Origin of the sequence: Thermogymnomonas acidicola (genome assembly GCF_014646795.1) — an archaeon.
Taxonomy (GTDB): Archaea; Thermoplasmatota; Thermoplasmata; order Thermoplasmatales; family Thermoplasmataceae; genus Thermogymnomonas; species Thermogymnomonas acidicola.
Genome location: NZ_BMNY01000001.1, coordinates 1,087,798 through 1,145,468 on the forward strand (window position 1 = coordinate 1,087,798; position 57,671 = coordinate 1,145,468).

Genomic DNA, 57,671 nt, shown 5'->3' on the forward strand with positions numbered 1-57,671 from the left:
TCTCCCCGATCAAGGGAATCGAGGACACCGTTGACATGCTGCAGCATTGACCTTATGGCAAACGTGGACTTGAGGAGGAAGGCGGACACGACCACCGTGGAGACCAGGCTCAGGTATGCAAGGTGGAGCACAGCGAACGTCACCACTCCCACCACAAAGAGGCAGAAGAGGGCATACGCCAGGCCGTTGCCGAACGTTGCCCCGTAGGCCCTGAAGAACCTGTCAAGGTACGCTTCGAGCCTCCCGATCCAGACAACGGGGTGGACGGCCTCCGGGTACTCGCCAAACGCCAGGTCATACGCCAGGGCTGCCGCAACGATGATCAGGGGCAGCAGCACGGGCAGGATGGGTGACATCAGCTGCCACCACCGGCCGACCTGCGGAGGGCATCCATGACCCTGTCAAGGTTCCCGGCATCGGGCACGGCCATCCTTATGGCCTCAGCCCCGTAGATCTCCACCCTCCTCACCGCTATGCCCAGGGAGAGCATCCTCTCCCGGAACCTCTCTGCTGTTATCCCGGCAGGGACACTGAAGGACAGGTAGTTTGCCGACGGCCTGCCTATGACTCTCATCCCCATGCGCTCCAGGCCCTCAACCAGCCTCTCCCTCAGTTCCCTGTAGGCCAGTGAAAGCCCATCGAGGTCCGGCAACGGGACTTTGAGCAGGAAGTCCACAGCCTCTTCCGACAATGACCAGGGTTCTGCCAGCATCCTCGCAGCCTCCAGGAACTCCTCTCCTGAAGTCACAATGGCGAGCCTCATCTCCGGCCTCGCCAGCACCTTCGTGAGTGACCTGAATGCAACAGTGCCGGAAGAACTGGAAGCCCTCTTGGCATAGCCCTCGAGGCCCGTGAAGAACATGAAGCTCTCGTCAATGAAGATGGGGCCGTTCACCTCTGTTTCCAGGCTCCTGACCGCTCCCCCGCCGATGATGGAGCCAGTGTGCGCCGCCGGTACTGTAAGCACCGCTGCTGTGGGCCCAACGGACCTCACGATCCTGGGGTACCTTTCCAGAGTCCGGTCGTAAAGGCTCACAGGCCTGTGCCTAAGGGCCAGTGCCCTTTGCACCTCGCTGAAGGATGGCTCTATGATCAGTGGCCTCTCTCCCGTGAACTCTGGCATGACCCTGTGTATGAACCAGGTGGCACCCGGGACTATAGCCACACTCTCCGGCTCAAGGCCAAGCCATTCCGCCACCCTCTTCTCTGCCCTCACCCTGTCAGGGTCAGGGTACCTGCCTGTGTGACTGAACGATACGGTGTTCAGGTTCACGCTGAGGTCTAGGACACCATCTCCCCTGGCGCCTCCCCCGTGTTCCACATGCCTCTGCGGCCTCACTGTGAGGAGCACCTGGGCCCATCGCTGGCCACGATAAAATGGTTGCCCTGCTCACTGCCTGCGATCCCTGCTCCTGGCCGTGCCATGCGTCTGTAAATTGGGGAATGAAGCATTTTTTAGTGGTCAACGATCAAGGTCTCATTGGCACTCGATGGTTTCCGCTCTGCCCTCTCCTTCCTCACAAGGATACCTGCGGGCAGCTTCCGGTTCTCTGACACGTACGTCCTCTACTTCTCCGCAGTTTCCCTGGTCACGGGCACCATAGGTGCCCTGCCCATGCTCCTCTCACCCATCACTGGCCAGCTTGCAGCATCATCGCTGTCTGTGGCGCTCCTCCTCATATTTACCGGATACCACCATGCCGATGCCGTCATAGACTGCGGCGACGCGCTCATGAAGACCGGTACTGTGGAGGAGAGGAGGGCAGCACTGAAGGACGGCAGGACAGGGACCGGGGGCATCGTGACTTTCGTAATACTCTACGGTGCCCTCCTGTCAGCCTTCTCCTCCACACCGTTCCCTTTCTTCGCCTTCCTCCTGGCGGAGATGGCCTCGAAGTCCTCCATGGTGCTCTCCGCTCTGCACGGCAGGCCGTTCGGCCGTGGGATGGGTCAGTCCTTCAGGGAATCCCTGGACAGGCGCAGGGCCCCATCTGTCCTGGCGAACACGCTGCCGCAGCTGGTCCTCGCCCTGTTGTTCCCAGGGCCGGGCGCCTACTCGCTCCTGGTGGCCGTTGCCTCCTCCATCGCAGCATCTCTATTCCTGCACAGGGCCTTCGGCGGCTTCAACGGCGATGTCCTTGGCCTTACGGGTGAGATCGGCAGGATATCCTTTGCCGTTTCCTTCCTCATCCTCGCACGCCTTCACATGTACCCTGACCTGTGCCTGCTCCACAGCCTCCTCGCCTCCTCGAGGTCATGAGGTGTGTTTATGTTGGCCATGTCGAACGTGTCCAGGGGGACCTCTGAATAGCCCTCCTCCCCATCACTCCTCTCCCTACAGAACAGTGCCAGGGGCACGTTCTGCCCCCTGTATGTGGCCTCAGTTATGCACTCCCCGCCGTCCTCTGAGGATATGAGGAGATCCAGGGCCGCGGTGGGGATGTATAAGTCCACTCCTACCACCAGTACGGAGAGGCCTTTCAGGCGCCTCAGGAGGAGTGACAGGTCTTCCGGGTACCCGCGGCCGGGTGCCAGGTAGACCCTGTAACCCTTCCTGATGCAGTATGCCACCGTGCGGGCCGCGTGCAGGCTGCAGCAGACGACCACGGGTGCCAGCCTGCGGAGGTGGCTTACCTTCCATTCGAGTAGTGTCCGGCCGCCTATCCTTATGAGGGCCTTGTCAGGGTTGGAGAGCCTGGTGCCGCGTCCACCCGCCATTATGACGCACACATCCGGCACCCTCTTAACCTCTCCTCCACGCACACCTGTGGATATCGGGGCTGCTTAAAAACATGGCCGGAAATATGGCATTGCCGTATGGGCAGGAAACTGAGAATGCCACCTGCGGTGCAGCGGCACACACATCACTGCAATTCAGCAACCTGCACGTGGGCGGACCCCTGGCAACCCTCCCATTTCGGGATGCACCAAATGCGCAGTGCCTGCCTGTAAAGCTCGGGGTCATCAGGGCACGCTGCAGAACGATGGCCCCACGGCCTGGTTGCCGCCTTAACTGTCGCATGAAGGGCCGCAACGGCTCTCCCTGAGGACATGCAAAGGGAGACCAGTGAGGCCCGCTCCTCAGTCCATGTGGCCTGCCTCCTCCTGGTTGGAGGAGAGGAAACTGGATATTATCTCGTTTGGCGTGGTCACGCGGTTCTGGAACCTGCTTATAACGGGTCTGTTGTTGTACCAGTAAAGGAAGTTCTCAGAGTGGTTGAACCCCCACCTGAACCTGTCGTAGTTCTGCCAGAGCCTTGAGAGCGAGAGGTGTACCCTGTTGCCCCCCTTGTCCGCCTCCACCTCGGCCACACCGTTGGCCTTTATGAAGCTCTGTATCTCCGTAGCCGCATAGAGGATGGTGAGTACGCCGCTCCTCATGATGATCTTGCCCACCTTCAGGCCGTTCTTCGCCGCAAACTCGAAGAGTGACGCGAGGACTTCCTGCACCAGCTCCTTCGTGATCTTCCTGCTCTCCCTCATGGACACGATCTTCCTGGTGGAGAGGTCGATGCAGGCCACCGCGTACGGGTGGTCTATGGACGTCTGGTGGTAGTCAAGGTAGACGGTCGACAGCGGTGGCTCCCTCTCCTCCTCGCTCTCGGCCCTCTCCTTCTGTACCTTCCCCCTTATCATGTTCTTGGTGCGCATGTAGTTGTAGACCTGGTAGTAAGACACCCGCCTCCCCCTGCTCTTGAGCAGGTAGAATATCGTCCTGGAACCTATCTTGTAGTTGTTCCAGAGTTCGTCTATCTCACGCGCGTCCTCCTCGCTCAGCTTCGAGGACCTCCTCTGGGGCCTGTCGCCCGAGAGGTCTTCCTTCAGTATCTGCTGTATCCTCCTGGGCGTGACGTTGAACATCTTCGCCAGATCCACGACCCGGTACCCCTTCCTGACACTCTCCACTATGAACTTCTTATCCTCACTGGTCAGCATGGTAATTGTCTATGCCCGGGAGCATTCAAAACGGTTTTTTGCAGACTGGTTGTCACCTTCATATGTATGTGTGAGGTGCTGTTGCGCAGGGCCCGCTGGCTATGGGTGCGCCCGTGAAAAATTTCGCATACCATACGCTGGCCCGTTTAAATACTTGCCAGTGAATATACACAAGGACTTACAGAAAGACCTGCGAGGTAAAGGAAGATGAACAGTTTCAGAATGGTCAGGAGGCTGATCCGGAAGGCGTTCTCCCTCAGGGAGGAGGACCGTTCCGAGACCGGGATAGGCGTCCTGATAGTGTTCATAGCCATGGTGCTTGTGGCTGCTGTGGCGGCCTCTGTGCTGATACACACTGCCGGCATACTGCAGCAGAAGGCCACGTCCACTGGCTCCAACACGATACAGCAGGTGTCCAGCGGCATAGCCACAACTGAGGTGCTGGGCTACGACTATGCGAACCCGCCCGAGAGCGGCGGCATAACCTACCTTGCCATCATAGTGACAACAAACTCCGGGGGGTCACCTGTCAACCTTGCCAACGTCACCCTAACCCTGACGATAGACGGGACCACCGCCATACTGGTCTACAACCAGAGCATATTCGCTGACATATCCTCAACGGGGTCGGATAACCTCTTCGGCCTCTCCGTGTGGTCGGAGCTGGGCAGGTCGCACAACAACCCAACATCGTTCGGTGTCATAGTGATAAAGGATCCGAGCAGCTCCATGACATCGAAGTACCCTGTGCTCTCACCCGACGACCAGGCGGCGATAATACTGAACGTGACCAACACCTTCGGCACCAACATATCCCAGGGAGCCTCTGTGGAGGGTCAGGTGACTCCTGAGACCGGCGCCTCGGCACAGATAGAGTTCACAGCACCACAGTCCTTTGTCTCCAGGACGATCACGCTGCAATAGACACCTCGCCTCCCCTTCAGCATGTGCCCGGGCTGCTGCAAGGGGAGTGTACAGGACTGGGAAAAGTAGATTTACCATATCCCCATGACCACGGGTGCAGCAGAGCAGGCCTGTGGACTCAGCGGTCACCGCTGTGGCAGGCGGTGTGATAGTGGTGGCAGTGGGCCTCTACCTCGTCTACGTTATAACAGGGATACTCCATAAGACGGCTGGCCTGTCACTGGTACTGGCCGGCACGGCCGTTGGGGTGGTCATTATTGCCCTCGGCCTCCTTGCCCTCAGGTACCCGGAGAGGCACAGGCTACTCGGGGGCCTGATAATGCTCTTCGGCTTTCTCAGCTGGCTCGGTACCTCCGGTGGCTACATAATGGGCCTGGTGGTGAGCATCATCGGCGGCATCATGACCGTGGTGTGGAAGCCCCCTGCCCAGGCACCTCCGCCATGAGCATGTTCCAGTCCACAGGCTACAGGCGAAAGCGCCAGGAAACACCAGGCCTCAACGCATGCTGAAAATTAAAGCGCGGGGAGTGGGATTCGAACCCACGCTCTCATACGAGAAACAGCTTAGCAGGCTGCCGCCGTACCTCTGGGCCATCCCCGCAGATGCCTCAGGAGCCGTACCTGTCCTGCAGGTCGTTGGCTATCTGTTCGAGAACCTCCTCGAAGTCCTCGTTTTCAAGCGTTACAACGTCACCGTTGGGCAGTATGATTTTCGCGTAGTATATCTCACCGTCCTTTGAGATCTCCACCTTAGCCAGGTTCTCCGCCATGCCATTCCCGTACCGTTACCGCATATATTAGAGCTTTGATGGCCTCCAGGGCGCCCTTGAAAAGTATAAATATGGGTTCTCCCTTCGGATTGCGGAGGTGTGAAGTTGGTCACATACTCAAAGAGAAGGGACTACGACGATGACGACGACTACGACGACGAAGACGACGACGATGACTTCTGATCAACCTTCATGGTGAACGCGAAAGGTGTTCGATTAGAAAAAATGTATACTTTTTGAGGTTTTGGTGGCCTTGATATCCATCGATTCGAGGATCCTCGAGACACTGGCAAGGAGGGGCATAAGCGAGCTGACGGAGCTTCAGAGGGATGTTTTCCCTGTTATACTCTCCGGCGAGAACGCCCTCATCCTCTCGCCCACAGGATCTGGAAAGACCGAGGCCGCCCTTGTGCCTGTGCTGCAGAGGATCCTGGAGCAACCGGGAGAACCGGTGCAAGTCATATACGTGACGCCCCTGAGGGCACTGAACAGGGACCTCATGCAGAGGATAACGGGCTATGCAACAGACCTGGGCCTCAGGGTGCAGGTGAGGCACAGCGACATAACAGAGGCTGACAGGCGGGAGATAGCCAGGAACCCGGCGGACATCCTGATCACCACTCCGGAATCGCTTCAGATAATGCTGTCCAGCAGGGGCCTGAGGGAGATCGTTTCCAGGGTGAGGTGTCTCATTGTCGATGAACTGCACGAGATGGCCCAGAACGAGAGGGGCGCTCAGTTCGCCCTGGTCATGGAGAGGCTCAGAGAGGTGGCAGGTGACTACCAGAGGATCGGCCTCTCGGCCACAGTGGGCAACCCTGGAGATCTCGCCCATTACCTGGACCCGGTCAGGGGTGCCCGGATTGTCCAGAGCCCGGTATCGAAGAGGCTGGACATAAGGGCCATCGTTCCGCCGAAGGCCCCCAGGGAGGTCGCGGAGAAGATGGGCTGCGACGAGCAGTATGCAGGCGCAATCCTCCTCATCTGGGAGCTGATCGAGAAGCACAGGGGCACCCTGGTGTTCACGAACACAAGGAGCGTGGCCGAGGACATGGCCTTCAGGCTGCGCCTGCTCCTGGGCGACCCGCCTGTATCTGTCCACCACGGGTCGCTCTCAAGGGAGTCAAGGGAGAGAGCGGAGCAGGACTTCAAGGAGGGCAGGCTCAAAGCCCTGATATGCACCTCTTCCCTGGAGCTCGGGATAGACATAGGCACCGCGGACCTTGTGCTGCAGTTCAACTCGCCCAGGCAGATAAACAAGCTCGTCCAGAGGGTTGGGAGGTCAGGGCACTGGATAACCAGGGTATCTAAAGGCTACGTTGTCTGTTCCGACGTGGTGGAACTGGAGGAGGCAGCCGCCATAATAGGGTACGCCTTCACCGGCCACACGGAGGACATAAGGATCATGGAGAACTCGATGGCCACGCTGGCCAACCAGCTCATATCGGAGATCAGGGTGCTCGGGCGCGACCACTGGACACACCTCTTCTCACTCTTCAGGAGGGCGTACCCGTTCAGGAACATGACCGAGGAGCAATTCCTGGATGTTGTGAAATTCCTCTCCTCCACGGGCAAGCTGAGGTTCGACGGTGAGTCCGTCTCGAGGGGCAGGGGAAACCTCACCTACTTCATAGAGAACATCAGCATGATACCCAGCGAGAAGAACTACAGGGTAATCGACATAGGGTCCAACAGGTTCGTTGGCACACTTGACGAGAGGTATGTGGTGAGCGAGATCGAGCCCGGGACATACTTCGTCATGCGCGGCGAGACATGGAGGACCGTGAGGGTCGACGAAGACCGCATACTTGTGGAGAGGTTCCCCACCGCCGCGCTTGCACCCAAGTGGTCCGGGGAAGACATACCTGTGCTCCCTGACGTTGTCAGGAGGGTTTCGGAGAACAGGAAGGCAAGGCACATAGAGGACGCTGTGGACCCGGAATCGAGGCAGCGCCTCGAGGAATGGTATTCCGGCAGCCTGGCCACCCTGGACGAGGTACTCATAGAGGTCAGGGGCCCGGAGATCATAGTGCAGGTGCTCCTCGGGACCAGGGGAAACTTTGCCCTGGCCGAGATCCTGTCCAGCATCTTCACGCAGGTCACCGGTGAGAGTGTGGAGATGGACTACTCGCCATACCACATCTACTTCCGTGTGTCCAGGAGGTTCAGGCCGGAGGACGTGGAGAGGGTGATCAGGTCGGTGGAGCCAGAGAACGTTGAGGCCCACGTGAGGTCAGTGGCCAGGCGCTCGAGGTTCTTCTCCAGTGTCTTCCTCTACGAGGCCAGGAAGTTCGGCGTGATCTCGCGGGATGCCGACATAAGCAGGGTGAGGCTGGAGAAGATCATAGAGGCCTACCTGGACACGCCACTCTATACCGACTCGGTGAGAAAACTCGTGCACGACTACATGGACATGCCGGCCCTCATGGCCTTCATACAGGGCCTCAGGTCAGGCCGGATCAGGGTCAGGCATGTCAGTGGGCCGCAGGCCTCGTCGGACGTCTTCCTCTCCCACTACATGGAGAGGGTTGCGCCGCTCAAGCCCACAAGGGCAATCCTGGAGACTGTGAAGAACAGGCTCCTGAACGAGGAGATGAGGCTCGTCTGCACCGTGTGCGGCAACGTGAGGACCGTGAAAGTGAGGGACGTGAAATCCGTCAGGTGCCCCTCCTGCGGCAGCTCCCTGGTCGCCGCCCTCTCGCCATTCGAGGCGGAGAACGGGTACAGGGACTTCTCGAAGTTAAGTGAGAGGGAGAGGAGGAGGCTCGTGAAGAACGCGCACATAGTGCGCGAGAGGGGCACGGATGCACTCATCGTTCTGGCAGCCAGGGGAATAGGCCCTGAGACCGCATCAAGGCTCCTTGAGGTTACCTACGCATCGGAGGAGGACCTCCTCCGCGCCATCCTGAACGCCGAGGTGGACTACGCCCGCAACAGGCGCTTCTGGGACTAGTCCAGCTTCACGTAGGTTGCGTCGCTGGAGCCGTCCTCCACTACAACTGCAGTCCCGTATGCAACTATTTCCGTCATGACCTGCGCTATATCGGAGGAATCGAAGCGCAGCGATATCACCGCATTCGCGCCCATCGAAGACGCTCTGTCCATGAGCCTCTGCACAGCGACGCTCCTGGCATCGTTTAGCATCTTCACGTACTCGTTTATCTCCCCGCCAGCCAGGCTCCTCAGGCTCGCCATAATGTTGCCGCCGAGCCCCCTGCTCCTCACTGTTATGCCCCAGACCGTGCCGATGACCTTGACGATCTTCTTGCCGGGCACGTAGTCGGAAGTGACAGCAGTTATCTCCGCCATGGCTGGCCCAATAGGGCAATTTATATTAAACTTTCTTTACATAATTCTTGAAAGATCTTATGTGTGATACTCCTCTTTTACCTTACTGAAATATACAGGAAGGAAGTGTCATTCTGCTCCTTAGAGCCGGGCTCACCGTTCTTGTTCTTGTAACTATACTTCTTACTTCGGGAGTTGCAATAAATCCCTATTTTCACCCGGCCAATGCAGTAACGCCCCCTGAATATTACGACCTGACCCGTGCAGACAATGGTTTTTTGTTACAGTAATCCCACCATGCCTGACCAGACAGACCACGGATATGGGTGTGGCTATGAATTTCCCCACAGGCGCACCCGTTAACGTATCCGGTCTGATCCAGGTCAAAGGCCTTGCAAACCTGATCTATCACACCATTGAGGAGTATGAGATAAAACCAACAAATGATGTTTCGGGTATCATAGACTTCAACGATGTGCCACCTGGCTCAACAATTAACAACCTAGTAGAATATTCATTGATGCACCTGCGGACAGGTGACAAGTCTGGCAATTGACCCAATCTGAAACTATTTTTATTATTTTTATTTCTGCATCGCAATATCAGGGGAGAAGCATCACACACCTGAAAAAGTTTATTGCCTTCCATTGCCCTGATCGCATGAGATGCGGGAGCCCAGGATACTCAAGGTTCTTGAGAAGTACAGGGCCAAGAACTTAAGGGTGCCTATCATTGTTGAGGGCAGGAACGACGTGAACATGCTGAGGCGCCTCGACTTCAGGGGAGAGATAATAACCATGAACAGCGGCAACAGCCTGGTGGCCTTCACAGAGGAGGTCGCCAAGGAGTTCAGGGAGGTCATAATCCTCACCGACTTTGACAGGAGGGGGAGGCAGATGAGGGTTGAGTTCGAGAGGCTATTCGTGAGCCTGGGCGTGCACGCGGACACGTACCTGTGGGAGTTCCTGTACAGGAGCGGGGGCATTAGGAGCGTTGAGGAGCTGGGCTACGCACAGGAGAAGGCAAAGCAGAGGCTGCTGCAGCAGTAGGAACGCAACCTATTTTACCGCCCCGCCGATCTGTGTGGGATGGCTTCGAACATCAGGATCACCTTCTTCGGTACCGGCGGGTCGTGGCCCACGCCCGGGAGGGGTATGCCGTCCATAGGCCTCCAGATAGACGAGGTGTTCAACCTCCTGGACTGCGGGGAGGGCACGCAGAAGCAGATAATGAAGAGCAAGCTCTCCTTCATGAGGATAAGGAACGTCTTCATAACGCACTTCCACGGTGACCACTTCCTGGGCCTCCTGGGCCTGGTGCAGAGCATGTCGTTCAACGGCAGGGAGGAACCGCTGGACATATACGGCCCTGCTGGGGCCATTGGCATACTCTCCAACGCACTGAATGTGGGCTACTACACCTTGGGCTTCCAGGTCAGGATACACGAGCTCAGGGCCGGTGAGGCCTATGACCTTGGAAAGTTCGTTGTGAGGACGCACAGGAACGACCACCCCGTGCCTGCACTGGCCTACTCCTTCGAGGAGAAGGACATGGTGAGGATAGACAGGGAGAAGGCCGAGAAACTCAGGATACCTTCACGCCTCCTGGAGAGGCTCAGGGAGCAGGGCTCAATCGAATACGGGGGCAAGGTCTACACAATCGAGGACGTGAAGGGCGGCATAAGGAAGGGGAGGAAGGTGGTCTACACGGGTGACACGAGGCCCATGGCAGACATGGCTGAATTCGCCAGGGACGCAGATGTCCTCATACATGAGACGACGACAGATTCCTCGCTTGAGCCCAAGGTCAACGAGTATGGGCACAGCTCCTCGAGGCAGGCCGCCGAGATCGCCAGGGACGCGGGAGTGAGGAGGTTCTTCCTGTTCCACTACAGCCCCAGGGTATCGGACCTCGGTGCCTTGGAATCGGAGGCCAGGGGGATATTCCCGGAGAGCTACCTGAGCAGGGAGCTCATGGAGTACGATGTGCCCGTGAGGAGGTGATCAGAGCCTGCTCTCGACCACTCCCCTGCTGCCCTGGTAGTTCCCGCTCCTCTCACCGTAGGCCCTGTCCGGCGGCCTCTCCATTCTGATTATGACCATCTGGGCCACCCTTTCGCCCCTCCTGATCCTTATGCTCTCCTGCCCGGCGTTGAAGAAGGATAGTGTGAGGTTTCCCCTGAAGCCCGAATCGATGAAGCCGAAGGAGCCGATGACGCCCTTCCTGGCGAAGCTGGACCTTATCCAGATCTCCGCGCAGTAGCCCTCAGGTATGTAGATGTATTCAAGCGTCGAGACCAGGAAGTGGCCCATAGGCGCCACCTCCGCCTCATCTGCCTCTCTCCCCCCGGCCTTCACAGACCCGACCGTGAGGTCGTAGCCGTTGGGTGTCAGGTTTCCCTCCCTGAACCCCTCGATCACGATCATTCCGTTCCTCGCCATCTCCTGGATCTGGCCGTCAGATATCACTGCCACGCACCTCTAACCCACATGCTCATATTATGCTTTCACTTGGCAGCGCTGTATTCCGTAGAATTGCGGTACCTGGCCATGGTGAAGTAATAGAGCAGTGCGGCGATGACGAAGGACACGTAGTAGCTTATATCAACACCGCCCAGCACCCTGGACACCGGGCCCTCGAACAGCACGCCCGGGTCCATGAAGGGCACGGAGACCGCTATGGCCAGTATGTAGGAGAGCACGGCCCACCTGTTCACCGGAAGGTTGGACATGTCCCTTCCGACCCTGGTGAAGCTGTGCACTATCATTATTGCAAGCCAGGGCGTTATCCAGTAGTCAAGGAGCAGGAGGAAAGACTCGTAGAACTGGTAAAACACGGCAAAGCCCACCACGGAGAGGGCAAAGGTCACAGCGCTCGCGATGGCCACGAGGTAGGAGCGCCTGACCTTCATCCCCAGGGAGCGCAGGGAGAGGGTGTTGGAGTAGAGGTTTATGGAGTTTGCCGAGAGACCGCCGAGGAAGATGGCCACCAGCCCTATGGCAGCGTAGGGCCCCAGTACCCTTGCAAGGTCCAGCACCGGGTTGCCCGAAGCGTCGCTGGATGCTATGGCCACAAGCATACCCACGCACTCCATCCAGAACGATGCGACCACGGACCCGAGGAATGACCACAGGAACACTCCGGAGCGCCCACTCTCCTCCCTCATGTTCCTGGAATAGTCTGAGGCGTACGGCCCCCAGGACATTATGTATGAGAAGGACGAGGCAAGGGTGACGCCGAACGCCACAGCCTGGTTGCCCGAGGCGTGGTAACCGGAGATGAGGGGAGAGGTGATAGTGTGCAGGGTGATGAACACTGCAAGGGCCCCGAGTACGAAGGACATGGCGAGCTCGAACAGGTGGATTGCCCTGTAACCCGAGAATGATATCAGGGCCACGACCACAATCACGACCGCAAGGGGCACCTCGTAGGCCAGGGAAACGTGTGCGTAGTATATGGCATAAGAGGCCAGTATGGTGTTCACTGTGAGCCATCCCAGCGTGTTGAGCCACTGCAGGCCTGACATGACTGCCCCCCCAAGCCTGCCGAAGGCACCCTTAGCCTGCTCCATCTGCGCCACTCCTGTCCTTGAGCCCGTAACGCTCATGATGCCTAGGAGGGCACCTCCCAGCAGTGTGCCCATGAGGAATGATGCAATGGAAAGGCTGATGGAGAGGCCCATGGTAATGGGTATGAAGCCCAGGGCGAAGTCGCCTATGGTCACGTTCGAGGCGAACCATATGTAAAAGAGGGCAGTGGAATTTCCCCCACGTGCAGTCTCGCTCTCTCCAGCATTCAGTGAGTGTGGCCGGGAGCTGTTCCCGAACATGTGTTCGCACCTGACATCGTATCGGCAAGACATATATTAAGGGATCGTGCAAACGTACATTTCCGCAGCACTGGCTGGGTAAATTAAATCTATCCCGGGCGCCTAACTGGCCTGATGGACCTCATCAGGAGGCTGGAGGCCCTGCTCTTCGCCACTAGGCAGCCCCTCAGCGTGTCCGACCTCTCCTCCCTCGTGGGCGAGGAGGAGGGTGCTGTGAGGAAGGCGCTGAGGCAGCTCGTCAAACAGTACTCAGGCGACGGCACCGCCATGGAGATAAGGAGGATAGGGCACAGGTACAGGATGGCCCTGAAGAGCGAGTACGTGGAGCTAGCAATGCCCGTTGCCGAGGCCGAGATGAGCAGGAGCGAGATAGATGCGCTGGCCTACATAGCCAAGCACCCGGGCTGCTTCAGGGGCGAGCTCAGGTACGTGGTGGGCAGCGATTACAAGTCTGTGCTCCAGTCCCTGAAGAAGAAGGGCCTCATATACACACGCAGGTACAGGAACAGCGAGAGGGTGAGGCTAACCAAAGCCTTCTATGAGAGGTTCGAGATAAAGGAGCAGCAGGGTGAGGGGAAGGATGTCAGTTAAGTTTCTCCTTGTTGGTGGCGGTGGGAGGGAGGACGCAATAGCCAGGAGGCTGGCGGAGGCCGGTGCCACCCTCTACGCCTTCATGAAGAACCGGAACCCATCAATAGCATCCCTGACGGCCGGTTTCAGGATAGGCGATGAGACGAGCGCACCTGAGGTCGTGAGGTACGCGAGGGAGGTGGGCGCGGAAGCAGCGTTCGCGAGCCCTGACCCCGTAATCGCAGCGGGAGTATCGGACGCACTGCAGGATGCGGGCATCAGGGTGGCCTCCCCATCCAGGCTGGCGGCAGAGATCGAGAGCTCGAAGGCCTACATGCGGGGGCTGCTCCAGAGGCACTCCATAGGTGGGTCAATAGAACACCATGTTCTCGCCTCAGAGGCAGAGGTCAGGGACCTTTTCAGGGACCTGGACTTCCCTGTGGCGGTGAAGCCCATCGGCCTGACTGGCGGAAAGGGAGTGAGGGTCGTGGGGGAGCAGCTCCCCGACATGAAGGCTGCCATGGAATACGCCCTGGAGGTTGTCACCAGGGACGGGAAGGTGCTCGTCGAGAGGAAGGTTGAGGGCGAGGAGTTCTCGCTGCAGGGCTTCTGCGACGGGAGCAGGATACACTTCATGCCGGTTGTGCAGGACTACAAGAGGGCATACGAGGGCGACAGGGGGCCGAACACCGGTGGCATGGGCTCCATCTCCGACCGGGACCACGGCCTCCCCTTCATCCCTCCGGGCTCTGTGGAAAGGGCGAAGTCCATAATGAGGAGTGTTGTGAGGGCCATGGGGCAGGAGGGAAGGCCATTCAAAGGCATCATGTACGGGCAGTTCATGGAGACCTCAGGCGGCCCGGTGCTGATAGAGGTGAACGCCAGGTTCGGTGACCCGGAGGCCATGAACGTCCTGAAGGTCTTCGATGGCGACCTCCTCGACACTTTCCTGGCCATTGCGGACGGCTCCCTGCTGTCCCCGCCGCGTTTCCGGACGGAGGCCACGTGCCTCAAGTACATCGTCCCTGTGGGCTATGGGGAGAAGCCCGAGCCGGGTACCCTCACCGTGGACAGGAGTGGCATGCCAGAGGACTTCGACATATACTACTCCGCAGTGTCCGGGACGCCTGAGAGGGTGGAGATGAGCACCAGCAGGTCCCTCGCTCTCATTGCCACAGCGGACAGCATACCTGAGGCATCGGACAAGGTGGAAAGAAACCTCTGGAGGGTGTCAGGCCGGTACTACGTGAGGCACGACATAGGCACAAAGGCGCTAATCGAGGGAAAGAGCAGGCGCATGGCCCAGGTCAAGGGTACCGGCAACCCTGGGTGACATGTTTGGGTGCCCGAAGAGTACTTTCCTCTTCACCACAGCGATCTCCCTGTCGAGCCTCACCGAGCCACTGAAGAAACCCCTCTGGTACTGCATGCTCTCCATGGCAAAGACCTCCTGTCCGTCCCTCAGCCTCTCCCTTACGGCAGGGTGGTACCTGATATCACTGAATTCGACCGCATACTCAACATCACCCTCCGTGAGGAGCGCACCCCTCCTGAGTTCCTCAGTCTCTATGTTCTTGAGTGCCACGCCCACCCTGGTGCCCGGGGGCACCTCCTCCTGGTCAATGTCGTGCACCTGTATTGACCTGACCTGCACCTCCCTCTTGACGTGGGAGACCTTCAGCCTCTGGTGCCTCCTCAGCGTGCCGCGGAGCACGAAGCCAAGAGCCACAGTTCCAACGCTCCTGACCGTGAAGAAGTGGTCTACTATGACTGTGGTCGGCCCCTCAGGTTTTGGGGACTTCATCTCCAGGACCTGCGCCTGCACCTCCATCGGGCTTCCCTGGAGTACTGACGAGACCTTCAGGCCTGCAGCCCTGGCATAGTTCCTGAAGGTATCCATGTCGGACCCATCCGGGGCATAGACGAGTGCGGGCTTGCCCGAGAGGGATGCTGCGACCATGACCTCCGCCATGTTCCTGTCCGGCTTCACCGCGGGGAGGAGGACGAAGTCCGCAGGGTACATGGCATCTGTGAGGGACGACAGCTTCTCCGGGTACCTGGTCGCTGTGAGGTACGTGACGATCCTCTCGCCCTCCTTCTTGCTCCAGATGCCTATATCGCTCTCCGTGTCCTTCTTGGCAACCTCCCTGATGTAGTCCTCCATGCCGTACGCGAACGCAGTTATTCCGGGTTCCATATCAATCACCGCCAGTGGCCAGGGACCTCAGCAGCTCTATGAACGAATCCCTGTCGTCCGGTAATGGCGTCCTCTCATATCTAACTCCCCTGGCGACCAGGCTGCCGCCAAACTCGTAGTCCAGGTCGTAGAGGACCTCCAGGTGCGTGTAGACGAACCCGACCGGCACGGCCAGGACCTTCTCCCCCTCCCTGATGTCCCTGGTAACATCATAGACCGACGGCCGGAGCCACCTGTCCCCGTACCTGCCTATGCTCTGGAAGCCCCACAGGTACCTGTCGAGGCCGAGCATCTCCGATATTCTCTCCGCGCTCCTCCTGAAATGGCCCACATAGGCCTCCTCGCCGCTCTCCCTCAGCGGGAGCGAGTGGGCATCGTAGAGCACATGGGCACCGCCCACCAGGGGTCTCACAATTTCAGCCCACATGTCATAGAACCTATCACCTGCCCTGTCCAGGGCATCTATGAACTCGATCTGGCCATCGTAGCCGACTGCAGAGAGCGATGCTTTGAGGGGCTCCAGATAAGACTCCTCCACGTTGTCTGATGGGAATGGGAAGAGCATGATGGCCCTTATGATCCCGGCCCCCCAGTCCCTGGCCTCCCTAACCGCGCTCTCTATTGACGGCCTCCAGTGCTTGAAGCCAAGCATGACCCTGAAATCGCCTTCCCTGGCCAGCCTAGCCTCGAGTTTCTGCCTCACGCTCTCTATGATCCTGTTGGACGGCGATACGCCGCCAGCCATGCGGTATTTTTCGACGTTCTCCTTCACTGCATACTCCGGCGGCTCGTGGCCATGGTATATGTCCCTGAGGTATTCCATTATGTCATCAGGGTTTGTGGGGCTGCCGTATGCCATGAGTATTACCGCTTCCCTCATGCACCACCACCATGAACAGTTTCAGCAAGCGCCCTGAGCGTCTCCTCATCCGTGTCCGGCCTCACGCCGTGGCCCAGGTTGAATATGTATCCTGCCCTCCCCTTCATCCTTTCCTTTATCTCCATGGCCTCCCTGATGCACTCCTCCCGGCTGGCAGAGACAACATAGGGATCAAGGTTGCCCTGTATGCCCCTGTCCCTCAGCACGCTGGACGCCCTGGCCAGGTCAACCCGCCAGTCCAGGCTGTATATGTCAGCGTCAAGTTCCCTCAAGACCTCCAGGTAGCCGGAAGTGCCTGTGGAGAAGAAGATGACGGGCTTCCCAAGTTCCCTGACAGATGAGACGAAATCACGCAGTGCTTCGAGGTAAAAGTTTCTGATCGTGCTGGGTGAGAGTGCTCCGAGCCAGCTGTCAAAGACCTGCACGGCATCCACCCCACCGGACACCTGCTCCCTCGCCGCCTGGAGGAGCGCCGCAGATATGTTCGAGATGGCCTCCATGAACTCCTCTCTCCTTGTTAGCATGAACTTCCTTGTTACCTCGAGTTCCCGGTCCGTCCCGGTGGACAGGACATATGATAGCACGGTCAGGGGGCCACCGCAGAAGCCTATGACCGGCACATCGGGGTCCCTCTTCCTGAACGCCTCAACGCTCCCCCTCAGGGGAAACACGTCTGGCCTGACCTCGACCTCCCTGCCCCAGGGCACCGGGCCGGAGACCACTGGGCCGATGCCCTCCTGGAATTCCACGTGCATGCCTATGTATTCCAGGGGCAGGGTTATGTCCGAGAACAGGATTGCGGCATCAACCCCTAGCCTCTGGACAGGCGCTTCCATGACCTCAGAGACGACATCGGGCAGCATGCAGACCTGCCTTATCGTGTACCTCTTCCTGACGTCCCGGTAGGCCCGCATGTAGCGGCCGGCCTGCCGCATGAACCAGACCGGTATGCCCTCGGTCTCCTCGAGCCTCAGGGCCCTGCGCATGTCCCGGTACGACATATTCAAGGCCTTGTGCGCCTCACGGTCCTGGGGTATGGTATGGCGTCCCTTATGTGATCGAGGCCCATGACCCACATGGCGAGCCTGTCCATGCCCAGCCCGAAGCCAGAGTGGGGCACGCTGCCGTATCTTCTGAGGTCGATGTACCAGTAATAGTCCTCTGGCCTCAGGCCGTTCTCCTCCATGCGCTTAAGGAGCACATCGAGTTCCCATATCCTCTCCCCACCGCCTATGATCTCCCCGTAACCCTCAGGGGCGAGGAGGTCGTGGCATAGGACCTCTGACGGGTTCTCCGGGTCCGGCCTGTGGTAGAAGGCCTTCAGCGAAGCAGGATAGTGCGTTACGAACACTGGCCTGTCGAAGTGCACCGTTATGGCCCTCTCCTCATCCGCTCCAAGGTCATCTCCGTACTTCAGGCCCAGGCCCCAGCCTGCGGCCATCTTCATGAGTTCCGCGTACCTGACCCTCGGGAACGGCTGTTTCACCTTCTCCAGCTTCGATACATCTCTCTTCAGTTCAGCGAGGTCATCACTGTTCTCCTCGAGGACCCTCTTCACTATATATACGATCATCCTCTCCTCGATGTCCATCATGCCGCTGTTGTCCACCCAGGCACACTCCGCCTCGCCGTGCCAGTACTCTGTGAGGTGCCTCCTGGTCCTGGACTTCTCCGCCCTGAAACTGGGCGCCAGCGTGAAGACGTTCTCCAGGCTGAAGATCATGGTCTCCAGGTAGAACTGCGAGCTCTGTGTGAGGTTCACCTCCTCATCGAAGAACGGCACCTTGAAGAGCGTTGAGCCCCCCTCAACTGCAGTCGATACCATCATGGGCGCCTGTACCTGGTAGAAGCCGTTCTCGTAGAAGAAGTCAGAATAGGCCCTGAATATCGTGGACCTTACCTTGAGGACAGAGGTCATCTCCCTGCTCCTGAGCCAGAGGTGCCTGTTGTCCAGGAGGAACTCCTCCCCCTTGTCCCTTGTTATGGGGAAGTTCTCGTTCCTGTGGTAGAGGCGGAAGGACTCTGCGTCCATCTCGTATCCGGTCACGGCCCTCTCGTCCTTCCTCACCGTGCCGGTGAACTCGCAGCTGCTCTCCACTGTCATGCCCTCTATCTCTTTATACGTGTTCTCATCCAGCCTGTCTCCCCTGGCCAGGACCTGTATTATTCCTGTGGAGTCCCTCATGACGACGAACGTCAGTTTCCCGGTGCTCCTTATCCTGTAGACCCAGCCCCTTATGGTGAAACGCTTCCCCACACTGTCATCGTTGAGCAACTCGGAGATGTGAGTCATTCCTGTTCCGATTGCAGGCATCTTAAATTACTTTTGTCTGCACTCAATGCACTCACTGGCCCGAAAGCACAAACCCGGCAATATCCTCCGGAAAGGTGAATGGGTACTCCATATCGATGAGCCTTGCCTCTGAGGTGAGGCCCAGACGCTCGGACAGCGCTTGGGCTCTCTTCAGCAGGCCCCTGCACGCACTGTCCTGACCCATCTGGACCTTCACTCCCGCAGCGGCCACCAGGATTATGGCCTGCAGGGCATCCCGCCTCTTTCCCCTTTCTTCACGCCACAGGCCCTCGAGAACGTTGTGCGCCTCCCAGTAGCGTTCCATTGAGAACAGGAACCTGGCGGAGGAGATGGCCTCCCGGATATCCGGGCCCTCCGTGTCAGCAACCCTGCCCTCCGAGAAGACGTAGCAGGAGGAGCAGCAAGCTGGGATGCTAGAAAGAGGGGTGGGTATGGAGATATCGAGCTCAACGCATTCCCTGTGCCTCCTGACTATCGGCTTCCTGAGCATGCCAGGCACATCCGCTGGCACGGAAGAGCAGAACAAGATCGACCTGAACGCCACTCGCATGCGATCGTATGGAACCTTATATACTGTGCCACTGTAGCGGCGCACCGGTGCGTGATATGTTTAAATATCGACTTTCGATATCGGAAATATGGACCTTATCTCGGCAAAGCTCAGGCTGGGCAGTGTGGCCCTCGGGCTGGCCATATTCCTGCTGGCAGCCGCCATAGTGTACGGGATAGAGCAGTACATGGGCTACGGGATAGGTTTCCTCGCCCTCCTCATCTTCCTGCTTCCTGTCTTCATATTCATAGACATACTGCAGTGGCTCTTCGGGCCGTACATCATAGGTATGGCCTACCGCACACACAAACTGTCGCCGAGCGACCCGGAATACCAGATGCTCGATTCCGTGGTTACCAGGGTGGCCATATACAACAACATGAGGAAGCCTGACATATACATCGCGGAGGTGGACATGCCCAACGCCTTCGCCTACGGCTCTCCCATAGCGGGTAAGAGGGTTGCAGTGACCAGGGGCCTCCTCAGGATACTGAACGAGAAGGAGATAGAGGCTGTCCTCGGGCACGAGATCGGGCACCTGAGGCACCACGATGTGGAGATGCTCCTGGCCATCGGCCTGATACCCACGCTCCTCTTCTACTTCGGTTACCTCCTCCTCTTCTCCGGGAGCAGGGAGAGGAACGCGGGCATAGTGCTGCTCTTCGCTATCATAGCCATAGTCCTCTCGTTCCTGTTCAGGTTCTTCATACTTGCTTTCAACAGGATGCGTGAGAGCTATGCTGACGCCAACTCTGCGCTCACAGTGCCGGGCGGCGCTGACAACCTGGAGACTGGCCTGGCCAAGATCGTTGCCGCATCCGGTACACACAGGCTCTTCAGGAGGAGGAACAGGAACACGAGCAGCAGCGTTGCGGAGATGCTCTTCATAAGCAACCCGGACCAGGGCGAAATCAAGGACTACAGGCAGCTCCTGGAGGAGTGGAAGACAATGAAGGTCTCGAGGTTCGCAGCGTTCTTCTCCGACCACCCGCACCCTGCGAAGAGGATACAGATGCTCGAACGCATCAAGCAGTCACAGGCCCAGTAAAGGACTCCTAAGTTTATTATAACCCCAGATTATTCCTATCCCGGATAGGTGGCAGAGTGGCTATGCGTGGGACTGCAGATCCCATCTACTAGGGTTCGAATCCCTACCTATCCTTTACTAAAGATGGTGCAATAATTGTTATACTTCTGTGGTTATGCACGTATCAACCCCGTTACAACACATAGAAAATTATTGAAAAACAAGGGGGTTCAAAGGTGGTATGAGAATCTTAAGGTGAGATCCCAGGTGACTTCAGCATCTATCTTGGAAATTTTGGCCTATGGCTTGAGTACCCCCAACAGGGATCCAAAAACAATAATCACTTTAACAACGGGTAACTTTGAAGAGTTTAAGGGTGCAGTCCAGGATAAGATAAGGGAACTGGAGATAAGAAGGGACTATGGAGGCATCCATATCCACAAGTCTAAATGCAGTGAAAATGGCACACCTCTAGACTCAAAGCATGTTTTCTCCTTTCCGTGTCGGAAAGGTGTACCCAAAAAAGGGTGAATATTGGAGGAAAACTCAACTATGTTTTCATGGGGCGTAGGACGCAAACTCCAGTAGAGATCTAGATGAAAGAGGAGGAACTTAGAAAAATACGGGAACGGACAGATCAAAAAAATGGAAGAACTTCTATGAAAACATACGGGACGGATCCCAGGATTCCGTCCCCCTAATGGGAAATGGAACAGCCTCTTGATCTTTCGCGGAGCCTTATTTTCCATATTTCCAAACACTTTCATTATAGGGTTCCAGATCTCGCACTTACCGATAATAAATGCGCATGGGGAGATCATTTTTCCCACGCGACATGAGAAGTGCGAGAAATGGAACCCATTGGGATCATATCCCAGGGAAGGAATTTACAGGGTTTGCTTGCGATATGATAGCGGTAGTATCATCGTCGGGTCGAAGGAATATTCATTCACTACTTCTCTGACTACACCGTGGTCACTGAGATCGCCCTGTTCATATCGTTCGTTGTGCTCGCAGCCTTTACGATCTGGAGCGAACTCCGCGGGGCTGCCCTGACGGCGGTCATGAAGGACGCGCTCATTCTGTCCTCTGTCGTGGTCGTTGTGATCGCGGTGCCGCTGTCCATACATGGCCGCTTCGCGACAGCCTTCTCCAGCGCAAACAGTTACCACGCGAGCAGTGGCCTCATGAAACTCGGTGTCGAGACCCTACCGCCCAAACTGATAAACGCCTGCATAAGCCCCTTTGTACTAAGCGCACTAACACTCTACTTCTACCCACACGCAATAAACGGAGTCCTCTGTTCAAAGGATGTCAAGACTGTCCGTCTCAGCTCGGCAATTCTACCTATGTACGGTGTGTGCCTGTTCCTGCTCACCCTGTTCGGGGTCCTGATATTTGCGGTCCCGTCCGCACTGCACCTCTTCCTGTCGACTAAAAACGGTGCTCTGGTGGTTCCTGCCCTAATGTGGTACACAATGCCCTCGTGGTTTGTGGGGTTCACCCTGCTGGGCATATTCATAGGGGGCTCGTACCGACCGCTGTCATGGCAATATCCCAGTCAAACCTCCTTGTGAGGAACATAATAAAGGAGTTCAAGGAAGACCTGAAGCCAGAGACGGAGACCAGGATTGTGAAATGGACCTCCGTGGGGTTCAAGCTCCTGGCACTGGGCTTTGTGTTCGCCCTGGAGAGCAGTGACACCTATGCGATTGCACTCCGGCTACTCGGTGACATATTTATAGCACAGACACTTCACGCAACGCTCCTCGGCATGTACCAGAAGAGCCTGGACAAGAACGGGCCTCTGGCATGGTGGTTTGTTGGCATGGCCTCAGGCATATACCTAATACTCGTAGCCAACAAGTTCGGCGCACTCTCCACGTCACTTGGCAACACCCTGTCGGACTGCTCTATGTGGCCGCCTTATCACTGCTTATCAAACTGTTTGTCGTGTATGTATGGACATACATAGCACGCGCTGTGAAGAAGCCAGCAGAGACTATGCCATCCGAGGCGTGATAATACAATCACAACCATTTTTCATTTTTGTTCCGGATCCCCTGGACCTGGTCTCACTCCCAATGCTACCAGAGGCAAGGGAAGACTGCACGGGATCGTGAAGGCATTCCTGTATCCGGACAGCGGGTCAGCCAGCGTGTGCTGGACATAGTACCGGTCGGAATTCAGGGAGCGATACGATCCGGTGGGGCCTGTTGCAGCAACTGGCCTTTTACCTGTACAGAACGCGGATGAACCATTCCCCCATGGAACCCCCCATGACCTGCTTTGTACACGCTTCCACATAGATAGAGAAAGACCGGGATTCGTGGCTGGCCTGTCCCACGGGGCCTGCCGATTTTAGGCGCCGGGCTAGCGTAACCTGATCCTTCGGGCCGGGGAACAGGAGGTACTATGGGTACATGTTATCTCTCGGCCATTTCTGAACATCCATCATGGTAGCTGCAATGACATGACAGATGTTGGGTGTGCAGCAGCGGTTGCCCATGCAAACGTGATGTCCTGACAGATCGGTCTGGCTGCGCAGCACACCCAGATCAGGGGATGAAACCTTAACTCAACATTTCCCATGGCGGTCCATAAGTGATCATCCGGCATGCCCCCACAGGCAATCGCTCCCCCGGTGGAATCTGTAAAAAGCTGGCCTGCCCGGATGCCACCCGGGCTGAATGGTTATTATGCGTGAATGCATAAAATCAAGCCGATGAGGGCCACCACGTTTGCCGTGGTAGTGGCGACCCTTGCTTGCTTAGCGTCTTTCCTGGCATACTAAGACACATCCTACCGCCCTATGGGCATAGGGGTTTAACGCATACCCGGCCTGACAGGATAAGGGGCTGAGAACATCACACTTAGTTTAACGGGAACACAGCGTCGTAGACCATCTCCAGGGCCACCAACCCCACGTCGGTAAACCTTGGCCTCTACACAGAGAGCCACAGAAACCTGTCAACCCTGACGATCCTCTCTACGTACACAAAACAGGGCAAAGCACGGGATAGCCTTACACTTCTTTACCCTTCCAGATCAACGGTGCCTCCATGTCCAATATCGGAAACAACTCAACAGCAAAGGAGATACCGATAACGGTGGGCTGGTTGGGCCAGTAACAGAGGATCTGCATCTACGAATTCCAGCACACACTCACCGTTGTGAAGTCCGCGAAGTTCCTCACCATGATACTGAGGCCCAACATAGTCTACCTCAGGGAGTGGGAAAACGGTGAAGTCAGCATCACTCTCAGCCTTAACTTAACGAAGCTTGCCTATGTTGGCCTGGTCCCAGTAGACGAGAGGAACCAGCAGATTTCGTACAGCGTGAGCATGGAATTCCTCAGTTGAACTGGCTGGAGAGCTGTGTACGGCGATGCGCCTGGCTGTACCTGCCAGCGTGGCATATGTGCACCTAGTGCATCACTGGCCCACATGTTTCCAGAATGGTCAGGCCAACCCCGAGCATTACAGGGAACGTACGCACATCCTTCGGCGGAATGACAGCGTGCACTGAGGGTACACACCGCGTGCTTGGGCCACAGTCCAGCTGCAGGTCTCAGCCCAGTCTGGCAGACCGCTGGATGCACCTCCCCAGAACCGGTGGGTGTATTTCAGCAGTGCCTGTGCCATAGGACCATCTCAGTTCCAGGCACAATGAGGGGGTTGGGGAAGCCCGCCACTCGGGCGGTTAACAGTGGGGCCGCACTATTCCATGAAGGAAACAGGCAGCACGCCATCCACGTGTGGTGTGTGTCAGCAGGTAGTTAGCTTTTGCCGGTAACGGACCGCGTAGCAACTGAGTTGAGCCGGGCAGGGCACCCTGGCACCCGCGCCACGCATCCAAGACTGCAGTCCTGTTCCTAGCATTGGTGTATTTGGCCAAACGTACCATCGCATCGTCACGAGTCTGCACTGTGTTGGCATCCTCTTACAAGGCCAGTCTTTTTGAGCCGTGCACCCATACACGTGCACACACGGAATTTCCCGTTTGGGGAGAAAATGCTGAATCTGTCTTGTGGTTGCTTCTCCTCCGACCGTATTCCCCATCAGTGGCACCCGGCAGTACCTTTTATACCTCATTGTTTCATCGCATCCTTAATGGCAGAGGCCCATGACTATGGTGCAGAGGTAGCCGAACTCCTCAACGATTACGAGATACTCCGTGTCCTGAGGCACTTTCAGGTCGCACGCGTTGACTATGCGAAGAATGTAACACGGTACACAGAGATCCCGCAGGAGAGGGTCAGGCGACACATCGAGAGGCTCAGGGAGATGGGCCTGCTCGACATATACAGGAACACGTCGATAAAGAGGACGGAGGCCAAGCTCAAGAAGAGTGCAGAGGTGCACAAGCACCACACCTACTTCATGATAAACAGGAAGGGGGAGCTCGCCCTGAAATCCATAACCCCGAAGGCATACGCCATGCACCTCAGCCCGGAGGAACTGGCCTTGCTGTGCAGGAGGGAGGACCGGGTGGTCAGTGCAGGGGCAACGGGCCACCTCGTCTCCATGGGTCTCGTGGACAGGGAACTGGGCCTGACAGACCTCGGTACGCAGGTGCTGGACGCTGCCAGGCGCATGCACCTTGTCCGGTGTGAGGGACAGCGCACCCAGTTATAACATGGCCAGACGGCCTGATGGCGCCCTTCTTCTGTGACGGGGTCAGCCGCTGGCCAGCCCTCCGAAATGTAAAGGAATACTTTACACCATTTTATAAAAAACATGGTATAGCTAACTGCGTGGAGACATCCAGGACCGAGGAGAACCACTTCGCAGTCGGGAACGGTGGCCCGTGGGCCAGTGGCACCTGTAGGGCCACAGGGCATGATGCATTGGACGCCCACTTCACGGAAATCTTCAGGAGCGGGAGCACAACATACTTCAATTCAAGCCTATTCTTCCCCGGGCCCATCAGGAGGGACGTGTCAACCCTGTACGCCTTCGTGCGCACAGCGGACAACTTTGTTGACACCGTGCCCCAGAGGAGGGAGGCATTCTACCAGTTCCGCAGCGAGTTTGAGAGGTGCCTGAGGACGGGGAGCAGCAGCAACGGAATAGTGGAAGGTTTCGTATCCCTGATGGAGAGGAAGGGCATAGGGGACGAGTACGTGCGGGCCTTCTTCCGGTCAATGGAAATGGACATGACCAGGACTAGTTACCGCACGATAGACGACCTCCTTGAGTACATCTACGGCTCTGCGGAGGTCGTCGGCATCATGATGCACAGGGTCCTCGGCCTCCCTGTGGAGGCTGAGCCGTTTGCCGCGATGCTTGGCCGGGCCATGCAGTACCTGAACTTCATCAGGGACGTGGATGAGGACAACTCACTGGGCAGGACCTACCTGCCGGTGGAGGAGATGCAGTCGTTCGGCCTGTCGGACCTCCTTGAGGAGACAGCCTGCCACAAGAGGGAGTCCTTCTCCAGGTTCATGAGGTTCCAGCTTGACAGGTTCTTCCGGTGGGACAGGATGGCGAGGATTGGATTCCGCTACATCCCCTTCAGGTCCCTCATCGCGGTGAAGACCGCGGAGGATATGTACGTGTGGACTGGAAGGAAGATCTACGCGCAGCCCATGGTCGTGTTCGAGAGGAAGGTGAAGCCACGCAGGAGGCGCATCTTCCTGAAGGTTGTGATGAACGCTGTGGGAACAGCAGTATGGAGATACTGAGTGGCCACATGGCCTATGCGGAGATACTCCTGGCAATATTCGTCCCTGTAGCCGCCATATCCTTCCTCACGCCATTTTCCAGGGTGAGGCGGTACAGGCCCCTAATCGTGTCGATCGCCGCTGTCGCACCCGTTTACATCCTCTGGGACGAGCTGGCTGTGGTCTTCGGAACATGGAAGTTCGACCCGGCACACGTCCTCGGTATATACTTCTTCTACATCCCGGTGGAGGAGGTTGCCTTCTTCCTGGTGGTGCCCTTCAGCACACTCCTGATATTCGAGGCCCTCGATAATTACGTGAAGGGCACACTGCCATGCAGGGGAACGGTGGCAGCAGCATCCATATCCATCGTCCTCTTAGTTATCCTCGGAGTCTTGAACACCTCCAGGAGCTACACGTCTGTTGCTTCCTTCTTCTCAGCAGGCTCCCTTGCCCTGGGCTTGATAGTTGACAGACGGCTGCTTGTTAAGAAGTCCCTCTGGGCCTTCCTTGTGGTCTCCTACATACCCTTCGTGTTCTTCGACCACCTGATGGTCACTGCCCCCATATTCACTTACGGTAGGGGGGCGATAACCGGCATAAGGGTGGCAGGCATCCCGGTGGAGGAGTTCGAGTATGTCTTCTCGCTGCTCCTCAACTACGCAGTTGCCTACGACGTCTCCGCAAGGTTCCTGTCCTCAAGGCGGGCTTCTGAGGGCCAGTAGCTGGACCCGCTAATGAGTGATCCAAGCACCTGTGCCGATATGAGCGTCATGGGCACTCCGATGCCAGGATGCGTGTACTGGCCAGCGTAGAACATGTTCCTGAGCTTCCTGCTCCTCATGGCTGGCCTCAGCCCCGCTGTCTGACCCAGGGTCTGTGAGAGGCCGAATGCGGAGCCAAGGAACGCATTGTAGTCTTTCTCGAAGTCCCTCCTGCAGTACGTTTTCATATACACGATCCTTTGCCTTATCCCTTCCCCGGTGATCTCCTCCAGCCTCTCCAGTGCCCTCTGGACGGTGCGCTCCCTGTTCGTATCCGACTCCTGAAAGTTCACCGAAACAGGTATGAGGAGGAATAGGTTCTCACAGCCCTGGGGGGCCACAGAAGGGTCAGACTTCGAACGGGCGCTGGCGTAGAAGGCGAAGTCCTCCGGGATCCCAGAGGACCTCTTCCTGATCGACTGGAAGTGCTCTTCCCAGTCGCCCTTTATCACGATTGTGTGGTGGTTCAGTCCCAGTTTTCCTGAGAGGCCTATGTAGGCAATGAGCGCAGAGGGCGAAACATCCCTTGAGGCCCAGTAGGCATCACTGTAGCTCCTGAGGCCGGGTTCAAGGAGGTCCTGTTCCACGTGGTGGTAATCCGCGTTGAAGACGAACAGATCTCCCCAGTATGTCTCGTGATCCCCTTCAACCGCTGTGACACGGCTGCCGGAGGCTCTTATGCCCACTATCTCCTCGCCGGTCACGAACTTCACGCCGAGCCTTTGCCCGGCCTTCGCCAGTGCGCCTACCACGGACGCGAAGCCGCCCTCGGGGTAGAAAACGCCATCGCCGAATATGGATGCGTTCACCATCGAGTAAACAGCGGGTATGCTGGACGGGTCCCCGCCCAGGAACACCGATGAGAAGCCTGTCAGGTAGAGCATCTCCCTGCTGCTGAAGTATGAGGAGTTCATCTCCTGCATGCTGGAGAAGAGCCTCATGCCCAGGGCTGCCCTTAGGACTGAGGGAGACAGCATGCTCCTCATCCCGCTGTAAGGCCTGTAAAGTAGGGAGGACATAGTCTTCCTGTAGATCTCCGAGCATTCCCTAAGGTAACGCATGAACTTGGAGTAACCACCCTCCTCAAGCGAGTCAAGGGTTGCCCTGTTCGCCCCGGCATCCGGTTTGACCTTTATCCTGGCGCTGTCAGTCACGACCTCAAACGACGGATCCAGCTTCCTCAGTCCGTAGAAGTCCTCCCTCCTGAAACCTATGGCCTGGAAGAACCTGTCAAATACCTCGGGCATGAGGTACCAGGATGGCCCCATGTCGAAGGTGAAGCCCTTTTCGGAGAACGCCCTGGCCCTGCCGCCCAGGGCAAAGTTCTTCTCCACGACCGTAACCTGGAAGCCCATCCTTGCAAGCACTGCCGCCGATGCCAGGCCACCGAAGCCGCCACCGACAACGACGGCCCTCATTTCTGCCCATCACCCTTCTTCCACGGTACCTCGTCAATGCCAGGTATGTAGAACAGAAAGCCCCAGTTCCTACCCCTGTTCCTGCCGTCGTTGACGTGGTGGAGCTCGTGCACCGCTATGAGGTTCTGCACGTACCTGGAGTGCCTCCTGTTCCGCAGGTGGAGGTAATAGTTGTGTATTATCATGTCATGGACTATCAGGTACGCCAGGCCGTACATGGCCATGCCGAAACCCACCGATGCGAAGGCCGCATTCCCGGTCCTCAGGGTCAGGACGAAGAGCGACACTGCAATGGCTGCGAAGAACAGCGCGAAGAAATTGTTCCTCTGGAACCTGTGCCCCATTTCTATATGGTGGTCCATGTGTAGGGGCCAGAGGATGCCATGCATGACGTACTTGTGCATGAGCCTGGCTATGGCCTCCATGCCGAGGAAACCGGCCAGGGAGGCAGGCACATCCACAAAGTAGTTGATTATCATTCAGGCTTCACTTTCTGAACCATGTGGTCTCTCGTTATAAGGCTTGATTAAAAGGTTTTTGAGAAAGTGTCACTGCATCCCGGCCCGGAGAGGGCAAACACAGCTGGCCAAGACTCCCCGGCAATGGCAACAGTTCCGCGAAACCGCAGTACTGTAACCTCGGAGACCACAGGCCCACGGCATCCCAGTGCATGGGCCACGCTGCCCTCACAACGGAATGAAAGGCCTAACCCTTTCACGGTTCAAGGCCAGAGGCGTGCCTCCCCTCAGAGGCGGATGCCATCATAACCTTTGGTGAGACCGGTGCTGGAGTGGAGATCGGGAACAGTCCCTGGCCACGCATTTATGAGTCCGATTAATTTATTGAATAAAATATAACTCATTAAACATATCATTGAAGACTTTTTCATGATATCCGTGTTTCTCTGGCCTATACGAAATTTTTATAAGCCAGACGTTATGACTGCTAGACTATGACTGACACTAACCATCGGACAGGTTCGGGACTGAAGAGGGACGCGCTCTCGATCAGGGAGGTAATATTCCAGGGAGTTGCGGCCTCGGCCCCTGCGGGTGCTGCGGTGGCCACGATGACAGGAGCGGCAGCCTTCGCACTGGGGTCTCTGCCCCTGACAGCCGTGCTCGCCCTGGTCATTGTGGGCCTGAACGCCTACATAATCAACAGGCTCTCCACCCACGTGGCAGGCGCTGGCGGTTATTACGAATACGTCAAGCTGGGCTTCGGGAAGCACGTGAGCGCATACACCGGGTGGTCGTACCAGTTCTACCAGGTCACGTCGCTGGCATTCATCGGACTGAGCATATCCGTATTCGTGCCAGCGCTTTTGAGCAACGTGTTCAACATCAACCTTTCCGGGTACCTCTGGCTGCCGCTCCTTGCCGGTACGATTGCGTTCGGCTACATAGTCTCCGTGCTGGGCGTCAAGGGCTCGTTAAGGTATGCTTCAGTGATGGCCAGCATGGAGATCGCTGTGGTGATCTTCATAGGCCTCTGGCTCATAATATCCAGGCCTGGCATAAACACGGTGAGCGTGTTCAGCCCATCGCACGCTGCGGGCGGCCTCTCCGGCGTCCTACTCGGCGTCCTCTTCATGTACACTGCATTCTCCGGCTTCGGCACGTCAACCCCGCTCGGTGAGGAGACCAGGGACGCCAGGAGGACGATAGCGAGAGGCATTGTCCTGACGATCATAATACTTGGCGTCTTCTTCGTCTTCGCCGCCTACGCCTTCACGGTTGCCTGGGGCATCAACGACATGGCCTCGTATGCCAATGCCCTTGTCCCCGGGATATCCCTGGCCTACTCCAGGATAGGCATATGGGCCGCCATCCTCATCACGGTCTTCTACATCAACAGCATACTGACAGACCAGGTGACTTTTACGAACAGCTCCTCCCGTGTGCTCTATGCCATGACCAGGGACGGCTTCTTCCCCGAGCAGGTATCGAGGGTGCACAGCAGGTACCAGACTCCACACGTTGCGGCAGGCGTTATGGCCATAGCGAGCTTCCTGATTGCCGCCATATCGACTGTCCTCATGGGAGGCTTCAATGCGTTCCTGTTCACGGGCGTTGCCGGCACCCTCGGATCGATCCTTGTGCACATAATGGCAAACGCATCTCTACCGAAGATACTCAGGGACAGGGAGAAGAGGATCGGTTACGTGAACATGGCAGTGACCGCGGTGGCGATAGGCTTCCTGGCCTTCATATTCTATGGATCGTTCATATCCATAAGCATCCCTGTGCTCGTTGCTGCGTACTCGTTCGTTGCATGGATGGTTGCCGGCCTCATTTACATAGAGCTGAGGACCAGGCAATCTAGGACGCGTGCACCGTTGGAAACGGCAGCTGGCAAGAGGTAAATCTATGTCTCTAAATTCTCGTCCAGGAGAAAAATGTTCGTGAATGGCTGGATATGATGATACTATTAATTCACCCTTTCAACTTGGCCATTTAACTTAAAAGAATATTAGTCTGGTGTTGAGTCAAATTGGGGCCTTTTGACAGCTTAAATCTACCTCTCTAATTTAAGACCTCTTTTTTTAGTTTAAACTGATGATTGCATATTATTTTAGGGAGTATCACTTTTCCAAAACAGCTCAAGGTTCTCCTGAGATCACTAATGGAGTCAGGCGCGATTATAATGCTGTGGATTTCTATGAAAGCGAGTTTTTTACAACCTCATTCTAACATCAAGTATTAACTACATGGGTGTGCGTGGAACGATGGATCGCTGATCGCCATAATATAAGACACCTCTATCTCACTTGATAACAGAGAATCTTGCCCAGCTCAAAGTAAATTAAATAAGGAACACTTTTTGTCGGAGAATTTGAGGTATTTATGGGCAAGGTGATCCAGGGCCCATATTTAACATCGTCCAGGCATTTAAGACCTATTTCTTGACACTTTTTAGATTTAATGTCTGATGTTAACCGTTAGGCTTGCAAAGCATACCCGTTGCATCAGTAAAATCAAACTTCCTATCGATAAGATTCAATATCTTTTTCAGACCCCTGAGAAGACTTGAAAAACCCTATATGGTTAGAATTAACTCATGCACCTATTTGCTTTGGTTTGCGGAGAAACTTTTGAAGATCGGGCGTCCGATTTAATAATGTCCGGATATATTTCAACTCATACCCTATTTATCTAGCAGAAATTCGCCCTTCATTTTTATAGAGTTCCCAATGAGTGGCTAAAAAAATGCAAGAATTATTATAGACATAGAACATTTTGCAGCGTGGCGGCTTCTCAAGAAAACATAAGCAACAGGCTCAAGAAGGATCAGCTAGGTCTCTGGCACGGAATATTTCAGAGCTTCAGCCATGTGGCACCTGCAGCTGAGGTGGCGATCCTCATTACAGGTACCGCGCTGGTGGCTGAAGGATCTACTCCATTGGTGTTTCTTTTGGCCCCTCTGATAGTCTTGCTCTGGCTCAATACCAACTACCAGTTCAGTAAGAAGGTGGCAAGTGCTGGAGGTTATTCTGCATTCGCAAGGGCAGGACTGGGGAAGGTTACAGGTGATATGACTGGGTGGTTGTTCTTTTTTAACGAATTTCTCACTTATACAGGATTTGCACTTCTGTCATTCGCAGCTTTCGTGTATCTGCTCACTCCCTCAATCACCAGCGTAACTTATATCTGGATACCGATAACACTCATTCCATTGCTATTCAGCACAGTTTTCGTCTACAGAGGTGTTAGGTTGTCACTTAACTATGCAGCTTACACGGGCTTCATTGAGACTGCTGTGCTCACAATCTCGGCAGTGATCATAATTTTTAGGCTTGGTCACGCCAACACCCTGTCAGTATTCACTGCTAGTCCCGTGCACAATGATCTTTCACTGATTGGTCTTGGTCTGCTCTTTGGTCTCTACTCCTACGGTGGCACTGGCTCCGTTGTTGCATTGGGTGAGGAGACTAAACAGCCTAACACTACTATCAGAAAAGCAATCATATATGGATGGCTACTAGTTGTAATCCCCCTAGCACTAAATGCTTACGCCTTAACCGTTGGGTGGGGTCTTAACAACATATCTTCATTTGGAAATTCACCTGATCCGGGGGTAATTGAATACTTCAAATACCTTGGCCCATTCGGCGGATGGATATTCGTTGCTGTAGTTCTGAACAGCTTCTTCGACTTCGGTATAGCAATAAATAATTCTCTGACACGCATGCTCTACTACCTTTCAAGGGACAGCAACATCCTTCCAAAAGTCATAAGTAGGGTTCATCCGAAGTACGGCACTCCCTATGTGGCTATCTTAGCGGTGGCAGTTCTATCTTTTATCATATCTGTTGTGTCTGGCCTCATATTTGGTCCGTTTGTCGGTGCCCTAGTTATTGAAGGCGCAGCATCAATCGCATTCATGCTACAACATGCGCTTGCAACTCTGAGTCTGCCGTTCTTCTCCAGAAAGGAAAGAATGATGAACATAACAATGCATGTTATAATCCCAGCTCTAGCTCTGGGATTCATTGGCTTCGCAATATTCAGTACAATATATCCGGTGCCTGCATATCCCTTGAACCTACCGGCGTACATGGTAGTTGCTTGGATCATCATTGGACTGGCAGTTGTTTACAGCCTTTCCAAGAAGAACAAGAGCATCTCTTTGTGATGAGTTGGAATCGATTAAATCAATTTTTAAAAATTTATCTCCAGGGATTAGACAACAGGCTTATAGTTGAAGTAGGTTCAGTTGGGCCCTAGTCATGAGAGGCATCTTGAATTGTTCGCCGCGAAGAATTGTGTGGAAAAAGTTAAACCTCTGTCAAATAGAAAGGCTTCACCAGTGCAGAATGGACAGTACATAGGTATCAATTGTGTTAACAGGGTTACCGGTTGATTATCTACTTGGACCTTTAATATGGAAGAAATTTCATCTCCCATCTATGGGAGTTTTTGGGCAAACCTAGAAACGAGGTGCCGATAAATGAGGGTAGTGCAAATTTACAGAAGGAACCCAAATAAGATACATAATGGAATTTAGTATTTACACTATATACTCCATGTACGTAGATTCTTGAAGTATGGTTCGATTCTATGCTCCTGAGTTTGGAGAGCGACCGGAACTGAAAAAATGTAGCTCTTGATATGGTAACGAACTTAGCTCAACGCCCGAGCCGGGATTCGAACCCGAATCTGAGGCTCCGCAGGCCTCCAGGATATCCAAGTTACCCCACTCGGGCCCGGTAACCACATAACTGGTGTGTATATTTCATTTCCCATAGCAAGGCGTTTCACAAACGTTAATTGCACCTTCCTCAATGCACGTCCATGGAAGCCCCGGGATGGCCAGGCATGTACCCTCGGTGGACCTCCAGCGCCAAGGACGCTGTGGGCACATCGATGTCCGAACTGAGCAGGGTCTGGTTCACAATATCGCATGGAATAGTGAACGAGGTGTATTACCCAAGGGTGGACATAGCGAACACCAGGGACCTGCAGTTCCTGGTGGCCGGCCCTTCGTACTTCTCCGAGGAGAGGAAGGATACCGAGCACAGCATAGAGATGGTGGAGGACGGCATCCCGGTATTCTCCATAAGGAACACCGCGAAGGATTCGTCGTACGTCATAGAGAAGACCGTCATGGCGGACCCGGAGGTCGATGTGCTCCTCCAGCACGTCAGGTTCGAGCCCAGGGACAAGGGCCTCACGCCGTACGTGCTCCTGGCACCGCACATCATGAACGGCGGCTACGGCAACACAGCATGGGTCTCGGAGTACAAGGGCATACCGGCGCTCTTCGCCCAGAAGGGCCCAATATCCATGGCGCTGCTCTCGTCCACGGGCTTCACCGACATGTCCGTGGGCTTCGTCGGCATCTCTGACCCCTGGCAGGACATAAGCAGGAACCACTCGATCACATGGAAGTACACGGAGGCGCACAACGGCAACGTGGCCATGGGCGCTTCACTTGGCAGCTCGAGGGAGTTCGTGCTTGCCCTGGGCTTCGGCGAGACCCCGTCGGAGGCGGCGTTGAAGGCAAGGAACTCACTGCAGAGGGGTTTCCAGAGATCCATGGAGCAGTGCATACGGGACTGGAGGAGGTACTATGAGGGCAAGGACATCCCGCATGTGAGGCTAGGTAGGATAAGCGCATCGGTGCTGAGGGTGCATGAAGCGAAGTCGCAGTTCAGGGGCGCCATAATAGCGTCCCTCTCGATCCCTTGGGGCAACTCCAAGTCCGACGATGACATGGGTGGATACCACCTGGTGTGGCCCAGGGACATGGTGGAGGCAGCCATGGCCCTGCACTACATCGGCGACGACGAGGGCGCTGTCAAGGCCCTGGAGTTTTTGAGGTCCACACAGGAACCTGACGGCCACTGGTACCAGAACCTCTGGCTCGACGGCTCGGGCTACTGGTCAGGGGTGCAGATGGACGAGACCGCCTTCCCCATCCTCCTGGCTGACCTGCTCAGGCGCTCGCGGAAGATACGGCCTGCGGACTACTGGGACATGGTGAGGAGGGCCTGCTCCTTCATAGTCACCTACGGCCCGGTGACGCAGCAGGACAGGTGGGAGGAGAATGGCGGCTATTCTCCATTCACCCTCGCCGTGGAGGTCGCTGCCCTCATAGCGGGATCGGAGTTCGCGGAGGAGCTCGGAAAGACTGAGGAGGCACAGTACATGAGGGACGTGGCCGACTTCTTCAACTCGAACATAGAGCGCTGGACATACGTGTCCGGCACCGATCTGGCGAGAGAGGTGGGCGTCAGCGGTTACTATGTCCGGATAAGCCCGCCAGATACGGGCCAGGTCTTCGCTCCCTCCGCCATCAAGGGCTACGTCCCGGTGAAGAACAGGCCCCCCGGCTCTTCCGAGATACCTGCGGAGGAGATAGTGAGCACAGATGCCCTCGCGCTGGTCCGCTTCGGCCTCAGGTCTCCCGCGGACCAGAGGGTTGTGGATACTGTGAAGGTCATAGACCGCCTGCTCCGCACGGAAACGAGAACGGGCCCTGTATGGCACAGGTACAACCATGACGGGTATGGGGAGCACGATGACGGCTCGCCCTTCGACGGCACGGGCACCGGCAGGGGCTGGCCGCTCCTCGCAGGCGAGAGAGGGCACTACGAGCTCGCTTCAGGCAACGCGAGAGAGGCAATGGCACTCCTCCAGACAATGGAGGCGCAGGCCAGTCCCGGGGGCATGATACCGGAGCAGGTCTGGGACTCGGACGACATACCGCAGCGTGGCCTCTACAACGGCAAGCCGTCTGGCTCCGCCATGCCACTGGCCTGGGCACACGCGGAATACCTGAAGCTGGCCCTCTCCATAGAGAGGGGCAGGGTCATGGACATGCCCCTCTCAACGTACAGGCGCTACGTGAGGGACAGGGTGCAGGCCAGGCTGCACATCTGGACATTCTACAACCGCTCCACCTGGATGCCCAGGGGTAAGGTGCTGAGGGTGCAGTGCCAGTACCCGTTCGTGCTGCACTCCGGCCACGACGGCTGGAAGGATGCTGGGGACATCGAAAGCAGGCAGAACCCCCTGGGCGTGCACTACGTCGACATCGAGCCAGGCGACTGGAAGAGCGTGGAGTTCACATTCTTCTGGCCAGCCGCAGGGAAGTGGGAGGGGCAGGACTTCGCCCTGGAGGTGAGGGACGGTGGGCTTTGACTGCAGCGACATCCCGAGGATCGTGGTCTACCTTCGCTCTGGTGGAAAGGTTGAACTCTCCCATGAGGAGTCCGTGGAGCTCTGCAGGGAGATGCAGGAGACCGGCGATACCCTCGAATCGATCTACGAGAGGAGGACAGGCATGAAGGTGAAGGCGCTACGCCTCATGGACTGAGTGGATATGAATACCTAGGTGGATTTCAAAACAGCTATTCAAAAGTATAACTTATGGAATATTTTATATACAGCCGACAGCCTGATCATGCAGGTGGTCTGACTGACAGACAGCATGGAAAACCCGTTCTCAAAGGCGCTGAGCGCTGATCCCGCCCCGCTGGGCCTGGCGGCCTTTGCGTTCACCACCTTCCTCCTTAGCTTTGTGAACGCGGGCCTAATACCGGCCAGCGGCGCGAACGTCGTTGTGCCACTGGCCGCTGCCTACGGCGGCCTGGGACAGCTGATCGCTGGATCCTGGGAGATGAGGAGGGGGAACACCTTCGGCTTCACAGCCTTCACCAGCTACGGCGCGTTCTGGGAGTTCTACGCACTCCTCCAGATCCTGGCTGACCTGAAGGTCCTGACAGTCCTCCCCTCGGTTGCGGTTGGCTGGTCGCTGATACTCTGGGGCATACTCACCCTGTACCTCTGGGGAGGCGCCATGTTGCTGAACCTGGCCCTGAACCTGGTCTTCCTGACCCTCTGGCTTGCCTTCGTGACACTGGGCGCAGGCGCAGTATACTCCAGCACTGCCCTTACCCATGTGGGCGGCTACTTCGGCATCCTCGCAGCGACATTCGCCGCATACACGAGCTTCGCCATAGTCATGAACTCCATCAGGCCTGGCATGCTGCCGCTGGGGCCGGGCATAATGAGGAGGAAGTCCTGAAACCCTCACCTCCTCCCCATCAGCCCGGAGAAGAGGTTGAACTGCCCGGCGTTGCTGACCCACTCTCCCCCGTCGGCCGTTATGCAGGCCCCGTTGATGTAGGATGCCATGTCCGAGGCGAGGAAGAGGCACACCTGCGCTATCTCCTCCGGCCTCCCGACCCTGCGGAGCGGGTTCCTCTCCTCTATCTTCCTCTCTATCTCGGGTGTTATGCCGAGGTGCTCCCACGCGCCCTGGGTCCTGAATGGCCCCGGAGCCACGGCATTGACCCTTATCTTGTGCGGGCCCCATTCGGCTGCGAGCGAGCGCGTCATGGCAAGGACGCCAGCCTTGGCAGCAGCGGAAGGAACAACGAACGCGGAACCGGTCCATGCATAGGTCGTGACGATGTTGATTATGTTCCCGCCACCGGCAGATATCATCCTCCTGCCCGTGTACAGTGACATGTTGAAGGTACCGTTCAGCACTATGTCCACTATGGTCCTGAAGCCCTTGGGCGTTATGTCCACAGTCCTGGCAACGAAGTTCCCGGCAGCGTTGTTGACCAGCACGTCGATCCTCCCCATGCCGGACCAGAAGTGGTCCACCGCCCGCTCCACAGCCTCCGAGTCCCTGACATCGCAGACCATCCACTCCGCCTCTATGCCCATTTCCGTCAGGACCCTGTGCCCCTCCCTGAGGTGCTCCTCCTTCCTGCTCACAATGCATATCCTCGCACCCAGCGAGCCAGCCATCTTCCCTATGGTCAGGCCGAGGCCTGTGCCGCCGCCCGTTATCAGGAAGACCTTGTCCCTGAACATGCCCTCCCTGAACATGCCATGCCCAGCGCTAGATGCATTAAAAACTGTTGGACGGGTCGCCCAGTATCAGCAGGTCAGACCTGGCCAGGAGCAGGAATATGCCCCCGAAGAGGCCGCCGAATAGCACAGCGGCGATGCAGAGGAGCACTGAATCGAGGGCGTGTGCCTCCATGTAGCGTGAGGCGATAACCCGGGACCTTATGGCCACGCTGAAAGCAAGGCATATGGAAGTAACGGTGAGGCCGAGCACGATTGCTCCGTACTCTATCTCCCTGACCTCCTCCAGTATGGCAGGGGGAAGCGCCTGGTAACCCTTTACGCTCAACTCGATGATCCCAGGGCCGAAGGCCAGGAAGAATATGTCAGCAAGGAGCGAGAGGATGAAGAACGCAATGGCGATATCGGTGTAGAGGACAGCACGCCTCCTGCGTTCCTCCACCTCAGGATAGTGTCCCTCCATCCCTCCGCGGAACTGGAGGGCGGATATAACCCTTTCACCCCGCCCGGGCGTCACCTGCCGTACAGGATCTCCTCTATCACGTCCCTGTCCTGCAGTATGTGGCCTATCACCACATACTCATCTGGCCTGTGCGCCGTGGTCGGGACCTCGGTGCCCCAGACTGCAGCGTCCATGCCCTCCTTCCTGAAGAAGGCTGCACAGGTGCCGCCGCCTATGCCTATGACCGCAGGCTCACCGCCCAGCCTCTTCCTGATCGCCTCCCTCAGGAGCTTGACGACCTCGCTGTTCTCCGGCGTCGGCGGCGGGGCCTGCTCCTTCTGTATGACCTCGTACGTGACCCTTGCCTTTGACCTGGCCTCGAACTCCTTCACCACGTCGTGCACCGTGTCCAGGACGAAGTCCAGGTCGTACACGGGCAGCACCCTGCAGTCGAAGTAGAAGACCTCTGTGCCCGGTATCGTGTTTATGTTGTCCACGTTCTTCTCATGCTTCGTCGGCTCGAACGTGGACACTGGTGGCTGGAAGAGCGTGTTCGATGCGCTGAACTTCTCGTGCAGCACCCTGTCAAGCTCCGTGATCAGCTTCGAAGCCTCCCTCAGCGCGTTCACGGCGTTGTCCGGCATGCTGGCGTGCCACTGCTTCCCCTTGACGGTGAACTTCAGCCAGAGTATGCTCTTCTCCGCCACCTCGATCTGCAGGCCGCTCTCGCTGCCCGCGTCCGGCACGATTATGATATCGCCCTTCCTGAACACCCCCTGCTTCAGGAGGTGCTGTATCCCGTATGTACTACCGAGTTCCTCGTCAGAGACGAACGCTATGCCCAGCGAGTACCTCATCTCCCCCACCCTGGCATGCTGCAGGAGCAGCAGGGAGAGGAAGACTGCGTGGCCGTTGTCGTTCGTGCCACGCCCGTAGATCCTGTCACCCTCCACCGTGGCCGCGAATGGGGGGTATGTCCAGAGGCCCAGGTCCCCCTCCGGCACGGTGTCTATGTGGGCCACCACCCAGAGCGTCCTGGGCCTGTCACCCACCCTGACAACGATGTTGGGCCTCACAGTCCCGGTGTCGTCCTCAACATCATACCTGGTGAAGTTGCTTATGCCCATCTCGGAAAGTATCCTGCAGATCTCGTCGGCCCTCTCCTTTTCCCCCCGCCCGCCACTCTTTGGAGATATCGCCCTGATCGGTATGATCCTCCTTGCCCAGTCAATGATGAGCTGCCTGTCCTGCTGGAGCTGGTCCGCGGATATCATGAGAGTACATCGCTCGTCACTTTAATACTTTGCCGGGGCACCGCACTGCTGGATACCTCTAATTTGCAGTGAGACACTGGGGAGTGGGTAGGTGATGCACCAGTATGCTAGGTAATGGGGGCACAGCGGTGCCCGGGGCCGGACGGGGCAGACGGGATGGCGTGCAGACCGGGGCCACAGGTGGACCGGTCCGAAGGTGGTGTTACCGTCTTGCCTGATTAACTTGAGAGACGACCAGGGCCGGTATGGCCCTTCCTGTTTGAACCGTCCCCACGGGAGGCCTGGCACACTGGTTGCCCAGTCTGCATGGAGTGGCACACCTCCACGGAATCCCCAGGGGAGAGTTTAAATTACTGCCTTGATATTTGAGGCCCAGAATGGAGAACAGGAAGTCCAACTTCAGCGAGTGGTACAACGAGATCATAGACCTGGCAGGCCTCAGCGACAAGCGCTACCCCGTGAAGGGCATGAACGTGTGGCTCCCCTACGGCCTGAAGATAATGCAGCACATAGATACGATAATAAGAAGGGCCGTGGACAGCAGGGGCATGCAGGAGGTCAGCTTCCCGCTCCTCATAACCCGTGACCAGCTCAGCGTTGAGTTCGAGCACGTGGCGGGCTTCGAGAACGAGGTCTTCTGGGTTACCAGGGGAGGGAAGCAGCCCCTGGAGGTGGAGATGGCCCTGCGTCCCACCAGCGAGGCCGCCATGTACTCCATGTTCCCGCTCTGGATACGCTCTCACTCCGACCTGCCGCTCCGGATATACCAGATAGTGAACGTATACCGCTACGAGACGAAGCACACACGCTCCTTCATCAGGATAAGGGAGATACACTTCTTCGAGGCCCACACGGCCCACAGGGACTACGAGGACGCGGAGAGGCAGATGCGCGAATACATTGACATATGGAACGAGATAACCGATGCTCTGTGCCTCCCCTACAGGATCGACAGGCGCCCGGACTGGGACAAGTTCCCGGGCGCAATGTACACTCTGGCCTTCGACACGGTCATGCCGGGGGGCAGGACGCTGCAGATCGGCACGATACACCAGTACGGCGAGAACTTCTCCAGGAACTACGGAATAGTGTACGATGATGAGAGGGGCGAGCACCACTACGTCTCCCAGACCACATTCGGCATGAGCGAGCGCCTCCTTGCGGCGGTGATAGGCATACACGGCGATGACCAGGGCCTGATACTGCCGCCTGACATAGCGCCCGTGCAGTTCATAGTGGTACCGATACCTTCCGATAGGGTGGACACGCTCTCATTCGCCAGGGACGTGGCTTCCAGGGCCTCCGCCCTGGGCTACAGGGTAAGGGTGGATGACAGGGACAACTACACCCCAGGGTACAAATACAACGACTGGGAGATGCGCGGCGTGCCTGTGAGGATCGAGATAGGCGAGAGGGAGGTCTCGGAGGGGAAGGTCACCCTGGCTCTCAGGAGCATAAGGGGCAGGAGGTCGTTCCCCCTGGGCGAGATGCAGGAGAACCTGAGGAAGGCCCTCGCTGATGTCAAGGAGGAGATCATGAGGCGGGCCAGGGAGCACTTCCTCTCCATGACAGTGGAACTCAACGACATGAAGGAGGCCAGGGGGAAGTCAGGGCTGGTCTCTACCTTCTGGTGCGGCTCCAAGGACTGCGCCGACGCCCTGGAAAGGGAGGCCGAGCTCCAGGTCCTCGGGACCGTGGAGAACGAGAAGAAGAGGGGGAGGTGCGTGGTCTGCGGCCAGGACGGCCTCCTCACAACAGTGGGCAGGCCTTACTGACCGGGCATCACGGTGTGCACGCGTGCAGCACGGCCTCCGCGCTGGCCGTGGGCTGCATGCACTCCGTGGAGGTGCACAGGTAAACCAGGGGCCTGTCGGACACCGGTATGGTCTCCGTTTTGGGCAGGTCCACCTGGCCGGAGTGCAGCAGAACGAACAGGTTCGGCCTGAAGGCATTGAAGAGTTTCCTGTGGAGCTCCTCCCAGCCGCCTCCTGTTGAGGAGATGACCGCACAGTATGTTCGGGAGCGCAGCAGGTCCAGGGCCATCAGGGCAAAGCAGTGGTACTCCGGCCCCCTCTCGATCTCGGCCCTGAAGCACCCCAGCGCCCTGGAGGCCATATCAGCATATTCCTCCCTGCCCGTGAGAGAGTACAGGGCAGCGAGCACGTACGATGCCACGGAGTTTCCGGACGGCACCGCACCGTCATAGGCCTCCTTCATCCTCACCAGGTTGCCCTGGCCCTCCCTGCTCCTGAAGAAGCCGCCACCGTTGCTGTCCCAGAAGAGGCCATTCATCTCTTCCACAGTGCGCACCAGCCTGTCCAGGAAAGCGGTTTCCATGGTGCTCTCGTATGCCATGAGGAGGGCCAGGGACAGGTATGCGTAATCGTCGAGGAACGCGGGCACGGAGGCCTCGCCGTCCCTGTAGGAGTGCATGAGGACGCCGCCCTTCACCATGTACCTGTCTATGGCGGATATTATCTCCAGGCCCCTGTCCCTGAACACGGTATCTGATGTGGCCCTGAAGGCCATGAGGTACGCTGCAGCAAGCAGTGCGTTGTTATCCGTTAAGGCCTTGTCATCGGTGGCCGGCCTCACCCTCTTCTCCCTGGCCTCCAGGAGCTTCCTCCTCCACCCCTCTATCCTCCCGTCTCTCTGGAGCGGCGAGAGGGAGAAGAGTATGTTCCTGCCAGTGTTCCTGCCCGTGGCCTCCTCTAGGTAGTTGCCCTCCTCCCTCACGCTGAAGGTGGAGGCGAAGTCAGCATACTCGCTCCCCAGAATGGACTTCAATTCCGCCGAGCTCCATGTGTAGAACTTCCCCTCCTGCCCCTCGCTGTCCGCATCGATTGCGGTGAAGTAATACCCCGGGCCCTTCATCTCCCTCTGCAGGAACCCATCGACCTCGTATATGGTCTCCTTAAGATCATTGTCGCCCGAGGCCCAGTAGGCCCAGGAATAGGCCATCATGAGCATGGCCTGGTCGTAGAGCATCTTCTCGAAGTGCGGTATCACCCACGCCTGGTCCGTGGAGTACCTGTGGAACCCGTGGCCAACCTGGTCGAATATGCCCCTCCACCTTATGGTCCTGAGGGTCTCCCTGGCCATCCTCAGGCTGTTGGCATCGCCGGTTCTGAAGTAGTTGAGCACCAGGAACATGAGGTTGTGGGGCGTGGGGAACTTTGGTGCTGACCCGAAGCCGCCGTTCACCTCGTCGTACGAAATGGCCAGGGCCTCGGCAGCCCTCTGGATCACGTACGGGTCGATGTCGCCTCCTCCCGATGGTGCCCTGGAGCGCAGCTCCTTCAGTATTTCATCTGCCCTGCCCTCCAGTTCGTCCCTCCTCTCCTGCCAGAGCTCCCTCACAGCCCTGGCGAAGTCGATTATGCCCATCTGGCCGCGCCTGCTCACCCTGGGTATGTAGGTGAGCGCGAACAGCGGCTTCCCGGACGGGGTGAGGACAACGTTCAGTGGCCACCCCCCGGAGCCGTTGGCCAGCTGGCAGAACATCATGTAGGTGGCATCTATGTCTGGCCTCTCCTCCCTGTCCACCTTGATGCACACGAACGTCCTGTTCAGCTCGCTGGCCACCTCCGGGTCGCTGAAGCTCTCCCTCTCCATGACATGGCACCAGTGGCACGTGGAGTAACCTATGCTCAGGAACACAGGCTTATCCTCCCTCCTGGCCCTCTCGAATGCCTCCTCCCCCCACGGGTACCAGTCAACAGGGTTATCCGCGTGCATCATCAGGTACGGGCTCTTCTGGCCCGCAAGGTGGTTCGGCGTCCCTCACACCCCCTCCTGAATCGGTATCATAGATCCACAGCCGGCATGCTGTTCCTCTCTATTATAAGTTTCCGGACCCTCCCGCTGAGCACGAAGGACCCGATCGCTATGACCTCAAATGTCCTGTTGTCCACCACGCTCAGCGACGCGTTCCTCACCTCTATGCCGTAGGACTCTTCCTCACCAAGGCCCATCACGCTGGCCAGGTAGGCCCTTATGGGGAAAGCATGGCTCACCACTATGCTCGCCTCGCTCATGCTGTCAATGGCCTCATGCATCCTCTCAACGTGCGAGGCCCAGCTCTCTATGGGCATCTCCTCCCTGGGCCCCCAGGGGATCTCATCCGCCCTCATGCCCGCATAGGGCCCCATGTCCGTCTCCCTGAGCCTGGCATCCACCTCCACGCTGAGGCCGAGGTGGCTTGCAATGATCTCCGCGGTCTCCACGGTCCTGAGCAGCGGGCTGCTGTAGACCCTCCTGAAGCCCAGGCCCGCAAGTGTCCTGGAGATGAATAGGGCCTGCTCCCTCCCGCGCTCCGTGAGGTGGTACTTGCCCTCCTCGTGAGTGACAATATTCAGGACGTTCGCCTCGCTCTCCCCGTGCCTGACCAGTGCTATGAGGGCCATGGTACCGTATCGCGGGGGTGGATTTACCACTATCTGAACCCTGAATCCGGAGCCTGGGCAACCATAATATACAGAAAAGTGTATATTCAAATATGGATGAAGAGAAGGGCATACTGCCCACAGGCGAGTATTACACACCGCACATGAACAGGTACCGGGAAGTCTACGAGAGGTCCCTGCGCGAGCCGGAGAAGTTCTGGTCGGAACAGGCCCAGGTACTGGATTGGTTCAGGACATGGGACAGGGTGCTGGACGATTCAAACCCCCCATTCTACAGGTGGTTCGTGAACGGCAAGCTCAACGTGTCATACAACTGCCTGGACAGGCACCTGAAGCAGCACAGGAGGAACAAGGCCGCATACATATGGGTGGCGGAGAACGGAGAGGAGAAGATAGTCACATACGACGGCCTGTACCGGCGGGTGAACAACTTCGCCAGGGCCCTGCAGGACCTAGGTATAAGGAGAGGAGATAGGGTCGTCATATATTTGCCCATGATCCTAGAGGCGCCCGTGGCCATGCTGGCCTGCGCCAGGATAGGTGCAGTGTTCTCATTCGTCTTCGCGGGCTTCGGTGCCCAGGCCCTTGCCGACAGGATAAAGGACTCCGAGGCAACGATGGTCATAACCGCCGACGGAGGCTTCAGGAACGGGAAGATAGTGGAGCTGAAGAAGACCGTGGACGAGGCCCTGGAAATGACCTCTACCGTTAGGACAGTGGTCGTTGTGAAGCGCACAGGCCATGAGGTGAACATGGAGGAGGGCCGGGACGTCTGGTGGCACGACGTTGTCAAGGACGGGATGAACTACGTGGAACCGGAGTGGATGGACGCCAACGACCCGCTCTTCATACTCTACACCTCGGGCACGACTGGAAAGCCCAAGGGTGCCCTGCACGGCAACGGCGGCTACTCGGTCTGGGTGGCGAACACGCTGAGGTGGGCCTTCGACCCGCAGGAGGACGACAGGTGGTGGTGCGCCGCAGACATAGGCTGGATCACGGGCCACAGCTACATCGTGTTCGCACCCCTGATCCTGGGCCTCACCTCCATAATGTACGAGGGCTCGATCACCTACCCGGCCCCTGACAGGCTCTGGGAGATAGTCGAGCGGTACAGGGTGAACATCCTCTACACCTCGCCCACAGCCATAAGGACACTGATGAGGTACGGGGAGAAGTACCCGAAGATGCACGACCTCTCGAGCCTGAAGACCCTGGGCACAGTCGGCGAGCCCATAAACCCTGCTGCCTGGAAGTGGTACTACGAGAACATAGGCGGCTCCAGGTGCCCGATAATAGACACATACTGGCAGACGGAGACCGGAGGCTTCATGATATCGCCGCAGCTGGGCCTGGGACTCGTGCCCCTGAAGCCAGGGTCAGCCACGTTCCCGATGCCTGGCGTCGACCCGGTGGTTGTTGACGAATCGGGGAGGGAGCTGCCGCCGGAGCAGAAGGGCTACATAATATACAGGAGGCCCTGGCCCGGCATGTTCCTCACACTCTACAGGGACCCGGAGAGGTTTAAGAAGGTATACTTCGAGAGGTTCCCCGGCAACTACTTCTGCGGCGACTACTGCGTGAAGGACAAAGACGGCTACTACTGGCTCCTGGGCAGGGCAGACGAGGTCCTGAACGTGTCCGGCCACCGCCTGGGCACCATCGAGGTGGAGGACGCGCTCATCTCGTACAAGGAGGTGGCTGAGGCCGCTGTGTTCGGCAGGCCGGATCCGGTGAAGGGAGAGGTCATCGTTGCGTTCGTGGTTATAAAGGACGAGTTCGCGCACGACAGGGACGTGGTGCAGAGGATAAGGAAGAGGATCAGGGAGGACCTGGGGCCAATATACGTCCCGGAGGAGATACACGTGGTCACTAAGCTGCCCAAGACAAGGAGCGGGAAGATAATGAGGAGGGTCGTGAAGGCGGTGGCCCTGGGACAGCTGCCCGGGGACATAAGCACCCTTGAGGATTCGGCATCCGTGGAGGAGATAAAGACCGCAATAGAGGAGTTCAGGAGGCAGGCCCAGAGCGCGTCCTGAGGCCCTGGGCCCCCAGATTTTTTCGGGGGATTCCGGAAAGCATGTCAGTCCACCATTTTCTGAAGCTCCTGGGAGACGGGATGGATCTGCCTATGCAGCCAGCAAAGCCCTGTACTTAAACGTCCCTGACCATTATCATGTAGGGCATTGAGAGCCTCCTGGCCAGTTCACCGTCCACGTCGTCCCTGTCCCCCACAATGAATGACCTGGAGAGGTCTATGCTGAGTTCCCTGGCGGCCCTCTCCACCAGGCCGGTGGCAGGCTTCCTGCAGCTGCACCCCTCCTCGGGCCTGTGTGGGCAGTAATACACAGCGGTGACCCTCACACCCCTCTTCCTGAGCGAGGACAGGAGGTGGGAGTTGAACTCCTCCATCTCCTCGACGGAAAAGTACCCCCGTCCGATGCCGGACTGGTTGGTCACTATGACGATCATGAAACCCAGGGACTGGAAGAACCCCATCACCTCCACCGCGTCTTCATAGATATGGAGGTCCCTGGGGTCGTGGCAGTAGGGGCAGTCCCTGTTTATCGTCCCGTCCCTGTCTATGAAGAGAGCAAGCTGCACCGGATCTGGAATGTCAAAGTGTTTATTCCCTTTTCCCATCGGTGGTTGTGAAGGAGATCCAGGTGATTAAGGACGTCTTCATCTCCGACCTCTACTGCCTCTACCTCAGGGACGAGAATGCCTGCGTCATATCGGACCTGCACCTGGGGTTCGAGGAGGAGATGAACCTCCACGGCCTCTTCCTGCCCAAAATGCAGAGGGAGCATGTGGAGGGCCTGGTGGACAGGATCATCGAAAGGTACTCGCCGGAGAAGATCATAATCAACGGGGATTTCAAGCAGGAGTTCTCCAGGAACCTGCCCCAGGAGTGGGAGGACATACTCCACTTCATAGACCGTTACCAGGGGACAGTGGAACTGGTCTTCGTGAGGGGGAACCACGACAACTACCTCCAGACCATCCTGTCGAGGAGGGGGATCAGGATGCACGAGGCGTATGAGACGGACAGGTACTTCATCTACCACGGAGACAGGGACAGGGGCCTGAAGAAGATAACGATCCTGGGCCACGAGCACCCATCGGTGGTGCTGAGGGACAAAGTAGGGGGAGTCTTTAAGATGCCCGCCTTCCCGGTCAATGCGGAGCAGGGAGTCATAATCACTCCATCAATGAGCTTCTACTCCTCAGGCACGGACGTGCTCACGTCCCTCATATCTGAGGAGCACTTCACCCCGGCCCTCAGGAAGGTCGATCCGAAGAAGTTCAGGATATTCTCGATATCTGAGGAGTTCGGGATAATAGACATGGGTTATCTGGGTGACATGGGTTCTGTGCAGGGGTAGTCACTATCTGTTGAAATGAAGCGGTGTCAATTTCAGTCTCTCCTGAGTCCCTTTTAAGGTAATCCTGGACAGCTTTCCCCGTTTTCCCTGGAACCTTGAATCACACAGGGGCTCCATTCTAATAGCGATATTTTAGGCCCGTTACTGCTTGCAGATCTATTTCTTATCTTTCAACCCTACTAAGGTTCTATTTTACACATGAGAGGCAAAAGGTCCGCGATTGCCCTCAAACTTTCAATCCTACTAAGATTCTATTTTACCCTCCGTAGAAAGGTGGTTCGAGGATGACATGGTGAACTTTCAATCCTACTAAGGTTCTATTTTACATATTTTTGTGTTCCTGGGATTGTCCGTGAAGTCCTCCTTTCAATCCTAATAAGGTTCTATTTTACTTGCCAGGCGCGTTAGGAAGGCATTCCATCTTTTCGACTTTCAATCCTACTAAGGTTCTATTTTACTATCTTTGAAATTAATCGTATCAGTTCAGCATAATTAGGCACGAGACCCTTGAATCCTTACTTAGGGTGCCCTGGGGGTTCTGAAAAGATCTTGGCTTTCTGCGCACCAGGTTCTGGAATTCTAAGGGAATTATGTTATCCTGGCTTTCTATGTACCGAGAAAACCTGAGATGTCTATGATCTTGGTCAAGTTATCAGATACCAGGTAATTCTTTGATTTTCCTGATCTATAACTTCTTATGAGCCCCATTTGCTCAAGGGAGTTCAGCCTCATCTGGATCAGCCTCAGGGAAATCCTCCAATGCTCCTCCAGGGATCTATGGACAAATCTCAGTATTTCGTTACTAGACTGGCTGCCGGAAGCAATGGCCTTCAGTATCATTTTGTCCATATGGTCAAGGTAAACGTAGCTGTAATAAGGCCTCAGATCGATGAAAGAGAATATGGATATGTTGCTCTCTTCCCCGAGATCCTTGAGTGATTGTTCCCTCCTCTCAACCACGTGTCCCACGAGGAGCGAACCCTTCCTCAGTCCCCAGAGGATAGCTGATGCAGCGAACACGGAAGGTCCTGCGCTCAAGTTGACGAGACAAGACTCGTCTTTTATCTTATCGAGATGGCCCATACTCTCTCTGATATCCCAGATATTCCTCAGAGTGACTTCTCGTACCTCGAACCCGGACCAATCCTGCCTAAGAACTCTGTCAAGTGCTGACCTTACAGATGAATACCTGGCGAACTGCTCAGCACTCAGGTCCTCATCCTTGCTGTGGAACAGGTGTATGGTCCCGGAATCAAATTGAAATGCCTTATGGGCCTGCTCAAAGAATCCTGCTACGAGGTGTTTCTGGAATCCCACGAATGAGACCACTGAGATTTGCTTCCTCCTTTCCGGATCATGTTTCAACGAAGAAATTTTTTCGTCCATCCGCACCGAATAGTTTATATCAAACCTAGATAATATTCTTATCGGTATGAAAACAGCATTGATCACCATGGAGCGCACCTCAGGCAAGATGATCCCGTACGAGTACAACTACTACCTTGCAATGTCCCTCTATTCTAGGCTCGGTATCTACCAGCAGAAGGTAAGGCCCCTGCATGTGCCTTCTAGCTTCTCGGTTTTCACCTTCAGCAACATAATATCCAGGGATGTTTCGACCGGCATCAACGGCCTGAAGATAGACAGGGGGTTCCTTGTCTTCAGGACTCTGGACGACAGGTTGCTGGAGTACCTTAAGCTTGGGCTGGCCCTTAACCCGGTACTCAAGATCGCGGATACAAGCTTTACAGTGAAGTCAGTGAAGGAGGTAGAGCAGAATGAGATGCAGGGAGAACTCGAGTTCAGGACCCTCTCGCCCGTTCTGATCAGGGACTTCAGTGATGGCAGGAAATATGTTGTTGACCCCGATAGGATCGAGGAGAACCTGAACCTCACAACTGAATGGTTTCTGAAGAACAAGCTGGGCGTGCAGGAGCCCCGGGTGAAGATCGAGATCTTCAAATCGCACAGGAAGACTGCAAGGATCTCTTCGAACGCAGGAAAAAACTCAATAACGACATGCTTTAACCTCGCCGGAAAGATAACGGGAAACCCATCGGACATATTGCTCCTCTACTACCGGGGCCTGGGATCGAAGACAGGCCTGGGTCTGGGGTGCTGGGAGGTGAGCTGAATGGAAGAGACGAATGTAAGGGCAGATCCCAAACAGTACAGGGAACCGTCGGTCCAGAGTGCGTACCAGTGGTTCGTGGAGAAGGTGGTGGCGCGCATATGGAACGAAGAGGATTGGAACCAAACGGCGAAGGGTGGCGAATGGGAAGACCCTTCACGGGCATCATGGGAGAGGAAGTACGACCTCCCGTACATAGGCCACATCCTCTCGGGAGCCCAGTGTGCCCTGAAGATACTCGACACCTTTCTCAGCAACCCTGCAATGAACCCAGACCTCATTGAGAGGATCAAGAATAGGGTTGAGAGAGGGCCCACGGATCCAAGCGCCGATGGCAGGGGGGACTGGCGCCTTCAGCTGTCGTTCAGGCTGAAGAGGGCACTCCTCGGCTACCTATTCCATGACTACGTCAAGCTCACGGGTGACGATTACAGGATGAAGGATTCTAGGGACAGCCTCTCCGACCTTGTGAACATGTACTTCCATGATACACTCAGCGAGGTGTCGATGTCGACGGACGACATCTATCAGATCGCATTCTCAACGGAGGAGGACACGAAATTCAATGCCCTGAGTTCCAGGGTGCAGGTCAATCCTATGCTTACCTTTGAGTCTGGTTTCTCATCGCTTGCCGACAAGATATCCAGCAAATTTGCCGAGCCCCTGAATATAGCATCCGACCAGTGGTTCAGGAGCCTAAAGTTCCTGGAGGTGAACCTCTTCACAGATTACTCTGTATTCAAGACGCCGCTGGGCTCAACGTACTTTGTCGCTGTGACAGACCTCCTGAGAAACACAGTAGTGGAGATCATAAGTTCCTCTGGTGGCCACTACCTCTGGAGCACTCCGGATGCCATATACTACATTGCCAGGTCGAGGATAAGCATCGAGCCAGAAAAGGTGGCGGAGAGCCTAGCTGAGTACATCTCTGGCCAGATGATGGAGATCGCGGACAGCATAGAGTTCACAGATAGGAGGATCAACATCCCTGGAAAGCAGATGGTCTACATCACTGAGGAGGTTCTGCGGGAGGTCGCTGGCAAGCCTGAAAAGCTGAAACAGGCCCTCAGGCCTGAGGATAAGCCTGTGCCGCAGGATGCCATGGAAGCGCTTGCCAGGTACCGGGACGTAGTGAACCGTGAGTTCAAGGGAGACCTGGAGGTTAGCCTCACTCCCCGTGGCTCCAAGCCGCTGAGCTACAGGAACCTGACTGAAGGTGTGAGTGACCTAATATCCGACACGGAGAAGATGAAAAAAGTAATACTTATACGAATAGTTCAGCTCATAGGCTCCCAGGTCAGGGAGGGGGAGTTCGAGAAAGTCAAGGAACTGCTTGACTCTCTCTGCAGCTTGGAAGGCGGAAACGCTGTCATCAATGCCCTCCTGAGGGAAACAAAAGAGGTTAACAAGAGGAAAAATCCGCTTCTAATCCCGCTGGTAGTTGCCCTGTCCGGCCTAGACGGGAAGGCGGTTGCAGCCGAGATCGGCATTCCCGACGACCTAGCTGTACAGGCCTCTGGAATAGACTGGCACGCCCTTGCAGCAGAGGTCTCAAGAGAGCTGTCCTCAGAGACGTCAGAGACAGGGTTCAAGGATAACCTGCTGAAAATCGTCAGAATAATCCTGGGCCCATCCTCTGTGGACCTTCCGGATGTGCCCGACAAGAGGAACATGTCCATGATAGATGGATACCCGGGAGAGACGGAGGCCATAAAGGAAAACCTGTACGGGCTGAGGACAAACGCGATATTCACGAACAGGGTCGTCACCTCCGCCATCCAGAACTCCCTTGTTGACGGGAGGTATGTGCTCGAATCTTTCCTAAGGAAAAAGCTCGGGCTGGGCGAATCCAGAGAAGGGTCGGTCTTTGTGTTCTTCGATTTCCCGGGCCCAATACCCTTCTTCGACCTCTACAGGATCCTCAACTACCTGGCCAGCAACCAGAAGGCGGAGAACTGGGCGGCAGAGAGGATAGATGAAATAGTGGTCTCGCTTCGCAGGAGGAAAGGGCCCCTCCGGCAGGACACCTCATACTTCTTGGCTGTGGACCAGCCTGAGACGACATCGGATGCCCTAAGGCTGTACGAGGAAGCCATAAGACTGGCTTCAGGCACCAAGCTGAGGGTGCAGGTAATAGATTCTCACTCTCCACCGGCCCTCCAGCAGAGGGAGATCTTCAACTACGCAGTGAACAACTTTGTCCTGGATGAACTTGGCATCTCCAGGGTAAGGTACAACAAGCTGCAGGAGGTGCTGGCTTTCCTTGAGGACATCGGGTTCCTGGCCAACATATCAAGGAGCTCATCGAAGAACAGGTACGACCAGGAGGCAGAGATACTGAGGGAGTTCATCAGGGAACCAATCAGCCTCTTCTCGTACTGCATGGACGCCGTCAGGAGCCAGGAGAACAGGGGCGAGTCGGGCAGGGGTTCGTCTTCCAGAAGGTTCAGGTTCCCGCCCCACCTGAAGGCCAAGGTGGAACTGTATGCGGAGAGGGGCTTTGGTGGAGTGAAAGGAGGTGTGAGTGTGGAAAGCGTGAAGAAACTTGCGAGGATAGCAAGGGAGCTCTGGCCGCCAAGATTCGACATGAGTGGCTCTCAGAGGTCCTGGATGCTGAGGGAGAGTCTTGACGTGCTAGAGAAGGCTCTTTCAGAAACTGTGGTGGGAGCAAAGGAAAAAGTGGATCTAGGGAACTACCTGGAGTTCGTGGAGGGTCACCTCTACAAAGGCCTCCAGGCTGAGAGGGACAAGCCGGACTCGAAGCACTATGTTCGGTTGGACAGCGAGAAGATAAGGGAGTTCTCCAGGACGTTCCTGGAGATGATAGAAAAGGACTTCCACGGTCGCCCACCGACCGGTAACATGAAGTCCTACCTGATCGATGCGTTCGAGTTTGAGTACGTGATGGGAGAATGAGGGAGGTTGAGTAAAAATGAAGAGTGTGTCAGAAGCTGTTGAGGCAGGCCTGCTGAAGAAATCAGTGGGCGATCTGGATCTGAGGAGGAACAGTGGGCTGTTCATGAAGGTGGCTGTGGTCTCGGAGACCAAGTCATTCTTTATATGCAGGAACAATGAACCGACTGAGACCACATCGGAAATGTTCTTCGGGTACGACAGGGTAGTCGTTCCTGGTCCCAAGTGGAGGGGCGCGGAGCGTGGCACAGCCCTCACACTGTTCAGGTGGGCTGGCGCAGTGCCGGAGAACTACCACAGGAATGCGGTGAGCGCAAAATCGCTGCTCAAGAACCCGGTGAGCCTGATATATGGAGACTCCAGCACAGGTAGCGGGAGGGAGGCAGCATCTATAGCGTCCAGGTGCTACTATGACTGGTCCTACAGCTACGAGCCCATGGGTGCCATCACCGAGAGGCTGACCCACAACTCCCTTTCGGATACAGGCACCATCCTGATGGATGAGCAGGGCAACGTGCAGAGGAACGCAATATACAACACACAGTACGTGAAGCCTGGCGTGAAGTTCGTGCGCTTTATATCGCTCGAAAACGCATCGCTGGACATGCTGAAGGTGGTCATCGCAACCACCCTGAAGACCACAAGGTACGGCGCAAGGACATCGATACTCGGGGACAACATGCAGAACACCGTTGTCGCGGTGGGATTCTCGAAAGGCGACAGGGGGGTGACCTCTTACTCCGTAATGGAAGAGTGCTGGGAGAGCGGCTCCTGGAACCCTGAGAAGACCATCATCGAGCAGATGCAGGCAGCCTACGGTGACAGCCTCCTTACGGGAGAGGGCCTGGAGAATCTGATTTCGGACGCAAGGCATCTGGCAGCAAACAGGGACGAGCTCAGGACTGTGGCGGAGCAGATGATATCCAAGATGGAGCAGGACTGGGCAGAATTCTGGAGGTCACAATGAGGGTACGCGGTGTAAGGCTCACGGTGCTGGAGCCGGTTAACTACTACTACCAGCCAAGTGGGAGGGGCAACAGGACCTCCCCATTTATCGGGGACATAGCCCTGAAGTACGCCATGCTGCACCAGCTAGGGGTGGGCGAAGCCCCGGAGCCGGGGAAGTTCGTGCCGAACTATTCGGAACTGAGGGAATACAGCTTCTGGTTCTCCGTGGCCGTGCCCGGGTACCTTGCTGGAATGGATAGCAGTTACACGGAGTTTTTCAAGCAGATAACGAGGAACACGATGCAGGGCATCGACTACAACGGCTCAAACCAGCACCCCCTGATAAAGGTCGGTGGCATAATGTACAAGAACTTCTACTTTCAGCAGCCAATGAAGCCCGGCAACCGTTTCTATGCCCTGATCCTTGACGACGGCCGCTGGGAACTGCCAAACGTTCTGAGGGTGGGCACGGGTAAGACCGGCATGCTGAAGGTGGAGGAAATAGAACCGGAGAAAATGAGGTGCTACCTGAACCTCTACACGCTGACAAAGATACTCTCAGTGAAGCGCGAAGCGCTGAAGGGGAGGGAGTTCAGCTACTCGGAGCACGCCGTGATCCAGTACTTCGTCGTTGGCCCGGTGACCGTGGAGGAGTTCAGGGACCTCTACTCAGAGGGCGTGTCATGGCATGCCAGCTGATAGAATCGGGAGAGGAATACGTTGACCGTTCCTTCCAAGAAATAGTGGCTGGTTTCCTGGATTCAAAGAAAAACATACTCGTGCTGCAGGCCCCCACAGGGGCGGGCAAGACCAGGGCCTTCTCAAGGCTCTACAGTGACGTTTACAGGAGTTTCATAGTGATGCCGAACAACGTCCTGATCGACCAGAACTTCAGGGAGTTCAGCGCCAGCATGACAGGCGTCGAGAGGATCACTGCATCTTCAGTGCGCGAGAACGCTGTGAAGTGGAATCTCGGCAGGGAATACACCATAACGAAGATGGTCTCCAACTCAACGCTGGTCTTCACGAACCCCACCCTCCTCCTATTCATACTGACGAACTTCTACAGGCCACCCCGGTCCCGGTCGGACCACATTTCACACCTCGTTATCGAGGGGCTTAGGTGCATAGTCCTGGACGAGTTCCACGTGTACAGCAGGGACCAGAAGTACCGGCTGCTGGCACTCATCTCACTCCTACGCAGGAAGATCAAGTTCCTGATCAGCTCCGCAACGCTTGAGGAAGAGGTCGTAAGCGTTCTCAGGGGACTGGTGGGCGATGACGAGATCGAGATAGTGAACGTGGAGAAGGCCGGCAGTGATTTCATACGTGGCCCCATTGGGTACGATCTCCACCCTGAGGGGGCCCTTGACACCATCAAACAGCACCTGGACGACATTAGGGAGGGGAAGTGGTTCCTGATACTGGACAGCATCAGGGATTGCATCCAGGCAAGGGACATGATGGTTGAGAGGGGGATTTCACCCGGAGATATCTGCCTGCTCAACCGAATGGACCTATCAAGGTGGAGTGACAGGGAGGCTGCCCTCGGAAATTGCTTCAGCAAGAGGATAGTCATTGCTTCAAACATAGTTGAGCAGGGCCACAACCCGCCGCGGGACTTCATGAACTTCATCATTTCCCGGGGATACTACGGCCACAACCTGAGGCAGAGGGCGGGCAGGGTCGGGAGGGGCATCAGGGAGAGGAGCCGCCTGATAATAGCAATGGGAGACCAGGCCATCATTGACAGGGCCATGGGCAAGATAGCGGACGGGATGAACGTTGTCGAGAGGCTATCACAGGAGATCGGAGAGGAAGGAACAAGCCTGAAGCCAGAGATCGTGGGGATATACGCTGGTGTGCTGCTGCAGTTCTTCACGAGGGACGCCAGGGACACGCTTGTGGAGGAGTCCGTCTCTGCCAGTGACAGCAGGTTCGGGACCGGAGTCAGGAGGTCCTTGGCTGCAGTGGCAAAGATCAACGAGATGAGGAAGAAGGCGGAGGTGGAGGAGTGCGAGGAGCTCTCCTGCTTCTGCAGCTGGTTCTCCGATTACATGGACACATTCAGGTACTTCATAGGAGACAGGGAGGAGATCAACTTCATGATGGGCGACAGTAGAGATGGGGCCAGCGAACAGTACAGGTATGATGCCCTCTGGCTCATGCAGAACGCGGATTACCTGAAGACTGAGCATGGCATTGTGGTAACCGGCCTTAAGGATAAGCCGGACCGGGGCTTCGACGTGAGGATAACAGGACTCCCATACACGGATGTGTCTACCAGGGAGGTGAGCATGACCTTCCAGGAGATATACGGAAAGGAGAGGCGGGAAATGCTGGACAGCCTGGAGAGAGCGTTCAGGTTCCTCAACGCATGCGGCGGGCTGCCCACACAGGCAAAAGATCTCGTGAAGGCCATAGTGAACGTCACCGGGTATCCAGAGAGGCTGAGTTATCGGGTGCAGCTTGGGAGTTGAGAGGTTGAGGCCAGAGGAGATAAGGGGCACAGACGTGAGCTATTCACAGATCTGCGACAGGCGCCTCTGGCTATCGGTACACAACATATACATCACGGATGGCACGGAGTTCGTAATGGAAGGGAAGTACCTGGCAGAGAACAGGGAACACCCAGGATTCTCGAGGGTGAAAGTGGGCTCCAACGTCATCGACAACCTTGAGATCCTGCCCGATGGCACCGCCCTGGTGCATGAGTACAAGAGGGGCAGGAAGGCCCTCAAAGCAGACGTGCTCCAGCTTGCCCACTACCTCAACTGCCTCCTTTCAGGTTACGGCGTGGAGGCCAGGGGAATACTTCACCTCACTGGCTCAAGGAAGGTGGTGGAGATAGCCCTGCCTGAACACCTTCAGGAACTTCAGGAAGCGTACCGGAAGATCGAGAGTATGACTGTCTCTGAAATACCCCAGGCGAAGAGGAACTGGTTCTGCAGGAGGGGTTGCAGCTACGTAGAGTTCTGCTGGGGAGGGAGGTGAGGGACTGAGGCCATACTACATAAATTCCAACGGCATCATTTCAAGGAAAGACGAGAGCCTTGTACTGAAGAGCAGGGACGGTGAATCCGAGATACCGCTCAACGATGTTGATTCGCTGGTGATCACAGGCAACGCAACCCTAACGAAGCCGGCAATCCAGCTCCTATCCAGGGCAGGGATACCTGTGTTCCTCATGACTTCTTCAGGCAGGTACATATCGAGCATCCTGCCAGAGAACTACCTGATAAGCGGTAAGGTGCGGATCATGCAGTTCTCTAGGTTCCTGGACCCGGGATCGAGGATGCACCTCGCCAGGGCCTTCGTTATAGGTGCAGCCAGGAACTACAACGTGAACCTGAGGCGTCACGGGGCACCCAGGATCAGGGTGAGCTTCCGTGATGTCCTGTCAGCCACCGATATCCCGGGACTGATGGGGATCGAGGGAAACATAGCGGATTCTTACTTTGATTCCCTGGACACAGTGCTGCCAGAAGAGTTCAGGATCGGAACCAGGAGCAGGCGGCCACCGATGTCCTTCGGAAACGCGCTCATAAGTTTCGTGAACTCCCTGATCTATTCCACGGTTTCCTCTGAAATATTCTGCACACACCTTGACCCTACAGTCAGCTTCTTACACGAGCCGTCCACATCCAGGACCAGCCTGGCCCTAGATGTGGCTGAAATATTCAAGCCCATACTTGGCCACTCTGTAATAGTGTCAATGATAAGGAGGAAGGAGCTCAAGCCAGACAAGCACTTTGTGTCCAACGGCGGAGTGTTTCTGAACGAAGCCGGGAGGCGGATGGTGCTCAGCAGGTTCAGTGAAGAGATGGAAAAGACAGTATATTCAAAATCGCTAGCGAGGTACGTTTCGAACAAGCACATCATCAGGCTCGAGCTGTACAAGCTGGAGAGGTACATCCTTGAGGGTGAACCATACAAACCTTACGTTGCGAGGAGATAGGCATGTTCGTTGTCCTTGTCTATGATGTCAATGCCTCAAAGGATGCGAGGATATCCAAGATCTGCAAACCTTACCTTTTACACATTCAGAACTCTGTTTTCATGGGTGATATAACTTTGGGAAACCTGAGAATACTGCTGGATAAACTGAAGGGTGAGATTGATAGAGAGAGCGAGGTTCTCGATATATTTATCCTGAGGAGCAGGAAAACGGTGCGCAGGATAACTATCGGCGAGAGCAGAGTTAGACATGAGAACGTGATATGAGACGGAGTAATCCATGCCTAGAGCAGAACATCTATGGATAATGTCAAATGTCACTGTGTGAACTTTTGATCTTCACTGTAGGATGGCCGGAGCTCAATTTCCTCTAGTCTTTTTCAAGTTCTATTTTCCTGCCCAACAAGCATACTCCTAGACTGGAGCATGAATGCGCTTTCAATCCTACTTAGGTTCTATTTTACTTCATTCGATGGACAAATAATGAACATGTCCTATTGCCTTTCAATCCTACTTAGGTTCTATTTTACTATCTCAATAAGGATCTTACCGCCCGTGTCATCCGGCTTTCAATCCTACTTAGGTTCTATTTTACTATCTGGTCGTGTGCCGTCTTCTTTTCCATTTTTTTTCTTTCAATCCTACTTAGGTTCTATTTTACTTGCACCTGTGTGGGAAGAGGTCCTAAAGTTCATATTCTTTCAATCCTACTTAGGTTCTATTTTACATCGGCCCCGGATCTTAGCTTTCCAC

Annotated in this window: 55 protein-coding genes, 3 tRNA genes and 1 CRISPR repeat array (2 of these 59 only partly in view); of the genes, 34 read left to right on the forward strand and 24 right to left on the reverse strand. The window is 56.2% G+C overall.

From position 1 onward, the window contains the following. Both IEW66_RS05630 and IEW66_RS05635 read right to left on the reverse strand, forming a co-directional pair. On the reverse strand, window positions 1-356 hold the start of the coding sequence (locus tag IEW66_RS05630) for a cobalamin biosynthesis protein (RefSeq protein WP_188681005.1). 580 nt of this gene lie to the left of the window's left edge; the window shows 356 of its 936 coding nt (coding positions 1-356); it begins with the start codon at window positions 354-356; its stop codon lies beyond the left edge, outside the window. Then, window positions 356-1,351: an aminotransferase class I/II-fold pyridoxal phosphate-dependent enzyme gene (locus IEW66_RS05635; protein ID WP_188681006.1), complete on the reverse strand. Its 996-nt coding sequence runs from the start codon at window positions 1,349-1,351 to the stop codon at window positions 356-358. The genes IEW66_RS05630 and IEW66_RS05635 overlap by 1 nt, the downstream gene beginning before the upstream one ends. Window positions 1,352-1,480: 129 nt before the next feature. Between IEW66_RS05635 and cobS the strand changes: the two genes are divergently transcribed. Further along, on the forward strand, window positions 1,481-2,260 hold the full coding sequence (gene cobS / locus IEW66_RS05640; protein WP_188681008.1) for an adenosylcobinamide-GDP ribazoletransferase: 780 nt from the start codon (window positions 1,481-1,483) through the stop codon (window positions 2,258-2,260). On the opposite strand, the gene IEW66_RS05645 is transcribed toward cobS, so the two are convergent. Further along, window positions 2,203-2,763 (reverse strand): NTP transferase domain-containing protein, encoded by a 561-nt coding sequence (locus IEW66_RS05645; protein WP_188681010.1) that lies wholly within the window; start codon window positions 2,761-2,763, stop codon window positions 2,203-2,205. The two genes, cobS and IEW66_RS05645, sit on opposite strands and share 58 nt — an antisense overlap. 318 nt (window positions 2,764-3,081) lie before the next feature. Beyond that, on the reverse strand, window positions 3,082-3,936 hold the full coding sequence (locus IEW66_RS05650; protein WP_188681011.1) for an IS481 family transposase: 855 nt from the start codon (window positions 3,934-3,936) through the stop codon (window positions 3,082-3,084). A gap of 207 nt (window positions 3,937-4,143) precedes the next feature. Here IEW66_RS05650 and IEW66_RS05655 point away from each other — a divergent pair, with 207 nt between their 5' ends. Then, entirely contained in the window at window positions 4,144-4,860 is a 717-nt protein-coding gene (locus tag IEW66_RS05655; RefSeq protein ID WP_188681012.1) for a flagellin, read from the forward strand. Between the two features lie 94 nt (window positions 4,861-4,954). Further along, window positions 4,955-5,305, forward strand: a complete 351-nt coding sequence (locus IEW66_RS05660; RefSeq protein ID WP_188681013.1) for a DUF6114 domain-containing protein — start codon at window positions 4,955-4,957, stop codon at window positions 5,303-5,305. Window positions 5,306-5,379: 74 nt separating this feature from the next. Here the strand turns inward: IEW66_RS05660 and IEW66_RS05665 are convergent. Beyond that, window positions 5,380-5,461, reverse strand: a tRNA-Ser gene (locus IEW66_RS05665). A gap of 7 nt (window positions 5,462-5,468) precedes the next feature. Continuing rightward, window positions 5,469-5,630 (reverse strand): hypothetical protein, encoded by a 162-nt coding sequence (locus IEW66_RS05670; protein WP_171823436.1) that lies wholly within the window; start codon window positions 5,628-5,630, stop codon window positions 5,469-5,471. A gap of 253 nt (window positions 5,631-5,883) precedes the next feature. Here IEW66_RS05670 and IEW66_RS05675 point away from each other — a divergent pair, with 253 nt between their 5' ends. Then, the gene (locus tag IEW66_RS05675; RefSeq protein ID WP_229657510.1) at window positions 5,884-8,583 is read left to right on the forward strand and encodes a DEAD/DEAH box helicase; all 2,700 of its coding nucleotides are present in this window, start codon (window positions 5,884-5,886) and stop codon (window positions 8,581-8,583) included. On the opposite strand, the gene IEW66_RS05680 is transcribed toward IEW66_RS05675, so the two are convergent. Further along, entirely contained in the window at window positions 8,580-8,939 is a 360-nt protein-coding gene (locus tag IEW66_RS05680) for a heavy metal-binding domain-containing protein (RefSeq protein ID WP_188681017.1), read from the reverse strand. The genes IEW66_RS05675 and IEW66_RS05680 overlap by 4 nt on opposite strands. A 313-nt stretch (window positions 8,940-9,252) precedes the next feature. Between IEW66_RS05680 and IEW66_RS05685 the strand changes: the two genes are divergently transcribed. From IEW66_RS05685 to IEW66_RS05695, 3 genes are all read left to right on the forward strand, one after another. After that, entirely contained in the window at window positions 9,253-9,474 is a 222-nt protein-coding gene (locus IEW66_RS05685; protein ID WP_188681018.1) for a hypothetical protein, read from the forward strand. Between the two features lie 109 nt (window positions 9,475-9,583). Next, a complete protein-coding gene (locus IEW66_RS05690) occupies window positions 9,584-9,967 on the forward strand; it encodes a toprim domain-containing protein (protein ID WP_188681020.1) in 384 nt (127 codons plus the stop codon). 39 nt (window positions 9,968-10,006) lie between these two features. After that, the gene (locus IEW66_RS05695; protein WP_188681022.1) at window positions 10,007-10,921 is read left to right on the forward strand and encodes a ribonuclease Z; all 915 of its coding nucleotides are present in this window, start codon (window positions 10,007-10,009) and stop codon (window positions 10,919-10,921) included. Here the strand turns inward: IEW66_RS05695 and dcd are convergent, their stop codons facing one another. After that, window positions 10,922-11,386, reverse strand: coding sequence for a dCTP deaminase (gene dcd / locus IEW66_RS05700; RefSeq protein ID WP_229657511.1), 465 nt, complete (start codon window positions 11,384-11,386; stop codon window positions 10,922-10,924). A gap of 38 nt (window positions 11,387-11,424) precedes the next feature. Then, window positions 11,425-12,747 (reverse strand): purine-cytosine permease family protein, encoded by a 1,323-nt coding sequence (locus tag IEW66_RS05705; protein WP_188681024.1) that lies wholly within the window; start codon window positions 12,745-12,747, stop codon window positions 11,425-11,427. Between the two features lie 114 nt (window positions 12,748-12,861). Between IEW66_RS05705 and scpB the strand changes: the two genes are divergently transcribed. After that, window positions 12,862-13,338, forward strand: a complete 477-nt coding sequence (gene scpB, locus IEW66_RS05710; RefSeq protein ID WP_188681027.1) for an SMC-Scp complex subunit ScpB — start codon at window positions 12,862-12,864, stop codon at window positions 13,336-13,338. Beyond that, on the forward strand, window positions 13,328-14,650 hold the full coding sequence (purD, locus tag IEW66_RS05715) for a phosphoribosylamine--glycine ligase (protein WP_188681029.1): 1,323 nt from the start codon (window positions 13,328-13,330) through the stop codon (window positions 14,648-14,650). Before scpB ends, purD begins: the two co-directional genes overlap by 11 nt. Here the strand turns inward: purD and IEW66_RS05720 are convergent. Genes IEW66_RS05720 through IEW66_RS05740 form a run of 5 tightly spaced genes read right to left on the reverse strand, consistent with a single transcriptional unit; the run spans window position 14,591 to window position 19,252 of the window. After that, entirely contained in the window at window positions 14,591-15,514 is a 924-nt protein-coding gene (locus tag IEW66_RS05720; RefSeq protein ID WP_188681031.1) for an EF-Tu/IF-2/RF-3 family GTPase, read from the reverse strand. The genes purD and IEW66_RS05720 overlap by 60 nt on opposite strands. Window position 15,515: 1 nt before the next feature. Then, complete coding sequence (locus IEW66_RS05725) at window positions 15,516-16,394, reverse strand: ferrochelatase (protein ID WP_188681033.1); 879 nt, start codon at window positions 16,392-16,394, stop codon at window positions 15,516-15,518. Beyond that, window positions 16,391-17,395: a uroporphyrinogen decarboxylase gene (gene hemE / locus IEW66_RS05730; RefSeq protein ID WP_188681035.1), complete on the reverse strand. Its 1,005-nt coding sequence runs from the start codon at window positions 17,393-17,395 to the stop codon at window positions 16,391-16,393. Before hemE ends, IEW66_RS05725 begins: the two co-directional genes overlap by 4 nt. Window positions 17,396-17,397: 2 nt before the next feature. Next, window positions 17,398-18,687, reverse strand: a complete 1,290-nt coding sequence (gene asnS / locus IEW66_RS05735) for an asparagine--tRNA ligase (RefSeq protein ID WP_188681037.1) — start codon at window positions 18,685-18,687, stop codon at window positions 17,398-17,400. 52 nt (window positions 18,688-18,739) lie between these two features. Then, window positions 18,740-19,252, reverse strand: a complete 513-nt coding sequence (locus IEW66_RS05740; RefSeq protein WP_229657512.1) for a DUF309 domain-containing protein — start codon at window positions 19,250-19,252, stop codon at window positions 18,740-18,742. A gap of 94 nt (window positions 19,253-19,346) precedes the next feature. Here IEW66_RS05740 and htpX point away from each other — a divergent pair, with 94 nt between their 5' ends. The 9 genes from htpX to IEW66_RS05785 all read left to right on the forward strand — a co-directional run bounded on the left by htpX (window position 19,347) and on the right by IEW66_RS05785 (window position 26,675). Next, a complete protein-coding gene (gene htpX / locus IEW66_RS05745) occupies window positions 19,347-20,306 on the forward strand; it encodes a zinc metalloprotease HtpX (protein WP_188681041.1) in 960 nt (319 codons plus the stop codon). Between the two features lie 42 nt (window positions 20,307-20,348). Then, a tRNA-Cys gene (locus IEW66_RS05750) sits at window positions 20,349-20,420 on the forward strand. A 132-nt stretch (window positions 20,421-20,552) separates the two neighbouring features. After that, on the forward strand, window positions 20,553-20,816 hold the full coding sequence (locus IEW66_RS05755; RefSeq protein ID WP_188681043.1) for a hypothetical protein: 264 nt from the start codon (window positions 20,553-20,555) through the stop codon (window positions 20,814-20,816). A 440-nt stretch (window positions 20,817-21,256) separates the two neighbouring features. Further along, entirely contained in the window at window positions 21,257-21,862 is a 606-nt protein-coding gene (locus IEW66_RS05760) for an SLC5/6 family protein (protein ID WP_188681045.1), read from the forward strand. Further along, on the forward strand, window positions 21,832-22,260 hold the full coding sequence (locus IEW66_RS05765) for an SLC5/6 family protein (RefSeq protein ID WP_075056822.1): 429 nt from the start codon (window positions 21,832-21,834) through the stop codon (window positions 22,258-22,260). Before IEW66_RS05760 ends, IEW66_RS05765 begins: the two co-directional genes overlap by 31 nt. A 1,198-nt stretch (window positions 22,261-23,458) precedes the next feature. Beyond that, on the forward strand, window positions 23,459-23,647 hold the full coding sequence (locus IEW66_RS05770) for a hypothetical protein (RefSeq protein ID WP_075056821.1): 189 nt from the start codon (window positions 23,459-23,461) through the stop codon (window positions 23,645-23,647). Between the two features lie 750 nt (window positions 23,648-24,397). Further along, window positions 24,398-24,922, forward strand: coding sequence for a DUF2250 domain-containing protein (locus IEW66_RS05775; protein WP_188681047.1), 525 nt, complete (start codon window positions 24,398-24,400; stop codon window positions 24,920-24,922). A gap of 119 nt (window positions 24,923-25,041) precedes the next feature. Next, window positions 25,042-25,971, forward strand: coding sequence for a phytoene/squalene synthase family protein (locus tag IEW66_RS05780; protein WP_229657513.1), 930 nt, complete (start codon window positions 25,042-25,044; stop codon window positions 25,969-25,971). Further along, complete coding sequence (locus tag IEW66_RS05785; RefSeq protein WP_188681051.1) at window positions 25,959-26,675, forward strand: lycopene cyclase domain-containing protein; 717 nt, start codon at window positions 25,959-25,961, stop codon at window positions 26,673-26,675. Before IEW66_RS05780 ends, IEW66_RS05785 begins: the two co-directional genes overlap by 13 nt. On the opposite strand, the gene IEW66_RS05790 is transcribed toward IEW66_RS05785, so the two are convergent. Beyond that, window positions 26,621-28,132 carry a phytoene desaturase family protein gene (locus IEW66_RS05790; RefSeq protein WP_188681053.1) on the reverse strand — a complete coding sequence of 504 codons (1,512 nt, stop codon included), beginning with the start codon at window positions 28,130-28,132 and terminating at the stop codon, window positions 26,621-26,623. The two genes, IEW66_RS05785 and IEW66_RS05790, sit on opposite strands and share 55 nt — an antisense overlap. Further along, a complete protein-coding gene (locus tag IEW66_RS05795) occupies window positions 28,129-28,611 on the reverse strand; it encodes a sterol desaturase family protein (RefSeq protein WP_188681055.1) in 483 nt (160 codons plus the stop codon). The genes IEW66_RS05790 and IEW66_RS05795 overlap by 4 nt, the downstream gene beginning before the upstream one ends. 473 nt (window positions 28,612-29,084) lie before the next feature. On the opposite strand from IEW66_RS05795, the gene IEW66_RS05800 reads away from it, so the two are divergent. Continuing rightward, window positions 29,085-30,497 carry an APC family permease gene (locus IEW66_RS05800; RefSeq protein WP_188681057.1) on the forward strand — a complete coding sequence of 471 codons (1,413 nt, stop codon included), beginning with the start codon at window positions 29,085-29,087 and terminating at the stop codon, window positions 30,495-30,497. A gap of 881 nt (window positions 30,498-31,378) precedes the next feature. Further along, window positions 31,379-32,767 (forward strand): APC family permease, encoded by a 1,389-nt coding sequence (locus IEW66_RS05805; protein WP_188681059.1) that lies wholly within the window; start codon window positions 31,379-31,381, stop codon window positions 32,765-32,767. A 497-nt stretch (window positions 32,768-33,264) separates the two neighbouring features. Here IEW66_RS05805 and IEW66_RS05810 read toward each other — a convergent pair. After that, window positions 33,265-33,338 (reverse strand) — tRNA-Arg (locus tag IEW66_RS05810). Between the two features lie 88 nt (window positions 33,339-33,426). Here IEW66_RS05810 and IEW66_RS05815 point away from each other — a divergent pair. From IEW66_RS05815 to IEW66_RS05825, 3 genes are all read left to right on the forward strand, one after another. Next, window positions 33,427-35,778, forward strand: a complete 2,352-nt coding sequence (locus IEW66_RS05815; RefSeq protein WP_188681061.1) for a glycoside hydrolase family 15 protein — start codon at window positions 33,427-33,429, stop codon at window positions 35,776-35,778. Continuing rightward, the gene (locus tag IEW66_RS05820; protein ID WP_075056814.1) at window positions 35,768-35,953 is read left to right on the forward strand and encodes a hypothetical protein; all 186 of its coding nucleotides are present in this window, start codon (window positions 35,768-35,770) and stop codon (window positions 35,951-35,953) included. The genes IEW66_RS05815 and IEW66_RS05820 overlap by 11 nt, the downstream gene beginning before the upstream one ends. A gap of 114 nt (window positions 35,954-36,067) precedes the next feature. Beyond that, entirely contained in the window at window positions 36,068-36,664 is a 597-nt protein-coding gene (locus IEW66_RS05825) for an acetate uptake transporter (RefSeq protein ID WP_188681064.1), read from the forward strand. A gap of 5 nt (window positions 36,665-36,669) precedes the next feature. Here IEW66_RS05825 and IEW66_RS05830 read toward each other — a convergent pair whose 3' ends face one another. The 3 genes from IEW66_RS05830 to IEW66_RS05840 are packed head-to-tail and all read right to left on the reverse strand — an operon-like array spanning window position 36,670 to window position 39,177. Continuing rightward, a complete protein-coding gene (locus IEW66_RS05830) occupies window positions 36,670-37,479 on the reverse strand; it encodes an SDR family oxidoreductase (protein WP_188681066.1) in 810 nt (269 codons plus the stop codon). 22 nt (window positions 37,480-37,501) lie between these two features. Further along, window positions 37,502-37,924, reverse strand: coding sequence for a hypothetical protein (locus IEW66_RS05835; protein WP_188681068.1), 423 nt, complete (start codon window positions 37,922-37,924; stop codon window positions 37,502-37,504). 50 nt (window positions 37,925-37,974) lie between these two features. Beyond that, a complete protein-coding gene (locus IEW66_RS05840; protein WP_188681070.1) occupies window positions 37,975-39,177 on the reverse strand; it encodes a M20 family metallo-hydrolase in 1,203 nt (400 codons plus the stop codon). A 377-nt stretch (window positions 39,178-39,554) separates the two neighbouring features. Here IEW66_RS05840 and proS point away from each other — a divergent pair, with 377 nt between their 5' ends. Continuing rightward, window positions 39,555-40,952 (forward strand): proline--tRNA ligase, encoded by a 1,398-nt coding sequence (proS, locus tag IEW66_RS05845; RefSeq protein ID WP_188681071.1) that lies wholly within the window; start codon window positions 39,555-39,557, stop codon window positions 40,950-40,952. A gap of 7 nt (window positions 40,953-40,959) precedes the next feature. On the opposite strand, the gene IEW66_RS05850 is transcribed toward proS, so the two are convergent. Beyond that, entirely contained in the window at window positions 40,960-42,918 is a 1,959-nt protein-coding gene (locus tag IEW66_RS05850) for a thioredoxin domain-containing protein (RefSeq protein WP_188681073.1), read from the reverse strand. A 65-nt stretch (window positions 42,919-42,983) separates the two neighbouring features. Beyond that, window positions 42,984-43,583, reverse strand: a complete 600-nt coding sequence (locus tag IEW66_RS05855) for a histidine phosphatase family protein (protein ID WP_188681075.1) — start codon at window positions 43,581-43,583, stop codon at window positions 42,984-42,986. Window positions 43,584-43,675: 92 nt separating this feature from the next. Between IEW66_RS05855 and acs the strand changes: the two genes are divergently transcribed. Beyond that, complete coding sequence (gene acs / locus IEW66_RS05860) at window positions 43,676-45,622, forward strand: acetate--CoA ligase (protein WP_188681077.1); 1,947 nt, start codon at window positions 43,676-43,678, stop codon at window positions 45,620-45,622. Window positions 45,623-45,737: 115 nt separating this feature from the next. Here acs and IEW66_RS05865 read toward each other — a convergent pair whose 3' ends face one another. Then, window positions 45,738-46,187 (reverse strand): D-glycero-alpha-D-manno-heptose-1,7-bisphosphate 7-phosphatase, encoded by a 450-nt coding sequence (locus IEW66_RS05865; RefSeq protein WP_229657514.1) that lies wholly within the window; start codon window positions 46,185-46,187, stop codon window positions 45,738-45,740. A 47-nt stretch (window positions 46,188-46,234) separates the two neighbouring features. Here IEW66_RS05865 and IEW66_RS05870 point away from each other — a divergent pair, with 47 nt between their 5' ends. Then, window positions 46,235-46,969 (forward strand): metallophosphoesterase, encoded by a 735-nt coding sequence (locus IEW66_RS05870; protein WP_188681081.1) that lies wholly within the window; start codon window positions 46,235-46,237, stop codon window positions 46,967-46,969. Window positions 46,970-47,575: 606 nt separating this feature from the next. Here the strand turns inward: IEW66_RS05870 and IEW66_RS05875 are convergent. Then, entirely contained in the window at window positions 47,576-48,424 is an 849-nt protein-coding gene (locus tag IEW66_RS05875) for a hypothetical protein (RefSeq protein WP_188681083.1), read from the reverse strand. Between IEW66_RS05875 and cas6 the strand changes: the two genes are divergently transcribed. Genes cas6 through cas2 form a run of 8 tightly spaced genes read left to right on the forward strand, consistent with a single transcriptional unit; the run spans window position 48,423 to window position 57,185 of the window. After that, the gene (gene cas6, locus IEW66_RS05880; RefSeq protein WP_188681084.1) at window positions 48,423-49,103 is read left to right on the forward strand and encodes a CRISPR-associated endoribonuclease Cas6; all 681 of its coding nucleotides are present in this window, start codon (window positions 48,423-48,425) and stop codon (window positions 49,101-49,103) included. The two genes, IEW66_RS05875 and cas6, sit on opposite strands and share 2 nt — an antisense overlap. After that, window positions 49,104-52,016: a hypothetical protein gene (locus tag IEW66_RS05885; RefSeq protein ID WP_188681085.1), complete on the forward strand. Its 2,913-nt coding sequence runs from the start codon at window positions 49,104-49,106 to the stop codon at window positions 52,014-52,016. A gap of 16 nt (window positions 52,017-52,032) precedes the next feature. After that, a complete protein-coding gene (gene cas7d / locus IEW66_RS05890) occupies window positions 52,033-52,980 on the forward strand; it encodes a type I-D CRISPR-associated protein Cas7/Csc2 (RefSeq protein WP_188681086.1) in 948 nt (315 codons plus the stop codon). After that, the gene (cas5d, locus tag IEW66_RS05895) at window positions 52,977-53,660 is read left to right on the forward strand and encodes a type I-D CRISPR-associated protein Cas5/Csc1 (protein WP_188681087.1); all 684 of its coding nucleotides are present in this window, start codon (window positions 52,977-52,979) and stop codon (window positions 53,658-53,660) included. The genes cas7d and cas5d overlap by 4 nt, the downstream gene beginning before the upstream one ends. Beyond that, the gene (locus IEW66_RS05900; protein ID WP_188681089.1) at window positions 53,645-55,441 is read left to right on the forward strand and encodes a DEAD/DEAH box helicase; all 1,797 of its coding nucleotides are present in this window, start codon (window positions 53,645-53,647) and stop codon (window positions 55,439-55,441) included. The genes cas5d and IEW66_RS05900 overlap by 16 nt, the downstream gene beginning before the upstream one ends. Beyond that, window positions 55,431-55,955: a Dna2/Cas4 domain-containing protein gene (locus IEW66_RS05905; RefSeq protein ID WP_188681091.1), complete on the forward strand. Its 525-nt coding sequence runs from the start codon at window positions 55,431-55,433 to the stop codon at window positions 55,953-55,955. The genes IEW66_RS05900 and IEW66_RS05905 overlap by 11 nt, the downstream gene beginning before the upstream one ends. Window positions 55,956-55,974: 19 nt before the next feature. Beyond that, complete coding sequence (cas1b, locus tag IEW66_RS05910; RefSeq protein WP_306789768.1) at window positions 55,975-56,919, forward strand: type I-B CRISPR-associated endonuclease Cas1b; 945 nt, start codon at window positions 55,975-55,977, stop codon at window positions 56,917-56,919. Between the two features lie 2 nt (window positions 56,920-56,921). Further along, complete coding sequence (cas2, locus tag IEW66_RS05915) at window positions 56,922-57,185, forward strand: CRISPR-associated endonuclease Cas2 (RefSeq protein ID WP_075056796.1); 264 nt, start codon at window positions 56,922-56,924, stop codon at window positions 57,183-57,185. A 168-nt stretch (window positions 57,186-57,353) separates the two neighbouring features. Then, window positions 57,354-57,671: direct repeats of the CRISPR family, unit length 29 nt; unit sequence CTTTCAATCCTACTTAGGTTCTATTTTAC (it continues 5,631 nt past the right edge of the window).

Coding starts and splice junctions, on each gene's coding strand:
- htpX (WP_188681041.1), top strand. CDS start 19,347: ATGGACCTTATCTCGGCAAAGCTCAGGCTGGGCAGTGTGGCCCTCGGG.
- scpB (WP_188681027.1), top strand. CDS start 12,862: ATGGACCTCATCAGGAGGCTGGAGGCCCTGCTCTTCGCCACTAGGCAG.
- IEW66_RS05720 (WP_188681031.1), bottom strand. CDS start 15,514: ATGGAACCCGGAATAACTGCGTTCGCGTACGGCATGGAGGACTACATC.
- IEW66_RS05685 (WP_188681018.1), top strand. CDS start 9,253: ATGAATTTCCCCACAGGCGCACCCGTTAACGTATCCGGTCTGATCCAG.
- IEW66_RS05785 (WP_188681051.1), top strand. CDS start 25,959: ATGGAGATACTGAGTGGCCACATGGCCTATGCGGAGATACTCCTGGCA.
- cas6 (WP_188681084.1), top strand. CDS start 48,423: ATGGAGCGCACCTCAGGCAAGATGATCCCGTACGAGTACAACTACTAC.
- IEW66_RS05850 (WP_188681073.1), bottom strand. CDS start 42,918: ATGATGCACGCGGATAACCCTGTTGACTGGTACCCGTGGGGGGAGGAG.
- IEW66_RS05885 (WP_188681085.1), top strand. CDS start 49,104: ATGGAAGAGACGAATGTAAGGGCAGATCCCAAACAGTACAGGGAACCG.
- IEW66_RS05835 (WP_188681068.1), bottom strand. CDS start 37,924: ATGGAGGGACACTATCCTGAGGTGGAGGAACGCAGGAGGCGTGCTGTC.
- hemE (WP_188681035.1), bottom strand. CDS start 17,395: ATGTCGTACCGGGACATGCGCAGGGCCCTGAGGCTCGAGGAGACCGAG.
- IEW66_RS05655 (WP_188681012.1), top strand. CDS start 4,144: ATGAACAGTTTCAGAATGGTCAGGAGGCTGATCCGGAAGGCGTTCTCC.
- IEW66_RS05840 (WP_188681070.1), bottom strand. CDS start 39,177: ATGATATCCGCGGACCAGCTCCAGCAGGACAGGCAGCTCATCATTGAC.
- IEW66_RS05670 (WP_171823436.1), bottom strand. CDS start 5,630: ATGGCGGAGAACCTGGCTAAGGTGGAGATCTCAAAGGACGGTGAGATA.
- IEW66_RS05695 (WP_188681022.1), top strand. CDS start 10,007: ATGGCTTCGAACATCAGGATCACCTTCTTCGGTACCGGCGGGTCGTGG.
- asnS (WP_188681037.1), bottom strand. CDS start 18,687: ATGACTCACATCTCCGAGTTGCTCAACGATGACAGTGTGGGGAAGCGT.
- cas2 (WP_075056796.1), top strand. CDS start 56,922: ATGTTCGTTGTCCTTGTCTATGATGTCAATGCCTCAAAGGATGCGAGG.
- IEW66_RS05825 (WP_188681064.1), top strand. CDS start 36,068: ATGGAAAACCCGTTCTCAAAGGCGCTGAGCGCTGATCCCGCCCCGCTG.
- IEW66_RS05855 (WP_188681075.1), bottom strand. CDS start 43,583: ATGGCCCTCATAGCACTGGTCAGGCACGGGGAGAGCGAGGCGAACGTC.
- IEW66_RS05680 (WP_188681017.1), bottom strand. CDS start 8,939: ATGGCGGAGATAACTGCTGTCACTTCCGACTACGTGCCCGGCAAGAAG.
- IEW66_RS05900 (WP_188681089.1), top strand. CDS start 53,645: ATGGCATGCCAGCTGATAGAATCGGGAGAGGAATACGTTGACCGTTCC.
- IEW66_RS05790 (WP_188681053.1), bottom strand. CDS start 28,132: ATGAGGGCCGTCGTTGTCGGTGGCGGCTTCGGTGGCCTGGCATCGGCG.
- IEW66_RS05650 (WP_188681011.1), bottom strand. CDS start 3,936: ATGCTGACCAGTGAGGATAAGAAGTTCATAGTGGAGAGTGTCAGGAAG.
- acs (WP_188681077.1), top strand. CDS start 43,676: ATGGATGAAGAGAAGGGCATACTGCCCACAGGCGAGTATTACACACCG.
- IEW66_RS05775 (WP_188681047.1), top strand. CDS start 24,398: ATGGCAGAGGCCCATGACTATGGTGCAGAGGTAGCCGAACTCCTCAAC.
- proS (WP_188681071.1), top strand. CDS start 39,555: ATGGAGAACAGGAAGTCCAACTTCAGCGAGTGGTACAACGAGATCATA.
- IEW66_RS05765 (WP_075056822.1), top strand. CDS start 21,832: ATGGCAATATCCCAGTCAAACCTCCTTGTGAGGAACATAATAAAGGAG.
- IEW66_RS05800 (WP_188681057.1), top strand. CDS start 29,085: ATGACTGACACTAACCATCGGACAGGTTCGGGACTGAAGAGGGACGCG.
- cas7d (WP_188681086.1), top strand. CDS start 52,033: ATGAAGAGTGTGTCAGAAGCTGTTGAGGCAGGCCTGCTGAAGAAATCA.
- IEW66_RS05875 (WP_188681083.1), bottom strand. CDS start 48,424: ATGGTGATCAATGCTGTTTTCATACCGATAAGAATATTATCTAGGTTT.
- purD (WP_188681029.1), top strand. CDS start 13,328: ATGTCAGTTAAGTTTCTCCTTGTTGGTGGCGGTGGGAGGGAGGACGCA.
- IEW66_RS05830 (WP_188681066.1), bottom strand. CDS start 37,479: ATGTTCAGGGAGGGCATGTTCAGGGACAAGGTCTTCCTGATAACGGGC.
- IEW66_RS05795 (WP_188681055.1), bottom strand. CDS start 28,611: ATGATAATCAACTACTTTGTGGATGTGCCTGCCTCCCTGGCCGGTTTC.
- IEW66_RS05690 (WP_188681020.1), top strand. CDS start 9,584: ATGCGGGAGCCCAGGATACTCAAGGTTCTTGAGAAGTACAGGGCCAAG.
- IEW66_RS05705 (WP_188681024.1), bottom strand. CDS start 12,747: ATGTTCGGGAACAGCTCCCGGCCACACTCACTGAATGCTGGAGAGAGC.
- IEW66_RS05725 (WP_188681033.1), bottom strand. CDS start 16,394: ATGAGGGAAGCGGTAATACTCATGGCATACGGCAGCCCCACAAACCCT.
- IEW66_RS05815 (WP_188681061.1), top strand. CDS start 33,427: ATGGAAGCCCCGGGATGGCCAGGCATGTACCCTCGGTGGACCTCCAGC.
- cas5d (WP_188681087.1), top strand. CDS start 52,977: ATGAGGGTACGCGGTGTAAGGCTCACGGTGCTGGAGCCGGTTAACTAC.